This window comes from Pseudomonas sp. LB3P31, from assembly GCF_054897945.1.
Genome location: NZ_CM142710.1, coordinates 3,990,001 through 4,046,607, shown reverse-complemented (window position 1 = coordinate 4,046,607; position 56,607 = coordinate 3,990,001). Strand labels below are relative to the sequence as shown.

General features: G+C 56.5%; 59 protein-coding genes, 4 tRNA genes, 2 rRNA genes and 1 pseudogene (2 of these 66 cut by a window edge). 8 read left to right on the top strand and 58 right to left on the bottom strand.

Annotated elements, in window-relative coordinates; translation table 11 throughout:
• Positions 1-695, top strand: partial view of a DNA glycosylase AlkZ-like family protein gene (locus tag ACYZTK_RS18365; protein ID WP_462011145.1) — the 3' end only. 3,610 nt of this gene lie to the left of the window's left edge; the window shows 695 of its 4,305 coding nt (coding positions 3,611-4,305); its start codon lies beyond the left edge, outside the window; the stop codon is at positions 693-695.
• A 106-nt stretch (positions 696-801) separates the two neighbouring features.
• On the opposite strand, the gene ACYZTK_RS18360 is transcribed toward ACYZTK_RS18365, so the two are convergent.
• Complete coding sequence (locus ACYZTK_RS18360; protein WP_462011144.1) at positions 802-2,904, bottom strand: mechanosensitive ion channel family protein; 2,103 nt, start codon at positions 2,902-2,904, stop codon at positions 802-804.
• Positions 2,905-3,123: 219 nt separating this feature from the next.
• Between ACYZTK_RS18360 and ACYZTK_RS18355 the strand changes: the two are divergent.
• From ACYZTK_RS18355 to ACYZTK_RS18340, 4 genes and pseudogenes are all read left to right on the top strand, one after another.
• A pseudogene (locus ACYZTK_RS18355) lies at positions 3,124-3,343 on the top strand (DUF72 domain-containing protein); the annotation flags it as partial.
• Between the two features lie 94 nt (positions 3,344-3,437).
• Entirely contained in the window at positions 3,438-4,232 is a 795-nt protein-coding gene (locus ACYZTK_RS18350) for an endonuclease/exonuclease/phosphatase family protein (RefSeq protein ID WP_462011143.1), read from the top strand.
• Positions 4,229-5,521, top strand: a complete 1,293-nt coding sequence (gene clsB / locus ACYZTK_RS18345; RefSeq protein WP_462011142.1) for a cardiolipin synthase ClsB — start codon at positions 4,229-4,231, stop codon at positions 5,519-5,521. The genes ACYZTK_RS18350 and clsB overlap by 4 nt, the downstream gene beginning before the upstream one ends.
• A complete protein-coding gene (locus tag ACYZTK_RS18340; protein WP_462011141.1) occupies positions 5,508-6,494 on the top strand; it encodes a lysylphosphatidylglycerol synthase domain-containing protein in 987 nt (328 codons plus the stop codon). Before clsB ends, ACYZTK_RS18340 begins: the two co-directional genes overlap by 14 nt.
• Positions 6,495-6,606: 112 nt before the next feature.
• On the opposite strand, the gene ACYZTK_RS18335 is transcribed toward ACYZTK_RS18340, so the two are convergent.
• The 3 genes from ACYZTK_RS18335 to ACYZTK_RS18325 all read right to left on the bottom strand — a co-directional run bounded on the left by ACYZTK_RS18335 (position 6,607) and on the right by ACYZTK_RS18325 (position 9,580).
• A complete protein-coding gene (locus ACYZTK_RS18335) occupies positions 6,607-7,365 on the bottom strand; it encodes an alpha/beta hydrolase family protein (protein WP_462011140.1) in 759 nt (252 codons plus the stop codon).
• Entirely contained in the window at positions 7,355-8,464 is a 1,110-nt protein-coding gene (locus ACYZTK_RS18330; RefSeq protein ID WP_462011139.1) for a DUF3182 family protein, read from the bottom strand. The genes ACYZTK_RS18335 and ACYZTK_RS18330 overlap by 11 nt, the downstream gene beginning before the upstream one ends.
• A gap of 129 nt (positions 8,465-8,593) precedes the next feature.
• Positions 8,594-9,580 carry a GlxA family transcriptional regulator gene (locus ACYZTK_RS18325; protein WP_462011138.1) on the bottom strand — a complete coding sequence of 329 codons (987 nt, stop codon included), beginning with the start codon at positions 9,578-9,580 and terminating at the stop codon, positions 8,594-8,596.
• 103 nt (positions 9,581-9,683) lie between these two features.
• Here ACYZTK_RS18325 and ACYZTK_RS18320 point away from each other — a divergent pair, with 103 nt between their 5' ends.
• Both ACYZTK_RS18320 and ACYZTK_RS18315 read left to right on the top strand, forming a co-directional pair.
• Complete coding sequence (locus ACYZTK_RS18320) at positions 9,684-10,238, top strand: cysteine hydrolase family protein (RefSeq protein WP_462011137.1); 555 nt, start codon at positions 9,684-9,686, stop codon at positions 10,236-10,238.
• A 138-nt stretch (positions 10,239-10,376) separates the two neighbouring features.
• Complete coding sequence (locus ACYZTK_RS18315) at positions 10,377-12,581, top strand: OsmC domain/YcaO domain-containing protein (RefSeq protein ID WP_462011136.1); 2,205 nt, start codon at positions 10,377-10,379, stop codon at positions 12,579-12,581.
• Between the two features lie 72 nt (positions 12,582-12,653).
• On the opposite strand, the gene ACYZTK_RS18310 is transcribed toward ACYZTK_RS18315, so the two are convergent.
• Both ACYZTK_RS18310 and ACYZTK_RS18305 read right to left on the bottom strand, forming a co-directional pair.
• Positions 12,654-13,190, bottom strand: coding sequence for a single-stranded DNA-binding protein (locus ACYZTK_RS18310; protein WP_462011135.1), 537 nt, complete (start codon positions 13,188-13,190; stop codon positions 12,654-12,656).
• Between the two features lie 9 nt (positions 13,191-13,199).
• A complete protein-coding gene (locus ACYZTK_RS18305; RefSeq protein ID WP_462011134.1) occupies positions 13,200-14,597 on the bottom strand; it encodes an MFS transporter in 1,398 nt (465 codons plus the stop codon).
• Between the two features lie 191 nt (positions 14,598-14,788).
• Between ACYZTK_RS18305 and uvrA the strand changes: the two genes are divergently transcribed.
• Entirely contained in the window at positions 14,789-17,623 is a 2,835-nt protein-coding gene (gene uvrA / locus ACYZTK_RS18300; protein ID WP_462011133.1) for an excinuclease ABC subunit UvrA, read from the top strand.
• A 145-nt stretch (positions 17,624-17,768) separates the two neighbouring features.
• Here uvrA and bfr read toward each other — a convergent pair whose 3' ends face one another.
• From bfr to ACYZTK_RS18040, 52 genes are all read right to left on the bottom strand, one after another.
• Positions 17,769-18,233 carry a bacterioferritin gene (gene bfr / locus ACYZTK_RS18295; RefSeq protein ID WP_007933692.1) on the bottom strand — a complete coding sequence of 155 codons (465 nt, stop codon included), beginning with the start codon at positions 18,231-18,233 and terminating at the stop codon, positions 17,769-17,771.
• 149 nt (positions 18,234-18,382) lie between these two features.
• On the bottom strand, positions 18,383-19,837 hold the full coding sequence (locus tag ACYZTK_RS18290) for a catalase (RefSeq protein WP_462011132.1): 1,455 nt from the start codon (positions 19,835-19,837) through the stop codon (positions 18,383-18,385).
• A 233-nt stretch (positions 19,838-20,070) separates the two neighbouring features.
• Positions 20,071-20,457 (bottom strand): 50S ribosomal protein L17, encoded by a 387-nt coding sequence (gene rplQ / locus ACYZTK_RS18285; protein WP_008145500.1) that lies wholly within the window; start codon positions 20,455-20,457, stop codon positions 20,071-20,073.
• Positions 20,458-20,499: 42 nt separating this feature from the next.
• A complete protein-coding gene (locus ACYZTK_RS18280) occupies positions 20,500-21,501 on the bottom strand; it encodes a DNA-directed RNA polymerase subunit alpha (protein WP_003186012.1) in 1,002 nt (333 codons plus the stop codon).
• A 22-nt stretch (positions 21,502-21,523) separates the two neighbouring features.
• Positions 21,524-22,144, bottom strand: coding sequence for a 30S ribosomal protein S4 (gene rpsD, locus ACYZTK_RS18275; protein WP_003210056.1), 621 nt, complete (start codon positions 22,142-22,144; stop codon positions 21,524-21,526).
• A gap of 18 nt (positions 22,145-22,162) precedes the next feature.
• Positions 22,163-22,552 (bottom strand): 30S ribosomal protein S11, encoded by a 390-nt coding sequence (gene rpsK / locus ACYZTK_RS18270; protein WP_002555466.1) that lies wholly within the window; start codon positions 22,550-22,552, stop codon positions 22,163-22,165.
• 30 nt (positions 22,553-22,582) lie between these two features.
• The gene (gene rpsM / locus ACYZTK_RS18265) at positions 22,583-22,939 is read right to left on the bottom strand and encodes a 30S ribosomal protein S13 (RefSeq protein ID WP_003194635.1); all 357 of its coding nucleotides are present in this window, start codon (positions 22,937-22,939) and stop codon (positions 22,583-22,585) included.
• 130 nt (positions 22,940-23,069) lie between these two features.
• The gene (gene rpmJ / locus ACYZTK_RS18260; RefSeq protein WP_002555468.1) at positions 23,070-23,186 is read right to left on the bottom strand and encodes a 50S ribosomal protein L36; all 117 of its coding nucleotides are present in this window, start codon (positions 23,184-23,186) and stop codon (positions 23,070-23,072) included.
• Between the two features lie 27 nt (positions 23,187-23,213).
• Positions 23,214-24,542, bottom strand: coding sequence for a preprotein translocase subunit SecY (gene secY / locus ACYZTK_RS18255; protein WP_462011131.1), 1,329 nt, complete (start codon positions 24,540-24,542; stop codon positions 23,214-23,216).
• Positions 24,543-24,980 (bottom strand): 50S ribosomal protein L15, encoded by a 438-nt coding sequence (gene rplO, locus ACYZTK_RS18250; protein WP_007896782.1) that lies wholly within the window; start codon positions 24,978-24,980, stop codon positions 24,543-24,545.
• Positions 24,981-24,983: 3 nt separating this feature from the next.
• Complete coding sequence (gene rpmD / locus ACYZTK_RS18245) at positions 24,984-25,160, bottom strand: 50S ribosomal protein L30 (RefSeq protein ID WP_003186033.1); 177 nt, start codon at positions 25,158-25,160, stop codon at positions 24,984-24,986.
• Positions 25,161-25,162: 2 nt separating this feature from the next.
• Positions 25,163-25,663: a 30S ribosomal protein S5 gene (rpsE, locus tag ACYZTK_RS18240; protein WP_003186035.1), complete on the bottom strand. Its 501-nt coding sequence runs from the start codon at positions 25,661-25,663 to the stop codon at positions 25,163-25,165.
• Between the two features lie 3 nt (positions 25,664-25,666).
• Complete coding sequence (rplR, locus tag ACYZTK_RS18235) at positions 25,667-26,017, bottom strand: 50S ribosomal protein L18 (protein ID WP_003186037.1); 351 nt, start codon at positions 26,015-26,017, stop codon at positions 25,667-25,669.
• A 10-nt stretch (positions 26,018-26,027) separates the two neighbouring features.
• Positions 26,028-26,561, bottom strand: a complete 534-nt coding sequence (gene rplF / locus ACYZTK_RS18230) for a 50S ribosomal protein L6 (RefSeq protein ID WP_003176412.1) — start codon at positions 26,559-26,561, stop codon at positions 26,028-26,030.
• 12 nt (positions 26,562-26,573) lie between these two features.
• Positions 26,574-26,966, bottom strand: coding sequence for a 30S ribosomal protein S8 (rpsH, locus tag ACYZTK_RS18225; RefSeq protein WP_008065722.1), 393 nt, complete (start codon positions 26,964-26,966; stop codon positions 26,574-26,576).
• 208 nt (positions 26,967-27,174) lie between these two features.
• Entirely contained in the window at positions 27,175-27,480 is a 306-nt protein-coding gene (gene rpsN, locus ACYZTK_RS18220) for a 30S ribosomal protein S14 (RefSeq protein ID WP_003176414.1), read from the bottom strand.
• Between the two features lie 13 nt (positions 27,481-27,493).
• Entirely contained in the window at positions 27,494-28,033 is a 540-nt protein-coding gene (gene rplE / locus ACYZTK_RS18215; protein WP_003176415.1) for a 50S ribosomal protein L5, read from the bottom strand.
• 22 nt (positions 28,034-28,055) lie between these two features.
• Complete coding sequence (gene rplX / locus ACYZTK_RS18210; RefSeq protein WP_003176416.1) at positions 28,056-28,370, bottom strand: 50S ribosomal protein L24; 315 nt, start codon at positions 28,368-28,370, stop codon at positions 28,056-28,058.
• Positions 28,371-28,381: 11 nt separating this feature from the next.
• Positions 28,382-28,750, bottom strand: a complete 369-nt coding sequence (gene rplN / locus ACYZTK_RS18205; protein ID WP_002555479.1) for a 50S ribosomal protein L14 — start codon at positions 28,748-28,750, stop codon at positions 28,382-28,384.
• 23 nt (positions 28,751-28,773) lie between these two features.
• On the bottom strand, positions 28,774-29,040 hold the full coding sequence (gene rpsQ / locus ACYZTK_RS18200; RefSeq protein ID WP_003176419.1) for a 30S ribosomal protein S17: 267 nt from the start codon (positions 29,038-29,040) through the stop codon (positions 28,774-28,776).
• Positions 29,041-29,042: 2 nt separating this feature from the next.
• Entirely contained in the window at positions 29,043-29,234 is a 192-nt protein-coding gene (gene rpmC, locus ACYZTK_RS18195) for a 50S ribosomal protein L29 (protein ID WP_008030901.1), read from the bottom strand.
• Positions 29,234-29,647 (bottom strand): 50S ribosomal protein L16, encoded by a 414-nt coding sequence (gene rplP / locus ACYZTK_RS18190; protein WP_007943783.1) that lies wholly within the window; start codon positions 29,645-29,647, stop codon positions 29,234-29,236. Before rplP ends, rpmC begins: the two co-directional genes overlap by 1 nt.
• Positions 29,648-29,659: 12 nt before the next feature.
• Positions 29,660-30,346: a 30S ribosomal protein S3 gene (gene rpsC, locus ACYZTK_RS18185; RefSeq protein WP_003176422.1), complete on the bottom strand. Its 687-nt coding sequence runs from the start codon at positions 30,344-30,346 to the stop codon at positions 29,660-29,662.
• Positions 30,347-30,359: 13 nt separating this feature from the next.
• On the bottom strand, positions 30,360-30,692 hold the full coding sequence (gene rplV, locus ACYZTK_RS18180; protein WP_003103908.1) for a 50S ribosomal protein L22: 333 nt from the start codon (positions 30,690-30,692) through the stop codon (positions 30,360-30,362).
• Between the two features lie 11 nt (positions 30,693-30,703).
• Positions 30,704-30,979, bottom strand: coding sequence for a 30S ribosomal protein S19 (gene rpsS / locus ACYZTK_RS18175; RefSeq protein ID WP_003232420.1), 276 nt, complete (start codon positions 30,977-30,979; stop codon positions 30,704-30,706).
• Positions 30,980-30,995: 16 nt separating this feature from the next.
• Positions 30,996-31,820, bottom strand: a complete 825-nt coding sequence (gene rplB / locus ACYZTK_RS18170) for a 50S ribosomal protein L2 (RefSeq protein ID WP_462011130.1) — start codon at positions 31,818-31,820, stop codon at positions 30,996-30,998.
• A 14-nt stretch (positions 31,821-31,834) separates the two neighbouring features.
• Positions 31,835-32,134 carry a 50S ribosomal protein L23 gene (gene rplW, locus ACYZTK_RS18165; protein WP_002555488.1) on the bottom strand — a complete coding sequence of 100 codons (300 nt, stop codon included), beginning with the start codon at positions 32,132-32,134 and terminating at the stop codon, positions 31,835-31,837.
• Positions 32,131-32,733, bottom strand: a complete 603-nt coding sequence (gene rplD, locus ACYZTK_RS18160) for a 50S ribosomal protein L4 (RefSeq protein ID WP_462011129.1) — start codon at positions 32,731-32,733, stop codon at positions 32,131-32,133. The genes rplW and rplD overlap by 4 nt, the downstream gene beginning before the upstream one ends.
• A gap of 12 nt (positions 32,734-32,745) precedes the next feature.
• On the bottom strand, positions 32,746-33,381 hold the full coding sequence (rplC, locus tag ACYZTK_RS18155) for a 50S ribosomal protein L3 (RefSeq protein WP_003186059.1): 636 nt from the start codon (positions 33,379-33,381) through the stop codon (positions 32,746-32,748).
• 80 nt (positions 33,382-33,461) lie between these two features.
• Complete coding sequence (rpsJ, locus tag ACYZTK_RS18150; RefSeq protein ID WP_003186070.1) at positions 33,462-33,773, bottom strand: 30S ribosomal protein S10; 312 nt, start codon at positions 33,771-33,773, stop codon at positions 33,462-33,464.
• 141 nt (positions 33,774-33,914) lie between these two features.
• The gene (gene tuf / locus ACYZTK_RS18145; RefSeq protein ID WP_282379303.1) at positions 33,915-35,108 is read right to left on the bottom strand and encodes an elongation factor Tu; all 1,194 of its coding nucleotides are present in this window, start codon (positions 35,106-35,108) and stop codon (positions 33,915-33,917) included.
• Positions 35,109-35,139: 31 nt separating this feature from the next.
• On the bottom strand, positions 35,140-37,245 hold the full coding sequence (fusA, locus tag ACYZTK_RS18140; RefSeq protein ID WP_462011128.1) for an elongation factor G: 2,106 nt from the start codon (positions 37,243-37,245) through the stop codon (positions 35,140-35,142).
• Between the two features lie 30 nt (positions 37,246-37,275).
• On the bottom strand, positions 37,276-37,746 hold the full coding sequence (gene rpsG, locus ACYZTK_RS18135; protein ID WP_002555493.1) for a 30S ribosomal protein S7: 471 nt from the start codon (positions 37,744-37,746) through the stop codon (positions 37,276-37,278).
• Positions 37,747-37,863: 117 nt separating this feature from the next.
• A complete protein-coding gene (rpsL, locus tag ACYZTK_RS18130) occupies positions 37,864-38,235 on the bottom strand; it encodes a 30S ribosomal protein S12 (RefSeq protein WP_002555494.1) in 372 nt (123 codons plus the stop codon).
• A gap of 215 nt (positions 38,236-38,450) precedes the next feature.
• Entirely contained in the window at positions 38,451-42,650 is a 4,200-nt protein-coding gene (gene rpoC / locus ACYZTK_RS18125) for a DNA-directed RNA polymerase subunit beta' (RefSeq protein ID WP_462011127.1), read from the bottom strand.
• Positions 42,651-42,714: 64 nt separating this feature from the next.
• Positions 42,715-46,788, bottom strand: a complete 4,074-nt coding sequence (gene rpoB, locus ACYZTK_RS18120) for a DNA-directed RNA polymerase subunit beta (RefSeq protein WP_462011126.1) — start codon at positions 46,786-46,788, stop codon at positions 42,715-42,717.
• A gap of 220 nt (positions 46,789-47,008) precedes the next feature.
• Positions 47,009-47,374, bottom strand: a complete 366-nt coding sequence (gene rplL, locus ACYZTK_RS18115; RefSeq protein ID WP_462011125.1) for a 50S ribosomal protein L7/L12 — start codon at positions 47,372-47,374, stop codon at positions 47,009-47,011.
• A gap of 78 nt (positions 47,375-47,452) precedes the next feature.
• Positions 47,453-47,953 (bottom strand): 50S ribosomal protein L10, encoded by a 501-nt coding sequence (gene rplJ / locus ACYZTK_RS18110; RefSeq protein ID WP_462011124.1) that lies wholly within the window; start codon positions 47,951-47,953, stop codon positions 47,453-47,455.
• A gap of 198 nt (positions 47,954-48,151) precedes the next feature.
• Entirely contained in the window at positions 48,152-48,847 is a 696-nt protein-coding gene (gene rplA / locus ACYZTK_RS18105; protein WP_462011123.1) for a 50S ribosomal protein L1, read from the bottom strand.
• On the bottom strand, positions 48,847-49,278 hold the full coding sequence (gene rplK, locus ACYZTK_RS18100; RefSeq protein ID WP_003210097.1) for a 50S ribosomal protein L11: 432 nt from the start codon (positions 49,276-49,278) through the stop codon (positions 48,847-48,849). Before rplK ends, rplA begins: the two co-directional genes overlap by 1 nt.
• 117 nt (positions 49,279-49,395) lie before the next feature.
• The gene (nusG, locus tag ACYZTK_RS18095; protein ID WP_007896622.1) at positions 49,396-49,929 is read right to left on the bottom strand and encodes a transcription termination/antitermination protein NusG; all 534 of its coding nucleotides are present in this window, start codon (positions 49,927-49,929) and stop codon (positions 49,396-49,398) included.
• A gap of 9 nt (positions 49,930-49,938) precedes the next feature.
• Complete coding sequence (gene secE / locus ACYZTK_RS18090; protein ID WP_008145488.1) at positions 49,939-50,307, bottom strand: preprotein translocase subunit SecE; 369 nt, start codon at positions 50,305-50,307, stop codon at positions 49,939-49,941.
• A gap of 45 nt (positions 50,308-50,352) precedes the next feature.
• Positions 50,353-50,428: transfer RNA gene (locus tag ACYZTK_RS18085), tRNA-Trp, on the bottom strand.
• Between the two features lie 53 nt (positions 50,429-50,481).
• The gene (gene tuf / locus ACYZTK_RS18080; RefSeq protein ID WP_007896619.1) at positions 50,482-51,675 is read right to left on the bottom strand and encodes an elongation factor Tu; all 1,194 of its coding nucleotides are present in this window, start codon (positions 51,673-51,675) and stop codon (positions 50,482-50,484) included.
• 84 nt (positions 51,676-51,759) lie between these two features.
• Positions 51,760-51,835 (bottom strand) — tRNA-Thr (locus ACYZTK_RS18075).
• Between the two features lie 26 nt (positions 51,836-51,861).
• Positions 51,862-51,935: transfer RNA gene (locus ACYZTK_RS18070), tRNA-Gly, on the bottom strand.
• A 23-nt stretch (positions 51,936-51,958) separates the two neighbouring features.
• Positions 51,959-52,043 (bottom strand) — tRNA-Tyr (locus ACYZTK_RS18065).
• A gap of 142 nt (positions 52,044-52,185) precedes the next feature.
• Entirely contained in the window at positions 52,186-52,626 is a 441-nt protein-coding gene (locus ACYZTK_RS18060; RefSeq protein ID WP_462011122.1) for a hypothetical protein, read from the bottom strand.
• Between the two features lie 7 nt (positions 52,627-52,633).
• Positions 52,634-53,383, bottom strand: coding sequence for a pantothenate kinase (locus tag ACYZTK_RS18055; protein WP_462011121.1), 750 nt, complete (start codon positions 53,381-53,383; stop codon positions 52,634-52,636).
• Entirely contained in the window at positions 53,373-54,332 is a 960-nt protein-coding gene (gene birA, locus ACYZTK_RS18050) for a bifunctional biotin--[acetyl-CoA-carboxylase] ligase/biotin operon repressor BirA (RefSeq protein WP_462011120.1), read from the bottom strand. The genes ACYZTK_RS18055 and birA overlap by 11 nt, the downstream gene beginning before the upstream one ends.
• Before the next feature lie 137 nt (positions 54,333-54,469).
• Positions 54,470-54,585, bottom strand: a 5S ribosomal RNA gene (gene rrf, locus ACYZTK_RS18045).
• A gap of 156 nt (positions 54,586-54,741) precedes the next feature.
• Positions 54,742-56,607, bottom strand: a 23S ribosomal RNA gene (locus ACYZTK_RS18040) (it continues 1,026 nt past the right edge of the window).

Sequence of the window (56,607 nt, the reverse complement as noted above, 5' to 3'; positions counted from 1 at the left end):
ACCTGCTGCGCGCCGAACTGGAAATCGCCTTGCAGGAACTGGTGGGCGCCGGACTGGTGAACGCCGACAGTTTTGCCGGACTGCGCGCACTGATCACCCCGGCCAGCAAACGCCAGGCCCGCAGCAGCCGGCGCGGGCGCGGGGCGTTTATCGGCGGGATGGACGATGCCGGGCGCTGGGCCTTGTTGAAACGAGGTCCGGCAACGCCGGTTGTGGATAACCAGCGTCCAGCGCCAACGCCTGCCGAAACCCTGGAACACATCGCAATGACCTTGCTGCGCCGCTACGGTGTGGTGTTCTGGCGCTTGCTGGAGCGCGAGGCGGACTGGTTGCCGAGCTGGCGGGAGTTGTTGCGTACTTTTCACCGGCTGGAGGCCCGCGGCGAGATTCGCGGTGGGCGGTTTGTCAGTGGTCTGGCGGGTGAGCAGTTTGCCCTGCCTGAGGCGATTCCGTTGCTGCGCGAGGTGCGTCGACGGCCCCATGACGGGAGTCTGGTGGCGGTGTGCGGGGTTGATCCGCTGAACCTGGCGGGCACCCTGTTACCCGGCGTGAAGGTGCCGGCGCTGGCGAGTAATCGGCTGGTGTATCGCGACGGGGTGCCGGCTGCTGCGGTGATTGCGGGGAAGCAGCAGATTTGGCTGGAGCTGGATCTGGAGGCGAGTGCAGAGTTAAGGGGCAAATTGATCCAGCATTGAGGGTGTCGCGGCTGGCTCAATCGCGAGCAGGCTCACTCCTACAGTTGATCGCGGCTCCCTGTAGGAGTGAGCCTGCTCGCGATGACGGCCTCAGCCACACCGCAAATCACTGCGAACGCGGCTGCTCCGGCAACATCACAGCCCCATCCTCCTCAGCCACTTCCCCCTGCCGCTTGGGCAACAAAACCGGCTGTGGATAAGTCTGCGCGAAATGCACCCACGGGCAATTATCCACAAGCTTTTTCAGACGCTGGTTAAACGCCCGACTCACCGCATACTGCCCACCCGACACCGTACGGAACTGCGCCGTCAGCACCACGCCGTTAAGGTCCATCTTGTCGACACCAAACACATCCAGCGGCCCTTGCAGGTTGTACTTGAGAAACGCATCCTCACGGATCGATTCCCCCGCCTCGCGGATCAGCTCAATGGCCTTGTCGACATCAGTGTCGTAAGTGAACTGCACCGAGAAAAACGCATAGGCAAACTGCCGCGACTGGTTGGTTACAGCCTTGATCTGACCGAACGGTACCGAGTGCACGAACCCTTTGCCGTCACGCAGGCGCAGGGTGCGGATGGTCAGGCCCTCGACCGTGCCGGCATGCCCGGAGTCGAGCACCACCCAGTCGCCGATCGATAGCGTGTCCTCAATGATGATGAACAGGCCGGTAATCACGTCCTGCACCAGTTGCTGCGAACCAAAACCGATCGCCAGACCCACCACCCCGGCACCGGCGAGCAGTGGCGCGACGTTGATCCCGAGATTGGCCATGGTGGTGATTGCGCAGATCACTACCAGGATGATTTTCATCGCATTGCGCAGCAACGGCAGGATGGTTTTGACCCGGGTGCTGGGCTGTCGCGCCGAACGTTTATTGACCGGCGGCTTGAGTGCTTCCTGAATCGCGGTATCGAGCACTACCCAGAACAACCATGTCACCAGGAAGATCAGGCCGATGCGACTCAGCGAGTCACTGATTGCCCGCCCAATCGAGTTACGCACAGCGAATTCGAACAGCGAAATTCCCCAGATTCGCCCGAGAATTTCGATAAAGCCGACCGCCATCACAATCCGCACCAGCGCGTGCAGCAGGCTGAGAAAACGTTCTTTGTAGGCACTGCTGCGTTGCAGCGCCTCGGCTTTTCGAGACTTGAACAGGTGCTGGAAAACCGTGCTGAGAAATACCGTGGCGATCAGCAGGATGGTAGTGAACAAGGCACAGCGAAGGGCCTTCTGATTGTCTTCGCCCACGCCGATCAGGTTGATCGCCGAAACGATGACCATCAACAAAATCGGCCAGTACCACAGGCCGGAAAAAATTCGCAGGGATTCCTGCAGCGACGGCTGCTTGAGTCGCTGCGTCAGCGGCCGATTACGGATCAAGTGCGCCACCGGGCGCCGCAGGCGAATCACCAGCAGGCCGAAAATGATCGAGGCAAACAGCCCGGTGAACACTGCAATGCTACTGGTGATATTGCCCCCCAGTTGCCGGGCGATCTGCGGGCTGGTCAGGGCATCACTCAAGGCCGCGAGGAAGCCGATCAGGAACAGCGGCTTGGGGCAGTAGTCGCGGATGATCTGCACCGCCGGACGCTTGTGCCCAGTGTTGAACATGACGATCACACACAGCAGCATCGAGGTGGAAAATATCCCGCTGCTGGTGGCGTAGGCAAAACACAGCGCCAACGCTCGGCCAACTGAAGACGGCAGGAAATGGCTGACGGAGAGGGTCAGCGGCAGGCAAATAAGGGCGGGGAGTGTGTAAGGCAGCACGTAGGTGAGCAAATCCTGACTGCGCTGGCGAGTGCTTAACCAGCGCCCCTGGTTCAGTCGCCGGGCCAGAAGGCCGCCCAGCACCGTAAGCAAGGCAAAGGCCCCCAACCAGACTCCGGACAGCAGCAGAAAGTCGCCGACGACACTCATGGGCGAGCGGGATGAACGCTGGTTCACCAGCTTGTCGACTTCATCCGCGGCCCGATCAGCCCGCAGGCGCCAGGCGTCAACCAGGTCTTCATTGAGGTCGAGCTTTTCCTGTACGTCGTCAATGCTGGAACTGATGGCACCCAGCAGGCCACCCTGGACCAGCGGCTCCGGCGCGGCCGGCTCTTCGGCAGCCGCTGGAACGCCCGGCAGCGTGGCGGCTTGCAACGCGTTGCTGCCAAAGATCAGCAACGCCCCCAGTAGTATCGCGGTCTTGAACTTGAGCAAAACGCGGAGCTCCTCGAAAACGCATCTGTCAGGAACTGATCAAAAAACGCCGTGCAAGTTCGGTTTTGGCCATGAGATAGCCGCCATTGCGCCCTATAAAAATCTATCCCGGCCGTTTATCCAGCGGCGATACCGTCCGTAGCCCGCTCGAAACTTTCTCCATCGCCGCGCAGTCAGCAAAAGAACGGGGCATCCGGGGACCATTAGACGGGAGGCGATATGGCGGCGATTCACATCGGTATTTCAGGCTGGCGTTACCTGCCTTGGCAACGTCCGCAACGGTATGCCGAGTGGTACGCCGAAACACCGGCTGACTTTGTCTTCAGCGTCAAAGCCACGCGGTTCATCACCCACGTCAAGCGCCTGCGGGACGTGCATAAGCCGTTCGAACTTCTTCGGCTCCGGCGTGCTGGAGCTGAAGGAAAAACCGGGGCCGATCTGCCCTTTGATGCGCGGCGAATGCTGGAGCGTTTCCATCTTGAAGACAGCCTTTCCACTACCCCCGGCGAACCCGCGGCCGAAGGAGTGCTGTCATGAGCATGTCTGAACAGCCCAACGCGCCGGAGCAACTGCAAACCCTCGCCGCCGTTCGCCGTTTCACGGTACTGACGGTCAACACGCACAAGGGTTTCACTGCGCTGAATCGCCGTTTCATCCTGCCAGAACTGCGCGAAGCGGTACGTGCCGTGTCAGCCGACGTGGTGTTTCTGCAGGAAGTCCATGGCACCCACGAGCAGCATCCCCAGCGTTACGACAACTGGCCGACGATGCCGCAGTACGAATTCCTCGCCGACAGCCTCTGGCCGCAGTTCGCCTATGGCCGCAACGCGGTCTACCCGGCCGGTGACCACGGTAATGCGCTGCTGTCGAAATTCCAGATCATCCGCCACGACAACCTCGACGTGTCCATCAGCGGGCATGAAAGCCGCGGGATCCTGCACTGCGTGCTGCGTCTGCCGGGCGACGGTCCGGAGGTGCATGCGATCTGCGTCCACCTGGGCCTGCACGAAACCCACCGCAACGAACAATTGCGGCTGCTGGCGCGGCGCCTTAAAGAACTGCCCGCCGAAGCTCCCGTGATCGTCGCCGGTGATTTCAATGACTGGCGCCAGCGCGCCGATGCCTTGCTCAAGCCATGCGGTTTGCGCGAGGTGTTCGCCGAATATCATGGCAAGCCTGCGCGCAGCTTCCCGGCACGCCTGCCACTACTGCGCCTGGACCGCATTTATGTACGCAACCTCAAGGCCAGCCGTCCGCAAGTACTGACGACGAGACCCTGGTCCCACTTATCCGACCACGCACCGCTATCGGTGGAGATCGAGCTATGAGCATTCCGTCGATGGAAAAAACCGCTTTGGATGACGTTTCCGTACCGCCAGTCGGTGAGCCCGCGGCTGTTGATGTCGAGTACGCCTGGCATGGCAACAATCGGGTAGAACTGCTGGAAAACGGCGAAGAGTATTTCCCCAGGGTGTTCGAGGCCATGCGCCAGGCCAAGACGGAAATCCTCCTGGAAACCTTCATCGTGTTTGAAGACAAGGTCGGCAACGAGCTGCAGGAAGTGTTGATCGACGCTGCTAAACGGGGGGTGCGCGTCACTGCAAGTTTCGACGGTTTTGGTTGTGGTGAACTCACCACCGGTTATCTCGCCGCGTTGAGCGAAGCGGGAGTCCATTTGCAGCTGTTCGACCCGGCGCCCAAGCGCCTGGGCATACGCACCAACTGGTTTCGCCGGCTGCATCGCAAAATCGTGGTGGTCGACGGCACGATCGCGTTCATCGGCGGCATCAACTTTTCCGGCGACCACTTGCTCGATTTCGGCCCCGAGGCCAAGCAGGATTATTCCGTGGAAATCCAGGGTCCGGCGGTGGCGGACATTCATCATTTCGCCCTGCTGCAAAGTGGTCGTCCGGGTCGCGCCAAGTATTGGTGGCAACGGCGCAGGCAGCGGCGCTCGGAACTGGCGTTTTCCGATCACGACGGCCAGGTGCGCCTGGTGTATCGCGACAATGGCGATCACCGCACCGATATCGAAGAGGTGTATCGCCAGGTGTTGCGCGGTGCCCAGCGTCGGGTGGTGATCGCCAACGCCTACTTTTTCCCGGGTTACCGCCTGCTTCGGGAAATCCGCAACGCGGCCCGTCGTGGAGTGGAAGTGAAGCTGATCCTGCAAGGCCAACCGGACATGCTGGTGGCCAAGCTGGCTGCGCGCATGACCTACGATTACCTGCTCAAAGCCGGCGTGCAGATTCACGAGTATTGCCAGCGCCCGTTGCACGGCAAAGTGGCGCTGGTTGACGAAGACTGGAGCACCGTAGGTTCGAGCAACCTCGACCCGTTGAGCCTGTCGATGAACCTGGAAGCCAACGTGTTGATTCGCGACCGGACCTTCAACCGTCAGCTGTTCGAGCGCCTTGAAGATCTCAGCAACAATCACTGCAAGGCCATGTCCGTGGAAAAATCACCGCGTGGACGGGTCTGGCACATGACCGTGGGCTTTCTGGTGTTTCACTTTCTGCGACATTTTCCGGCCTGGGCCGGGTGGCTGCCCGCGCATAAACCACGGCTGAAATTGTTTACCCATTCGACCGGGAGCGACAAACATGAGCAGCGCTGAAACACAGTCGGCAGCGCATGCCGAGAGCCCGGGCAAATCCCGCTGGAGTCGCTGGAAACGGCCGCTGACGATGCTGTTTTTCCTCGCGTTGATTGTGCTGTTCACCCTGCTCGCCCGGCGCATCGAATGGAATGAAGTGTTCGACACCCTGGCGGACTTCAAGGTGCGCACGTTGATCATCGCTTCGGGCCTGACGCTGGTGAGTTTCCTGGTTTACGCCTGTTTTGACCTGATCGGACGCACCTATATTCGCCAGGACCTGACCTGGAAGCAGATCCTCCCGGTGGGGATCATCAGCTATGCCTTCAACCTCAATCTGAGTGCCTGGGTCGGCGGCATCGCCATGCGCTATCGGCTGTATTCGCGCCTGGGCGTGAGCAAGGGGAACATCGCCAAGATTCTCGGCCTGAGCCTGGCGACCAACTGGTTCGGCTACATGGTAATCGCCGGTGCGGTGTTCAGCAGTGGGCTGGTGCGCATGCCGCCTGGTTGGAAGCTGAGCAGTACGGCCTTGCAGGTAGTCGGGGTGCTGTTGCTGCTGGTGAGCGCAGGGTATCTGGCCGCCTGCCAGTTCTCCAAGCGTCGCGAGTGGTCGATCCGCGGCGTGGAAATCAACCTCCCGTCGCTGCGCATGGCGCTGCTGCAACTGGCGCTGGGGGCGCTGAACTGGTCGTTGATGGCGGCGGTGATCTTCACCCTGTTGCCGAGCAAGCTGGATTATCCACTGGTGCTGGGGGTGCTGCTGATCAGCGCGATCGCCGGGGTGATCACGCACATTCCGGCGGGGCTTGGGGTGCTGGAAGCGGTGTTTGTCGCGCTGCTGCAGCATGAGGCGTCGCGGGGGAGCCTGGTGGCGGGGTTGCTGGCGTATCGGGCGATTTATTTTATTTTGCCGCTGTTGATTACGCTGGTGATGTATCTGGTGGTGGAGGCGAAGGCCAAGTCGTTGCGGATTGCCAAGAAGCCCGGTTGATTGGTGGCGGTTTCTAGAGCGCTATCGCGAGCAGGCTCACTCCTACAGGGGACCGCGACCAACTGTAGGAGTGAGCCTGCTCGCGATGGCGCCCTGGAGAACACCCTAAGTCTCAAGTCGCCTGAATAATACTCAACCGCTCACCCACCACCATCTCGGTAATCCAGTCCACCAGGATCGAGGTATAAGCCTGCTGCGACACCGACTCACTCAACGCATGATCAGCGCCATCGATAATCCGGTGAGTCAACGAATGAGTCTGCTGACACGCCGCCCGGTAACTCATGATCGTCGCATGCGGGACATAATCGTCAGTCTCCGACTCCACCAGCAACACATCCCCGGTGAACTGTGAACACGCATGTAGCGCCCGATTGCTGTCGGCGCGGATCAGCGTATTGCGGTAGTCACGCAAATCGGTCTTGTCCAGCTCACGCTTGGGCGTGTGCCACTGCTCATCGCGATACAGCGCCGGGACCCGCAGCGCCAGCCAGCGCACCGGGCGCAATGAGGTGAGGATCGACGCCAGGTAGCCGCCATAGCTGGTACCAACCACCGCAATCGCCGAAGTATCCAGCGCCGGGTGCGCGAGTAGCCGGTCGTAGGCCGCCAGCAAGTCGCGCAGATTATCTTCACGGGTCACCCGGGTCAGCGGAATACCGGTGCCGCCAGTGTGTCCGCGCAAGTCAAAGGTCAGGCACACGCAACCCAACCCGGCAATGCCCTTGGCGCGTTCCAGGTCGCGCTCCTGGCTACCACCCCAGCCGTGCACAAACAGCACGCCGGGGACTTTGGATTTGGGGCTGAGAAAAGTCCCGACCATCTGTTCATCGTCGATGTCGATCTGAATGGTTTCGCTTCTAGCCGTCATAGGATTCAACCGTCACGTACTTGAGAAGAAAGTCGCTGTTTTCCGCAGGTCCGCGGTACACCTCGATAGCGTCCGCCGGCAGTGGCTGATCGATATAGGTTTCCACCGAGGACACACGAATCGCGCGCATCTCCGGATCGTTGACAAAGCTTTGCAAGGCGGCAACTTCTGCACTGCTGGCACCGCCCATGCGCCATGACTGCTCGAGCACACCGCTGCGCGTCTGCCCCGTGCTGTCCAGGCCTTGAGCAATGTCGTAATTACGGCGTGACGCGTAGAACCCGGGATAGGCTTCGTCGGCAGCGCTATCGAACACTTGCGCCTGGCGGATCGCCAGTTGCACATCCTCGGCCAGCGGCAGATCGAGCAAGTCTTCGTAATACCCCTGGACGACCAACAGGTTTGATCCGCCGTAAACCTGCTCGCCGTGACCATCTTCGGTCAGGTATTGATCGCCGCAGTAACTCAGGACTTTGTCGCCAATAAAACTCTGGCCGACGCTGTGGGTGATCACGTTTTGCAGGTCCTGTTCCAGCACCACGCCCTCGCTGAACAGCGCCTGGGCATCGGGCCTGGCGAGAATGGCGTCGAATTGCCGAAGGTTTTTGACCACCTCCTGCCCACGGCCGGCGCAGGCATGGACAGGTTTAAGACGGATCGGGCCGCTTTCCAACAGATGCTCCGCTGCGGGGCGGGCGTCTTCCAGGGAAAAGACGCTCAGACCGTCGAGCACCACCTTGCGCACCCGCTCGGAAAATAGCGGCGACCAGCCTTCCGGTGCCTGTGCATCGCGACTGAACAAACCATGACTGATGGCCTTGGTGCAGATGAAATCATGGTCGACGTAGCCGCCCCACAAATCCTCCGGCCCCCTGACGCCTAGTTCGTGAGCAGCCGCCGCGCCGACCAGGGTCTGGGTTGGCAATAGATACAGTTCGCGACCGTCGTGCACTGCAGCGTCGTAACTGCCGCCGAATTTCAGCCCGAGGATTTGCGCCAGCCAACGGGCCAGCGCCCGATTGGTCTCCACCTCATGCTGAGGCGCCTGGGCCCGCACGGAATGCGCGACCACCAGTTTCTTGCGGTTTGTTGGGGTCATGCATCCCCCTTCAATCTGCGCTGGATAAATGTTGCAAGAGGGTGCCTTTGATCAAGCCAGGTGCCACTTGCTGGAGACCGCTCGCGAATCCTGCGGCTAACCATTCCGACATGTTGCGCCCTCTTGTGTTCAACTCTGGCCGGCGCCCACGCCAAAGCGGCTGCGATAATCACTCGGCGCCAGACCGGTGATTTTGCGGAACGTCGCCCTGAATGCACCGGGGTCTTGATAGCCCACGGTCCACGCGATGTGATCGATGGTGCCGTTGCTGAACTCAAGCATTTGCCGCGCCTTGCCGACTCGCAGATGCTGGCAGTACTCGGTCGGTTTAAGCCCGGTGGCGGCCCGAAACCGGCGCAGGAAAGTGCGCTCTTCCAGCCCTGCGCGCTCCGCCATCACCGCCAGGGAGACCTCGGTCGCCCCGGTGCTTTGCAACCAGTGCTGGACCTTGAGGATCGCCGCATCACCATGATTGAGTATGGGCGAGAAGTTGCTGCCGCACTCGCTCGCACTGTCGCTGTGTTCGACCACTAGAAACCTGGCGGTGCCGGTGGCGATGCTCGGTCCAAGCAGCCGATCGACCAGGCGCAAGCCCAACTCGGACCAGGCCATCAAACCGGCAGTGGTAATCAGGTCGCCGTCATCGACAATCGGCGTGTCCGCCTTGAGCTGGATTGCGGGATAGCGCTCGGCGAAAGCCTTTGCCGAAGTCCAGTGCGTGGTGGCGCTACGGCCGTCGAGCAAGCCGCTTTCGGCCAGCAGAATCGAACCTACGCACACCCCGCCCAGCGTCGCCCCGCGCGCATGTTGCTCACGCAGCCAGCCGATCAAGGCCGGAGACGCCTGACCTTCGGTAAAACCGCCAATTGAAGGCGGAATCAATACCGCCACCAGGGCTTTGTCGGGCGCGGGATGACTGTCGAACGCCCGCTCGGGCGCTTGATCACCATTGACCTGCCAGTGACTCACCCGCAGCAGCGGCAATTGCTCTGACTGATACTCGGCGGCAATCCGGTTGGCTACCCCGAACAGGTCCGTCAAACCATGCACCGCCGCCATCTGCGCGCCGGGATAAATCAGCACGCCCAACTCCGCGACAGTCCTTTGCAGGTTCATTGTCAGTTTTCCCCCTTCTATTGTCGGTGCGGCCAATCCCCGAACGGTCTGCTTCAGCCAATACTCAGTCCACACCCAAAACAAACATTTCGAGGAAACACTCATGGCCAAGCAAGCACTCATCGTAGTCGATATCCAAAACGACTACTTCCCCCAAGGCAAGTGGCCGCTGGTCGGCGCCGACGCTGCAGCCGACAACGCCGTCCGTCTGCTCACCGCATTTCGCGAGGCGGGTGATTCGGTAGTACACATCCGCCACGAATTCACCTCAGACGAAGCTCCGTTTTTCACCCCGGACTCCGAGGGTGCGAAGTTGCACCCCAAGGTGCTGAACCGCGCCGATGAACCGGTGGTGCTCAAGCACTTCGTCAACTCGTTCCGCGAGACCGAGCTGAAATCGATCCTCGACGAGCAAGGCATCAAGGAACTGGTGGTGGTCGGCAGCATGAGCCATATGTGCGTCGACGGCATCACCCGCGCCGCTGCCGATTTTGGCTACACCGTCACGGTCATTCATGACGCCTGCGCCAGCCGAGACCTGGAGTTCAATGGAGTGACCGTTCCGGCTGCCCAGGTTCACGCAGCGTTCATGTCAGCGTTGGGTTTTGCTTATGCGAGCGTGATTTCCACTGACGAATTCCTCGCCGCCAATTACTGACGCCTTAACGTCTGAGTCCCCTCCGTTGCCGATAAAACGGCTCGGTGGGGACATATCGTCAGACGGCCACGAGACATACCGCTCAAATGCCGGATAATGGCGGCCAAATCGTCTAGCCCGTTATTCTGGTAATCCCCCATGGAAATCAAGGTCAACTTTCTCGACAACCTTCGACTTGAAGCCAAGTTCGATGACTTCACGGTGGTGGCCGATCAACCTATCCGCTACAAGGGCGATGGCTCAGCTCCGGGCCCGTTCGACTACTTCCTGGCTTCGTCGGCGCTGTGCGCGGCGTACTTTGTGAAGTTGTATTGCAGCACCCGCAATATCCCCACAGATAATATCCGCCTGTCGCAGAACAATATTGTCGACCCGGAAAACCGCTACAACCAGATCTTCAAGATCCAGGTCGAGTTGCCGGCGGACATTTCCGACAAGGATCGCCAGGGCATCCTGCGTTCCATCGACCGCTGCACGGTCAAAAAAGTGGTGCAGGCCGGGCCTGAGTTTGTGATCGAAGAAGTGGACAACCTGGATGCCGACGCCCAGGCGCTGCTGATGCCGGCTTCCAGTTCGGAGGCGAGCACTTATATCGCCGGCAAGGATCTGCCGCTGGAGCAAACCATCGCCAACATGTCAGCCATCCTGGCGGACTTGGGCATGAAGATCGAAATCGCCTCGTGGCGCAATATCGTACCCAACGTCTGGTCGTTGCATATCCGCGATGCGCACTCGCCGATGTGCTTCACCAACGGCAAGGGCGCGACCAAGGAAGGCGCGCTGGCGTCGGCGTTGGGCGAGTTTATCGAGCGACTCAACTGTAATTTCTTCTACAACGACCAGTTCTGGGGCGAAGACATCGCCAACGCGGCGTTCGTGCACTACCCGGACGAGCGCTGGTTCAAGCCTGGTCGCAAAGACGCACTGCCCAGCGAAATCCTCGACGAATACTGCCTGAAGATCTACAACCGCGACGGCGAGCTGCGTGGCTCCCACCTGATCGATACCAACTCGGGCAATGAAGAACGCGGCATCTGCTCGCTGCCGTACGTACGTCGATCCGATGGTGAAGTGGTGTACTTCCCGTCCAATCTGATTGAAAACCTGTTCCTGAGCAACGGCATGAGCGCTGGTAACACGCTGGCCGAAGCCCAGGTGCAGTGCCTGTCGGAGATCTTCGAGCGCGCGGTCAAACGCGAGATCATCGAGGGCGAATTTGCCTTGCCGGATGTGCCGGCCGACGTACTGGCCAAGTACCCCGGGATCCTGGCCGGTATTCAGGCGCTGGAAGAACAAGGGTTCCCCGTGCTGGTCAAGGATGCATCCCTGGGCGGCGAATTCCCGGTGATGTGCGTCACCTTGATGAACCCGCGTACCGGCGGTGTATTCGCCTCGTTCGGCGCGCACCCGAGCCTGGAAGTGGCGCTGGAACGCAGCCTCACCGAATTGCTCCAGGGCCGCAGCTTCGAAGGCCTCAACGACCTGCCGCAGCCGACTTTTGAAGGGCATGCGGTGACCGAGCCGAATAACTTCGTCGAGCACTTCATCGATTCCAGCGGCGTGGTGTCGTGGCGCTTCTTCAGTTCCAAATCAGATTACGAGTTCGTCGAGTGGGACTTTTCCGGCCAGGGTGAAAATTCCAATATCGAGGAAGCCGAAACCTTGTTCGGCATTCTTGATGGCATGGGCAAGCAAGTGTACATGGCGGTCTACGAGCATATCGGCGCCAAGGCGTGCCGCATCCTGGTGCCGGACTACTCGGAAATCTATCCCGCAGACGACCTGATCTGGGATAACACCAACAAGGCGCTGTTCTTCCGCGAGGACATCCTCAACCTGCATCGCCTGGATGAAGATGAATTGAAGGCGCTGGTCGAGCGCCTGGTGGAAAGCGAGCTGGACGACTACACCGACATCACCTCGTTGATCGGCATCGAGTTTGACGACAACACCGCTTGGGGTCAGCTGACAATACTGGAGTTGAAACTGCTGATTTATCTCGCCTTGCAGCAACATGAAGAAGCGAAGGAAGCGGTGGAAATGTTCCTGCAGTACAACGACAACACTGTCGAACGTGGCTTGTTCTACCAGGCCGTCAACGTGGTGCTGGAGATGAAGCTGGACGAAGACCTGGAACTGGAAGACTACGAGACCAACTTCCGCCGGATGTTTGGCAGCGAGCGCACGGATGCAGCGATCGGCTCGGTGGACGGCAGCGTGCGTTTCTTCGGCTTGACGCCGACCAGCATGAAGCTGGAGGGGTTGGATCGGCATCTGCGGTTGATTGATAGCTACAAGAAGCTGCATACGGCGCGGGCTAATGTGACGAATTCATCCCGTTAACAGCGCCCACAAAAAAGCGAAGCCATATGGCTTCGCTTTTTTTTGTTCACGGTTCTGAGAAAGCTGCAGATCCTAGAACGGGATATCGTCGTCAAAGCTGTCGAAGTCCGGAGCTGGCTGCGGAGCGGCCTGCGGAGGTGCCGGACGCGACTGTTGCTGCGGGGCAGACTGTTGCGGTGCCGACTGCGGGCGCGGAGCCTGCTGGCGTGGAGCCGGAGCGGACTGCTGGTAGTTGTTGCCCCCACCTTGCTGGTCGCCCTGCTGTGGCCGGCCGCCCAGCAGCTGCATGGTGCCTTGCATGTCGACCACGATTTCAGTGGTGTAACGCTTGATACCGTCTTTTTCCCACTCACGGGTCTGCAGCTTGCCTTCGATGTAGACTTGCGAACCCTTGCGCAGGTATTCGCCGGCGATCTCCGCCACTTTGCCGAACATAGAAACACGGTGCCATTCGGTCTTCTCGACCTTCTGACCGGTTTGCTTGTCAGTCCACTGTTCGCTGGTCGCCAGACTCAGGTTGGTCACGGCGTTACCGTTAGGCAGGTAGCGAACTTCGGGATCCTGGCCGCAAGTGCCGACCAATATGACTTTGTTAACCCCACGGGCCATAACGTTCTCCTAGGCTTCGCACGCTGTCGGGGCCGGGTTGTTCACCAGGCGCTCGAGGGTGGTGCGATCCAATAGTTCGGTGTCCAATTTGATGTAAATGGCCGCTTCGTCAGCGACCACGACTGCATCTGTTACCCCTACAACGGCCATCAGGCGCTCGACCAGACCCGCTTCGCGGATCGCCTCGGGCGACAACGGCAAGCGCAGGCTCGTTACGTAGGGAGGTTCGCGCATGGTAACAGCAAAGGCCAACCAGAGGGCAGCCAGCCCGGCGCATCCGAGGAACACAGCCGACAAACCGCCATGCTGGAACATCCACCCGCCCATGATCCCGCCCAACGCCGAACCCAGGAACTGGCTGGTGGAATAAACCCCCATGGCCGTGCCCTTGCCGCCTGCTGGTGAAACCTTGCTGATCAGCGATGGCAACGAAGCTTCCAGCAGGTTGAACGCGGTGAAGAACACCACCGTGCCGATTACCAGAGCCCGCAGGCTATCGCCGAACTGCCAGAAGAATAGCTCAGTGAGCATCAGCGTCAGCACTGCGCCCAATAAAACTCGTTTCATTTTGCGTTTCTTCTCGCCGTAGATAATGAACGGGATCATGGCGAAGAAAGAAATCAGCAGCGCGGTGAGGTAGACCCACCAGTGCTGCTCCTTGGGCAGGCCGGCTTTTTCGACCAGCGCCAGGGGCAAGGCGATGAAGCTCGACATCAACATGGCGTGCAACACAAAAATGCCCAGGTCCAGGCGCAACAGGTCCGGGTGCTTGAGCGTCGGCATCAGGGCCTGGCGCGCGACCCCGGACTCGCGATGCTGCAGCGGGCCACTGGCACGGGGCACCATGAACATTACGATGACAATGCCCAGCAGGGCCATGCCGCCGGTGGCGAGAAACAACCCGGAGAGCCCAAAGGCGCGGGTCAGCAGCGGGCCGACGACCATCGCCACGGCGAATGACAAACCGATGGTCATGCCGATCATGGCCATGGCTTTGGTACGGTGCTGTTCCCGGGTCAGGTCGGACAGCAATGCCATCACCGCTGCGGAGATCGCACCGGCACCCTGCAGGATGCGCCCGGCAATCACGCCCCAGATCGAGTCGGCATTGGCGGCGAGTACGCTGCCCAGGGCGAAGATGATCAGCCCAAAGTAAATCACCGGACGCCGGCCAATGCGGTCGGATATGAAGCCGAACGGAATCTGGAACAGCGCCTGGGTCAGGCCATAAGCGCCAATCGCCAGCCCGATAAGGGCCGGGGTCGCTCCGGCCAGGTCCATCCCGTAGGTCGCCAAAACCGGCAACACCATGAACATGCCAAGCATACGGAAGGCGAACACCAGGGCCAGACCGCTTGCTGCGCGGGTCTCACTGCCACTCATGCGTTCGCTGTGGGGATCGTGCATGGAAAAACCTCATGTGAACCGGCGGCGATTCTACCAGTCCCATCGATTGACAGGGTACATCGCGACGCTTTGCCGCGCTCACCTGACAGACTCTTCATGTAAGAGAATAACCCGCTCGTTTGATAGTGTGCATCCATCCAGTATTTGGCCGTATACTCCTACGTTTTCGACGCCCGCCAAGCGAGGCCACTTTGGACAAGATCCTGATTCGTGGGGCCCGAACCCACAACCTGAAGAACATCGACCTGACCCTGCCAAGGGACAAACTGATCGTCATCACCGGCCTGTCCGGATCCGGCAAGTCGTCCCTGGCGTTTGACACTTTGTACGCCGAAGGCCAGCGCCGCTACGTCGAATCGCTGTCTGCCTACGCCCGGCAGTTCCTGTCGATGATGGAAAAGCCTGACGTCGACACTATCGAAGGTTTGTCGCCAGCCATTTCCATCGAGCAGAAGTCGACCTCGCACAACCCGCGCTCGACAGTCGGGACCATCACCGAGATCTACGATTACCTGCGCCTGCTGTACGCCCGCGTGGGTATTCCACGCTGCCCGGACCACGATATTCCGCTGGAAGCGCAAACCGTCAGCCAGATGGTCGACCTGGTCCTCGCGCAACCGGAAGGCAGCAAACTCATGTTGCTGGCTCCGGTAATCCGCGAGCGCAAGGGTGAGCATCTTTCGGTCTTCGAGGAACTGCGCGCCCAAGGCTTCGTACGTGCCCGAATCAACGGCCGGCTGTGCGAGCTGGACGAATTGCCGAAGCTGGATAAACAGAAAAAGCATTCGATCGATGTGGTAGTTGACCGCTTCAAGGTCCGCGCCGATCTGCAACAGCGCCTGGCCGAGTCGTTCGAGACCGCGCTGAAGCTGGCCGACGGCATTGCCCTGGTGGCGCCGATGGACGACGAACCCGGTGAAGAGATCATCTTCTCTGCGCGTTTCGCCTGCCCGATCTGCGGCCATGCCATCAGTGAGCTGGAACCCAAGCTGTTCTCCTTCAACAACCCGGCTGGCGCGTGCCCAACGTGCGACGGCCTGGGCGTGAAGCAGTTCTTCGACATCAAGCGCCTGGTCAATGGCGAGCTGACGCTTGCAGAGGGCGCAATACGTGGTTGGGACCGGCGCAATGTCTATTACTTCCAGATGCTCGGGTCATTGGCCTCGCACTACAAATTCAGCCTCGAAGTACCGTTCAATGAGCTGTCGGCCGACCAGCAGAAATTCATTCTGCATGGCAGCGGCTCGCAGAATGTCGACTTCAAATACCTGAACGACCGTGGCGATATCGTCAAACGCTCGCACCCGTTCGAAGGCATCGTGCCGAACCTGGAACGTCGTTATCGCGAGACCGAGTCGGCCTCGGTGCGCGAAGAACTGGCCAAGTTTCTCAGCACCCAACCCTGCCCGGATTGCCGTGGCACCCGTCTGCGTCGTGAGGCGCGGCATGTATGGGTCGGTGAGAAAACCCTGCCGGCAGTGACCAATCTGCCGATCGGTGATGCCTGTGAATATTTCGGCGGGTTGAAGCTGACTGGCCGTCGCGGTGAAATCGCCGACAAGATCCTCAAGGAAATTCGCGAGCGTCTGCAGTTTCTGGTCAACGTGGGTCTGGATTACCTGTCGCTGGATCGCAGCGCGGACACCCTGTCGGGCGGCGAAGCCCAGCGGATTCGCCTGGCCAGCCAGATCGGCGCGGGTTTGGTGGGGGTTCTGTATATCCTTGATGAGCCGTCTATCGGCCTGCATCAACGGGATAACGATCGTTTGCTCGGCACGCTCAAACACCTGCGCGACATCGGTAACACGGTGATCGTGGTAGAGCATGATGAAGACGCAATTCGCCTGGCAGATTACGTGGTGGATATCGGGCCGGGCGCGGGCATACACGGCGGACACATCGTCGCCGAAGGCACGCCAGCCGAGGTCATGGCTCACCCGGACTCGTTGACCGGCAAGTACCTGTCGGGACGCGTGAAGATTGCGGTGCCGGCCAAGCGCACCCCGCGCAACAAGAAGCTGTCGTTGTCCCTCAAGGGCGCGCGCGGCAACAATCTGCGCAATGTCGACCTGGATATCCCGATTGGCTTGTTGACCTGTGTGACCGGCGTGTCCGGCTCGGGCAAATCGACACTGATCAACAACACGCTGTTCCCCCTGAGCGCCACCGCACTGAACGGTGCAACCACGCTTGAAGCTGCAGCGCATGACAGCATCAAGGGCCTGGAGCATCTGGACAAGGTCGTCGACATCGACCAGAGCCCGATCGGTCGCACCCCGCGCTCCAACCCGGCGACCTACACCGGGCTGTTCACACCAATTCGCGAACTGTTTGCCGGAGTACCGGAATCACGATCCCGTGGTTACGGCCCGGGCCGGTTCTCCTTCAACGTCAAGGGCGGCCGCTGCGAAGCGTGTCAGGGCGATGGCCTGATCAAGGTGGAAATGCACTTCCTGCCGGACATCTACGTGCCCTGCGACGTCTGCAAGAGCAAGCGTTACAACCGCGAGACGCTGGAGATCAAGTACAAGGGCAAGAACATCCACGAAACCCTCGAAATGACAATCGAGGAAGCCCGGGTATTCTTCGATGCGGTACCGGCTCTGGCGCGCAAGCTTCAGACATTGATGGACGTGGGTTTGTCGTACATCAAGCTCGGCCAGTCGGCGACCACGCTGTCTGGCGGTGAAGCCCAGCGGGTGAAATTGTCCCGTGAGCTGTCGAAGCGCGATACGGGCAAGACCCTGTATATCCTCGATGAGCCGACTACCGGCCTGCACTTCGCGGATATTCAGCAATTGCTCGACGTACTGCATCGCCTGCGCGACCACGGCAACACCGTGGTGGTGATTGAGCACAACCTGGACGTGATCAAGACGGCTGACTGGTTAGTGGATCTCGGCCCGGAGGGTGGTTCCAAGGGTGGGCAGATCATTGCAGTGGGTACACCGGAAGAAGTGTCGGAGATGAAACAGTCTCACACTGGCTTCTATCTCAAGCCGCTACTGGCTCGCGACCGGGACTGAATCAGGCCCATGAAAAAGCCCCTGTCACTTTGTCGGTGACAGGGGCTTTTTTGTATCTGGATACCCCACCTGTGGGAGCAAAGCTTGCTCGCGACGGCGACCTGAAGAACGCCATCGCGAGCAAGCTTTGCTCCCACAATTTGGATCAGAACTGCGACTGCAGGTAATTCTCCAGTCCAATCAGCTTGATCAGGCCCAACTGCTTCTCAAGCCAGTAGGTGTGATCTTCTTCCGTGTCATTGAGCTGAATACGCAGAATTTCACGGCTGACATAGTCTTTGTGCAGCTCGCAGAGCTCAATGCCCTTGCAGAGCGCAGCGCGAACCTTGTATTCCAGGCGCAGGTCGGCGGCGAGCATGTCCGGCACAGTCGTGCCCACATCCAGATCGTCCGGACGCATGCGCGGGGTACCTTCGAGCATCAGAATGCGGCGCATCAGGGCGTCAGCATGCTGCGCCTCTTCTTCCATCTCGTGGTTGATACGTTCGTAGAGCTCGGTGAAACCCCAGTCCTCGTACATCCGCGAATGGATGAAATATTGATCACGCGCCGCCAGTTCGCCGGTCAGCAACGTGTTGAGGTAATCGATTACGTCTGGGTGGCCTTGCATCGCCCTACATCTCCCTGCTTGAAAGTCTGTAGTTTGAACCAACATGGCCGGAACGTCACTCGCCAGACGCAATAAAAGCGAAGATATTCTGAGAAAACCAGCTTAAAAAACGCAAAAACCGCCCAAATGAGGGCGGTTCTGCTTCTCGTTTAGACTTCGTTAAGCTGTACGTTAAGTGCCTTTGCGATTGCTTCTCCATACGCCGGGTCGGCCTTGAAGAAATGCTGCAGCTGACGGTCGACTACATCACTGGAAACTCCAGACATCGCACCGGCGATATTGCTCACCAGCAGGTGCTTCTGCTCATCGCTCATCAACCGGAACAGCGCACCAGCGTGGCTGTAGTAATCGGTGTCTTCGCGATGATCGTAGCGATCAGCCGCGCCATTGAGCGCAAGAGCAGGCTCGGCATAACGAGGCGCTTGCTTGGGTGCCTCAACGTAGCTGTTCGGCTCATAGTTGGGCGCCGCACCGCCGTTGCTGCCAAACGCCATCGAGCCATCGCGCTGGTAGTTGTTCACCGGGCTGCGTGGTGCATTCACCGGCAGATGCTGGTGGTTGGTACCTATGCGGTAGCGGTGGGCGTCAGCGTAAGCGAACACCCGACCTTGCAGCATACGATCGGGCGAAAGACCAACACCAGGGACCATGTTGCTCGGCCCGAATGCCGCCTGCTCGACTTCGGCAAAGTAGTTCAGAGGATTGCGGTTGAGCTCGAGCTGGCCGACTTCGATCAGCGGAAACTCTTTCTGCGACCAGGTCTTGGTCACGTCGAACGGGTTTTCGTAATGAGCGGCAGCCTGGGCCTCGGTCATAATCTGAATGCACACGCTCCATCTCGGGAAATCACCGCGCTCGATCGCCTCGAACAAATCACGCTGTGCGTAATCGGGATCGGTACCGGCCAGGCGTGCGGCGTCCGCTGGGGCAAGGTTCTTGATCCCTTGCTGGGTTTTGTAATGCCACTTCACCCAATGACGCTCGCCGTTGGCGCTGAGCAGGCTGTAGGTGTGGCTGCCGAAGCCGTGCATGTGACGGTAGCCGTCGGGGATGCCTCGGTCCGAAAACAGGATGGTGACCTGGTGCAGCGCTTCAGGCGAGTGCGACCAGAAGTCCCACATCATCTGCGCGCTTTTCAGGTTGCTCTGCGGCAGACGTTTTTGCGTGTGGATGAAATCAGGGAATTTCAGCGGGTCACGGATGAAGAACACCGGCGTGTTGTTGCCAACGATGTCCCAGTTACCTTCCTCGGTGTAGAACTTCAATGCAAAGCCGCGCGGATCACGCTCGGTGTCGGCCGAACCACGCTCACCGCCTACCGTCGAAAACCGTAGAAAAGTTGGGGTTTGCTTGCCGACAGTCTCGAACAGCTTGGCGCTGGTGTACTGGGTGATGTCGCGAGTTACCGTAAACGTGCCGTAGGCACCTGAACCCTTGGCGTGTACGCGGCGTTCAGGAATGTTTTCACGATTGAAGTGAGCAAGCTTCTCGAGCAGGTGAAAGTCGTCGAGCAGCAGCGGGCCGCGAGGGCCTGCGGAACGGGAATTCTGGTTGTCGGCGACAGGAGCGCCACTGGCGGTGGTAATCGTGTTGTTTTGGCTCATGCGATCTCTTCCTCTGTTCGGTCTTAACCTGCCGGCTAATCGGCTTAGGACTGAGTATTAACCATTCATCGACCTATCCACAAATTCATTAATTTGTTCCGATCAATAGAAAAATACTAACAACAGTCCTGCTGAATGATGAAGCAGCTGGCCGATTGGAACTTGTACAGAGCGCGCATTTATTACAGGCACAAAAAACCGGGCACTAGGCCCGGTTTTTCGTATCTGACGTCTTACTCAGCGGATACAGCTTCACCGCCAGCAGGACGATCAACCAGCTCAACGTACGCCATAGGCGCGTTGTCACCAGTGCGGAAACCGCACTTGAGGATGCGCAGGTAGCCACCCTCACGGGTAGCGTAACGCTTGCCCAGGTCGTTGAAGAGCTTACCAACGATAGCTTTCGAGCGAGTACGGTCGAAAGCCAGACGGCGGTTAGCCAGGCTGTCTGTCTTGGCCAAAGTGATCAGCGGCTCAGCAACGCGACGCAGTTCTTTGGCTTTTGGCAGTGTAGTTTTGATCAGCTCGTGCTCGAACAGCGACACCGCCATGTTTTGAAACATGGCCTTGCGGTGCGAGCTGGTGCGGCTCAGGTGACGACCACTTTTACGATGACGCATGGTTCATTCCTTACCAAACACAACGTTCGGTGATTACGACGATCAGGCAGTCGCCTTGTCGTCCTTCTTAAGACTTGCAGGCGGCCAGTTGTCGAGGCGCATGCCGAGGGACAGACCGCGGGAGGCCAGAACGTCCTTGATTTCAGTCAAGGATTTCTTGCCAAGGTTCGGAGTCTTCAACAGCTCTACTTCGGTACGCTGAATCAGGTCACCGATGTAGTAGATGTTTTCCGCCTTAAGGCAGTTAGCCGAACGTACAGTCAGTTCCAGATCGTCAACCGGGCGAAGCAGGATCGGATCGATCTCGTCTTCCTGCTCAACAACCACTGGCTCACTGTCACCTTTGAGATCGACGAACGCAGCCAACTGCTGTTGCAGGATGGTTGCAGCACGACGGATTGCCTCTTCAGGATCCAGGGTACCGTTGGTTTCCAGATCAATAACCAGCTTGTCCAGGTTAGTACGCTGCTCGACACGGGCGTTTTCCACCACGTATGCGATACGGCGAACCGGGCTGAACGAAGAGTCAAGCTGCAAGCGACCGATGCTGCGGCTTTCGTCTTCATCGCTCTGACGCGAGTCTGCCGGTTCATAACCACGACCACGAGCTACGGTGAGCTTCATGTTCAGGGCGCCGTTAGACGCCAGGTTAGCGATTACGTGATCGGGGTTAACGATCTCGACATCATGATCCAGCTGAATATCGGCAGCGGTAACCACCCCCGAACCCTTCTTCGACAAGGTCAGCGTAACTTCGTCACGACCGTGCAGCTTGATAGCCAGACCTTTAAGGTTCAACAGGATTTCAATTACGTCTTCCTGTACGCCTTCGATGGCGCTGTACTCATGGAGTACACCGTCAATCTCGGCCTCGACTACTGCACAGCCGGGCATTGAGGACAACAGGATGCGTCGCAGCGCGTTGCCCAGGGTGTGGCCGAAACCACGCTCGAGAGGCTCGAGAGTGATCTTGGCGCGGGTTGGACTGACAACCTGCACATCAATATGGCGGGGTGTCAGGAACTCATTTACCGAAATCTGCATGGATGCACCTATTTTCTAGCCCTTACTTGGAGTAGAGCTCGACAATCAGGCTTTCGTTGATGTCGGCGGACAGATCACTGCGAGCTGGAACGTTCTTGAAAACGCCCGACTTCTTCTCAGTGTCTACTTCTACCCATTCTACGCGGCCACGTTGGGCACACAGATCGAGAGCTTGGACAATGCGAAGTTGGTTCTTTGCTTTCTCGCGAATCGCGACCACGTCACCAGCACGAACCTGGTACGACGGCACGTTTACGGTCTGACCGTTAACGCTTACGGATTTGTGCGATACCAGCTGACGGGATTCGGCACGAGTCGAACCAAAGCCCATACGGTATACAACGTTGTCCAGACGGCATTCGAGCAGTTGCAGCAGGTTTTCACCGGTTGCACCTTTCTTGCCAGCAGCTTCTTTGTAGTAGCCGCTGAATTGACGCTCGAGAACGCCGTAGATACGGCGGACCTTCTGCTTTTCACGCAGTTGGGTGCCGTAATCGGACTGGCGACCGCGGCGTTGGCCGTGGATACCAGGTGCTGCTTCAATGTTGCACTTCGATTCGATCGCGCGCACGCCGCTCTTCAGGAAGAGATCGGTGCCTTCGCGACGAGCGAGTTTGCATTTTGGACCAATGTAACGAGCCATTCTTTACAATCTCCTGGATTACACGCGGCGCTTCTTCGGCGGACGGCACCCGTTGTGCGGGATTGGCGTCACGTCGGTGATGCTGGCGATCTTATAGCCGCAGCCGTTCAAAGCACGGACAGCGGACTCACGACCTGGACCTGGACCTTTGACGTTAACGTCGAGGTTTTTCAGGCCATATTCCAGCGCAGCTTGACCAGCACGTTCAGCAGCTACTTGAGCAGCAAACGGGGTGGACTTGCGGGAACCGCGGAAACCCGAACCACCGGAGGTAGCCCAGGAAAGAGCGTTGCCTTGACGGTCGGTGATGGTCACGATTGTGTTGTTAAAAGAAGCATGGATGTGGGCGATGCCATCAACCACTGTCTTTTTAACTTTTTTACGAGGACGAGCAGCAGGTTTTGCCATGATAATTTTCCTGTCGATTCGCTGGGGCGATTACTTGCGGATCGGCTTACGCGGACCTTTACGGGTACGCGCGTTAGTCTTGGTACGCTGACCGCGCACTGGAAGACCACGACGATGACGCAGACCGCGATAGCAACCGAGGTCCATCAAACGCTTGATTTTCATGTTGATTTCGCGACGCAGGTCACCTTCAGTGGTGAACTTCGCCACTTCGCCACGCAGCTGTTCAATCTGCTCGTCGCTCAGATCTTTGATCTTTGCAGCTGGGTTTACCCCAGCAACCGCACAGATCTTCTGTGCAGTAGTGCGACCAACACCATAGATGTAGGTCAGCGAGATAACAGTATGCTTGTTATCTGGAATGTTAACGCCTGCAATACGGGCCATTCAGTGGGACTCCAATTGACAGCTACCTACGCCCCGGAAGCCAAGAAATAGGGCGCGAGATAATATCGCTGTAATAACAAATAATCAACCCGGTAGCGCACTAGCTACCGGGCTTGAAGCACAATCACACTCAGCCTTGGCGCTGTTTGTGACGCGGTTCCGCGCTGCAAATTACTCGAACAACACCTTCGCGGCGAATAATCTTGCAGTTGCGGCACAGCTTTTTCACCGATGCACGAACTTTCATCACCAACTCCTCGAACCTTATGGGTACTCAGCGCAACATGCCGCTGCCGTAACCCTTCAGGTTGGCTTTCTTCATCAGGGATTCGTACTGGTGCGAAACGAGGTGCGATTGTACTTGGGACATGAAGTCCATCACAACCACCACGACGATCAGCAACGAGGTCCCGCCAAGGTAGAACGGAACGTTTGCCGCTACCACCAGGAACTGGGGCAACAGACATACGGCCGTCATATATAGAGCACCGAACAGGGTCAAACGGGTCAGAACGCCATCAATGTAGCGCGCCGACTGCTCGCCTGGACGGATGCCCGGAATAAAGGCACCGGACTTCTTCAGGTTTTCCGCTACGTCTTTCGGATTGAACATCAACGCCGTATAGAAGAAGCAGAAGAAAATAATCCCTGCACTAAACAGCAGAATATTCAACGGCTGACCAGGAGCGATCGACTGCGAGATGTCCTGCAACCAGCCCATACCTTCAGACTGACCGAACCAGGTACCCAACGAAGCCGGGAACAGCAAAATGCTGCTCGCGAAAATAGCCGGGATAACACCGGCCATGTTCACCTTCAGCGGCAAGTGGCTAGTCTGCGCAGCGAAGACCTTGCGGCCCTGCTGACGCTTGGCGTAGTGAACAGCAATACGACGCTGACCACGCTCAATGAACACCACAAAACCGATAATCGCTACTGCCAGCAAACCGATCGCAACCAGGGCGAAAATGTTGATGTCACCCTGACGCGCAGACTCGAAAGACTGCCCGATCGCTCTCGGAAGACCGGCGACGATACCTGCGAAAATCAACATCGAGATACCGTTGCCTACACCACGCTCAGTAATCTGCTCACCCAGCCACATCATGAACATCGCACCAGCCACAAAAGTGGATACCGCGACGAAATGGAAGCCAAAATCAGCAGTGAACGATACGCCCTGCCCCGCCAGACCAATGGACATGCCAATGGCCTGAACGAGAGCGAGAACGACAGTGCCGTAGCGGGTGTACTGAGCAATCTTGCGACGCCCAGCTTCACCTTCCTTCTTCAACTGTTCCAGCTGTGGGCTGACGGCGGTCATCAGTTGCATGATGATCGATGCCGAAATGTACGGCATGATCCCCAGTGCAAAGATGCTCATCCGTTCCAGCGCACCGCCGGAAAACATGTTGAACAAGCTAAGAATGGTCCCCTCATTCTGTCGAAACAGGTCCGCGAGTCGGTCCGGGTTGATACCTGGAACCGGGATGTGTGCGCCTATTCGGTAGACGATAATCGCCAGGAACAGAAAACGCAGACGAGCCCAGAGTTCAGACATACCGCCTTTGCCGAGCGCAGAGAGAGCACCTTGCTTAGCCATTTATTCCTCGAACTTGCCGCCAGCTGCTTCGATAGCCGCACGCGCACCTTTGGTGGCGCCGATTCCCTTTCCGATGGTAACAGCGCGAGTAACTTCGCCGGACAGCATGATTTTCACACGCTGAACGTTGACGTTGATCACGTTGGCATCTTTCAGGGACTGCACGGTGACGATGTCGCCTTCCACTTTAGCCAGCTCGGACAGACGCACTTCTGCGCGGTCCATGGCTTTCAGGGAAACGAAACCGAACTTCGGCAGGCGACGATGCAGCGGCTGTTGACCGCCTTCAAAGCCTGGAGCAATGGTGCCACCGGAGCGGGAGGACTGACCTTTGTGGCCACGGCCACCGGTCTTGCCCAAACCACTACCGATACCACGGCCCGGACGATGCTTTTCGCGACGGGAACCCGGCGCTGGACTCAGATCATTGAGTTTCATCGATTAACCCTCGACACGCAGCATGTAGTAAGCCTTGTTGATCATCCCGCGATTCTCGGGAGTATCAAGTACTTCTACAGTGTGACCGATGCGACGCAGACCCAGACCCTTAACGCACAGTTTGTGGTTAGGGATGCGGCCGGTCATGCTTTTGATCAGCGTTACTTTAACGGTAGCCATGATCAGAAGATCTCCTTGACGCTTTTGCCACGCTTGGCGGCAATGGATTCAGGAGATTGCATAGCTTTCAAACCTTTGAAAGTGGCGTGAACCACGTTTACCGGGTTAGTCGAGCCGTAGCACTTGGCCAGAACGTTCTGAACACCAGCAACTTCGAGGACAGCACGCATAGCGCCGCCAGCGATGATACCGGTACCTTCAGAAGCAGGCTGCATGTACACCTTCGAAGCGCCGTGAGCGGACTTCATAGCGTACTGCAGAGTGGTGCCGTTCAGGTCAACTTGGATCATGTTGCGGCGAGCAGCTTCCATTGCCTTCTGGATCGCAGCAGGCACTTCACGCGACTTGCCACGGCCGAAGCCAACGCGCCCTTTACCATCACCCACCACGGTCAACGCGGTGAAAGTGAAGATACGGCCGCCTTTAACGGTTTTGGCTACGCGGTTAACTTGAACCAGCTTCTCGATGTAGCCTTCGTCGCGCTTTTGGTCGTTATTTGACATAACTTAGAACTCCAGCCCAGCTTCACGAGCAGCATCAGCCAGCGCTTTAACGCGGCCGTGGTACTTGAAGCCAGAGCGGTCGAAAGCCACTTGCGAGACGCCAGCGGCCTTAGCACGCGTAGCGACCAGCTGGCCAACCTTTGTGGCCGCGTCGATGTTGCCAGTGGCACCATCACGCAGTTCTTTATCCAAAGTCGAGGCAGATGCCAGAACTTTGTTGCCGTCGGCCGAAATGACCTGGGCGTAGATGTGCTGCGACGAGCGGAACACGCAGAGACGCACGACTTCGAGTTCGTGCATTTTCAGGCGTGCTTTGCGAGCGCGACGCAGTCGAGTAACTTTTTTGTCGGTCATTTGCTATGCCCTACTTCTTCTTGGCTTCTTTACGACGGACGACTTCGTCCGCGTAGCGCACACCTTTGCCTTTGTACGGCTCTGGTGGACGGAAGTCGCGGATCTCGGCGGCCACTTGACCTACCAGCTGCTTGTCGATGCCCTTGATCAGGATATCGGTCTGGCTAGGAGTCTCAGCGGTGATGCCTTCCGGCAGTTCATAATCCACTGGGTGCGAGAAGCCAAGAGCCAGATTCAGCACTGTGCCTTTTGCTTGCGCTTTGTAACCAACACCGACCAGCTGGAGCTTACGCTCGAAGCCTTGGCTTACGCCTTGGACCATGTTGTTTACCAACGCACGAGTGGTACCAGCCATTGCGCGAGTTTGTTGATCGCCATTGCGAGCAGCGAAACGCAGCTCACCAGCTTCTTCAACGATCTCAACGGACGAATGGATGTTCAGTTCGAGAGTGCCCTTGGCACCCTTCACCGAAAGCTGTTGGCCTGCGAATTTGACTTCGACACCGGCTGGCAGCTTAACGGGGTTCTTAGCGACGCGTGACATGCTTATCCCCCCTTAGAACACAGTGCAAAGAACTTCGCCGCCGACACCGGCAGCGCGCGCAGCACGATCCGTCATCACACCTTTGTTGGTGGAGACGATAGACACACCGAGACCGCCACGAACTTTTGGCAGATCATCGACGGACTTGTACTGACGCAGGCCTGGACGGCTAACGCGCTTCACTTCTTCGATGACCGGACGGCCTTCGAAATATTTCAGCTCGATAGACAGCAGTGGTTTTGTTTCGCTGCTGATCTGATAACCCGCGATGTAACCTTCGTCCTTCAGGACTTTAGCTACAGCCACCTTCAACGTGGAAGAAGGCATGCTTACGACGGACTTTTCAGCCATCTGGGCATTACGGATTCGAGTTAGCATGTCCGCTAACGGGTCCTGCATACTCATGGGCTAGACGCTCCTAATACAAAAAAATAAGCCTTGCGGCTACTACCTTCGCCGAGAAACTCCATGCGAAAAAAGCACGGGCTCAGGCGAGCCGGGTATTCTAGACACACCCCACAAATGAATCAAGCCCCAAAAGGGGCTTGATTCAAGTTCAAGGTCACCGGTGGTCAGGAACTCGCGCTTCTGGACACCGGGACTTCGATATTGCTTACCAGCTGGCTTTAACCAGACCAGGTACGTCACCACGCATTGCAGCTTCACGCAGTTTGTTACGGCCGAGGCCGAACTTGCGGTAAACGCCGTGTGGACGACCGGTCAGGCGGCAGCGGTTACGCATGCGCGAAGCGCTTGCGTCACGTGGCTGCTTCTGCAGAGCTACTGTAGCTTCCCAACGTGCTTCTGGACTTGCGTTCAGATCAACGATGATAGCTTTCAGTGCTGCACGCTTCTTGGCGTACTTGGCAACCGTGAGCTGACGTTTCAGCTCGCGGTTTTTCATGCTCATCTTGGCCATTTTCCTACTCCAATCAGTTGCGGAACGGGAATTTGAAAGCACGCAACAGGGCGCGACCTTCATCATCGTTCTTGGCAGTGGTGGTCAGGGTAATGTCCAGACCGCGGAGAGCATCGATCTTGTCGTAGTCGATTTCCGGGAAGATGATCTGCTCTTTAACGCCCATGCTGTAGTTACCACGACCATCGAAGGACTTGGCATTCAGGCCGCGGAAGTCGCGGACCCGAGGCAGGGAGATCGACAGCAGACGATCCAGGAATTCGTACATACGCTCACGGCGCAGGGTCACTTTGACGCCGATCGGCCAACCTTCACGGACTTTAAAGCCAGCGATGGATTTCCGAGCGTAAGTCACAACGACTTTCTGACCGGTGATCTTTTCCAGGTCGGCAACAGCGTGCTCGATGACTTTTTTGTCACCGACTGCTTCGCCCAGACCCATGTTCAGGGTGATCTTTGTTACGCGTGGAACTTCCATCACGTTCGAAAGCTTAAGTTCTTCCTTAAGTTTCGGTGCGATTTCTTTCCAGTAAATCTCTTTTAGTCGTGCCATGGTCTCATCTACCTAGCAGTGTTCAAGCATCAACCGCTTTTTGGGTCGACTTGAAGACACGAATTTTCTTGCCGTCTTCTACTTTGAAACCAACGCGATCAGCCTTGTTGGTTTCGCCGTTGAAAATGGCGACGTTAGAAGCGTCCAGTGGAGCTTCTTTTTCGACGATACCGCCTTGTACGCCCGACATCGGGTTAGGCTTGGTATGACGCTTAACCAGGTTCAGACCGCCGATAACCAGACGGTTATTAGCGAGAACCTTAAGCACCTTACCGCGCTTACCTTTGTCTTTGCCGGCGATCACGATGATCTCGTCGTCACGACGAATCTTTTGCATGTCGGATCTCCTTACAGCACTTCTGGGGCGAGCGAGACGATCTTCATGAACTTCTCAGTACGAAGTTCACGGGTCACTGGCCCAAAGATACGGGTGCCGATCGGCTCTTGCTTGTTGTTCAGAAGAACAGCAGCGTTGCCATCAAAGCGGATAATGGAGCCATCAGCACGACGTACGCCGTGACGAGTGCGGACTACAACAGCAGTCATCACTTGGCCTTTTTTCACTTTACCGCGAGGAATTGCTTCCTTCACGGTAACTTTGATGATGTCACCGATACCAGCGTAACGACGATGGGAGCCACCCAGCACCTTGATGCACATAACGCGGCGTGCGCCGCTGTTATCGGCCACATCGAGCATGGATTGAGTCTGAATCATATAATTTCTCCGACCCCTAGTCCTTAGACTTCCACAGCGCGTTCGAGAACATCAACCAGCGCCCAAGACTTGGTCTTGGCCAAAGGACGAGTTTCACGAATAGTGACTTTGTCGCCGATGTGGCACTGATTGGTTTCGTCGTGCGCGTGCAGCTTAGTCGAACGCTTAACGTATTTACCGTAGATCGGGTGCTTTACGCGACGCTCGATCAGAACGGTGATGGTCTTGTCCATTTTGTCGCTGACAACACGGCCAGTCAGCGTACGGACGGTTTTTTCGGCTTCAGCCATGATTACTTACCTGCCTGCTGTTTGAGCACAGTCTTCACGCGAGCGATGTCACGCTTAACTTGCCGGAGCAGGTGAGACTGCCCCAACTGGCCAGTTGCTTTCTGCATACGCAGATTGAACTGGTCGCGCAGCAGGCCGAGCAGTTGCTCGTTAAGCTGCGGCGCGTCTTTTTCACGAAGTTCGTTCGCTTTCATCACATCACCGTCCGTTTAACGAAGGCGGTGGCGAGCGGCAGCTTTGCAGCAGCCAGGGCAAATGCCTCACGCGCCAGCTCTTCAGAAACACCCTCGATTTCATACAGGACTTTGCCTGGCTGAATCTGGGCAACCCAGTACTCCACAGAACCCTTACCTTTACCCATCCGAACTTCGAGTGGCTTCTTGGAAATAGGCTTGTCCGGGAATACACGGATCCAGATCTTGCCGCCACGTTTAACGTGACGAGTCAGTGCACGACGCGCTGACTCGATCTGACGAGCGGTGAGACGACCACGAGCTACAGACTTCAGCGCATATTCGCCGAAGCTGACTTTGCTACCGCGCTGAGCCAAGCCACGGTTGTGGCCAGTCATCTGCTTGCGGAACTTCGTACGCTTTGGTTGCAACATTTGGCGTACCCCTTACTTAGCAGCTTTTTTACGAGGCGCTGGTGCTTGTGGTTTCAGTTCTTCTTGGCGACCACCAATTACTTCGCCTTTGAAGATCCAAACCTTTACACCGATCACACCATAAGTGGTGTGAGCTTCGTAGTTGGCATAGTCGATGTCGGCACGCAGGGTGTGCAGTGGCACACGACCTTCGCGATACCATTCAGTACGTGCGATTTCAGCACCGCCGAGACGACCGCTCACTTGGATTTTGATGCCTTTGGCACCAATGCGCATGGCGTTCTGTACAGCGCGCTTCATAGCGCGACGGAACATTACGCGACGCTCCAGCTGCTGAGCTACGCTCTGCGCAACCAACATACCGTCGAGTTCCGGCTTGCGGATTTCTTCGATATTGATGTGCACAGGCACACCCATTTGCTTGGTCAGGTCCTGACGCAGTTTCTCAACATCTTCACCTTTCTTCCCGATAACGATACCTGGACGAGCGGTGTGGATGGTGATACGTGCTGTTTGGGCCGGACGATGGATATCGATACGGCTTACGGACGCGCTTTTTAGTTTGTCTTGGAGATACTCACGCACCTTCAGATCAGCGAACAAATAGTCCGCATAAGTCCGACCGTCTGCGTACCAGACGGAGGTGTGCTCCTTGACGATTCCCAGGCGAATGCCAATGGGATGTACTTTCTGACCCATCTCTTCGACTCCGTTACTTGTCAGCAACCTTGACAGTGATATGGCAAGACCGCTTGACGATGCGATCAGCACGGCCTTTGGCACGTGGCATGATTCGCTTCAGCGAACGCCCTTCGTTGACGAAAACGGTGCTGACTTTAAGGTCATCAACGTCTGCGCCTTCGTTATGCTCGGCGTTGGCTACGGCCGACTCCAGCACTTTCTTCATGATCTCGGCGGCTTTCTTACTGCTGAAAGCCAACAGGTTGAGCGCTTCGCCCACCTTCTTCCCGCGGATCTGGTCGGCGACCAAGCGGGCTTTCTGGGCGGAGATTCGAGCGCCCGACAACTTAGCGGCTACTTCCATTTCCTAACCCCTTAACGCTTGGCTTTCTTGTCTGCCACGTGCCCACGGTAAGTGCGGGTACCGGCAAACTCGCCTAGTTTGTGGCCGACCATGTCTTCGTTCACGAGAACTGGGACATGGAGACGACCGTTGTGTACAGCGATGGTCAGACCGACCATTTGTGGCAGGATCATCGAACGACGCGACCAGGTTTTCACCGGTTTGCGATCATTCTTTTCCGCCGCCACTTCGATCTTCTTCAGTAGGTGAAGATCAATAAAAGGACCTTTTTTCAGAGAACGTGGCACTGTCGTATCCCTCTATTTACTTGCGACGACGGACGATCATTTTGTCGGTACGCTTATTACCACGAGTCTTCGCGCCCTTAGTCGGGAAGCCCCATGGCGATACCGGATGACGACCACCAGAGGTACGACCTTCACCACCACCATGTGGGTGGTCAACCGGGTTCATGGCAACACCACGAACGGTTGGGCGAACGCCACGCCAGCGTTTGGCACCAGCTTTACCCAGCGAACGCAGGCTGTGCTCGGAGTTCGAGACTTCACCCAGGGTCGCGCGGCATTCAGCCAGCACTTTACGCATCTCACCAGAACGCAGACGCAGGGTCACGTAGACACCTTCACGAGCGATCAGCTGAGCCGAAGCACCAGCGGAACGAGCGATTTGCGCGCCTTTACCTGGCTTCAATTCGATGCCGTGTACGGTACTACCAACTGGAATGCTGCGCAGTTGCAACTGGTTGCCCGGCTTGATCGGAGCCAAAGCACCCGAAATCAGCTGGTCGCCAGCGCTCACGCCTTTAGGGGCGATGATGTAACGGCGTTCGCCGTCTGCGTACAGCATAAGAGCAATGTGAGCAGTACGGTTTGGATCGTATTCGATACGCTCGACAGTGGCTGGAATGCCATCTTTGTCGTTGCGACGGAAATCGACCAGACGATAATGCTGCTTATGGCCACCACCGATGTGACGAGTGGTAATACGACCATTGTTGTTACGACCACCAGACTTCGATTTCTTCTCGAGCAGCGGTGCGTGAGGAGCGCCTTTATGCAGCTCCTGGTTGACCACCTTGACCACATGACGGCGGCCAGGGGAAGTCGGTTTGCATTTAACGATTGCCATGATGCACCCCTTCCTTACTCAGCACTGCTGCTGAAATCGAGATCTTGGCCTGGCTGAAGGGAGATAACTGCCTTCTTCCAGTCATTACGCTTGCCCAGACCGCGAGCAGTGCGCTTGCTCTTACCCAGAACATTCAGGGTAGTAACACGCTCTACTTTCACGCTGAACAGGCTTTCGACGGCCTTCTTGATTTCCAGCTTGGTTGCATCAGTAGCAACCTTGAAAACGAACTGGCCTTTCTTGTCAGCCAGAACCGTAGCCTTCTCGGAAACGTGCGGGCCAAGCAGAACTTTAAATACGCGTTCCTGGTTCATCCCAGCAGCTCCTCGAATTTCTTCACGGCCGACACGGTGATCAACACCTTGTCGTATGCGATCAGACTAACTGGATCGGAACCTTGCACGTCACGTACATCGACGTGTGGCAGGTTACGAGCAGCCAGGTACAGGTTCTGATCAACAGCGTCCGACACGATCAGAACGTCGGTCAGGCTCATGTTGTTCAGTTTGCCCAGCAGGTCTTTGGTTTTCGGCGATTCAACGGCGAAATCCTGAACCACGACCAGACGATCAGTACGCACCAGCTCAGCAAGGATGGAACGCATTGCTGCGCGATACATCTTCTTGTTCAGCTTCTGGGAGTGATCCTGTGGACGAGCTGCGAAAGTGGTACCGCCGCCACGCCAGATTGGGCTACGGATAGTACCGGCACGCGCACGGCCAGTACCTTTCTGACGCCATGGGCGCTTACCGCCACCACGAACGTCGGAACGGGTCTTTTGCTGCTTGGTACCTTGACGGCCGCCGGCCATGTAGGCCACGACTGCTTGGTGAACCAGCGTCTCGTTGAACTCGCCGCCAAACGTCAGTTCGGAAACTTCGATCGCTTGAGCGTCATTTACATTTAATTGCATGTCAGCTTCCCCTTAACCGCGAGCCTTGGCTGCTGGACGTACAACCAAGTTGCCGCCAGTAGCGCCAGGAACAGCGCCCTTGACCAACAACAGATTGCGTTCAGCGTCCACGCGCACTACTTCGAGGGACTGCACGGTCACGCGCTCAGCGCCCATATGACCGGACATTTTTTTGCCCTTGAATACACGACCAGGAGTCTGGCACTGGCCGATAGAGCCTGGAACGCGGTGGGACACGGAGTTACCGTGGGTATTATCTTGCCCGCGGAAGTTCCAACGCTTGATCGTACCCTGGAAGCCTTTACCTTTGGACTGACCGGTTACATCAACCAGTTGACCAGCGGCGAAGATTTCAGCGTTGATCAGATCGCCGGCCTGGTACTCGCCTTCTTCAAGGCGGAATTCCATTACGGTACGACCAGCGGCTACGTTCGCTTTAGCGAAGTGGCCAGCCTGAGCAGCTGTAACACGCGAAGCACGACGCTCGCCTACAGTGACTTGCACTGCACGATAGCCATCGGTTTCTTCAGTTTTGAACTGGGTGACGCGATTCGGCTCGATCTCAATGACCGTGACCGGAATGGAGACACCTTCTTCGGTGAAAATACGGGTCATACCGCATTTACGACCGACTACACCAATAGTCATGTTGTAAACCTCATGAGTGTACGGGGCTTTCACCCGCTATGGCCGCCCATTTCAGAGCGTTACACGACTAAGACCGAGTCTTAGCCGAGGCTGATCTGCACTTCCACACCGGCCGCAAGATCAAGCTTCATAAGCGCATCAACGGTTTTATCCGTTGGCTGGACGATGTCCAGAACGCGTTTATGAGTACGGATCTCGTACTGGTCACGCGCGTCTTTGTTGACGTGCGGGGAGACCAGAACGGTGAACCGCTCTTTACGGGTAGGCAGTGGAATTGGACCACGCACTTGAGCACCAGTACGTTTCGCGGTTTCCACGATTTCCTGGGTGGATTGGTCGATCAGGCGATGGTCAAAAGCCTTCAACCTGATACGGATTTGCTGATTTTGCATTGGATTTCAGACTCCGGCTGCTATTCCCAGCGAGCGCAATACGCCCGTTAAAAGGAGGCGCAATTCTATAGACGGGCTACTACAGTGTCAACCCAATAAAAAAGCCCCCGCTAGGCGGGGGCTTTTTCAAGTCATCACTTATTAAGCGATGATTTTGGCTACGACGCCAGCGCCGACGGTACGACCGCCTTCACGAATAGCGAAACGCAGACCGTCTTCCATTGCGATGGTTTTGATCAGGGTGACAACCATTTTGATGTTGTCGCCTGGCATTACCATTTCAACGCCTTCCGGCAGTTCGCAGTTACCGGTCACGTCAGTGGTCCGGAAGTAGAACTGTGGACGGTAGCCTTTGAAGAACGGAGTGTGACGACCGCCTTCTTCTTTGCTCAACACGTACACTTCAGCTTCGAAGGTAGTGTGCGGCTTAACCGAACCTGGCTTGACCAGAACCTGGCCACGCTCTACGTCGTCACGCTTGGTGCCGCGCAGCAGCACGCCGCAGTTCTCGCCAGCACGACCTTCGTCGAGCAGCTTACGGAACATTTCAACGCCGGTGCAGGTGGTGACAACAGTGTCACGCAGACCAACGATTTCCAGCGAATCCTGAACCTTGACGATACCGCGCTCGATACGGCCAGTTACAACAGTACCGCGACCGGAGATCGAGAATACGTCTTCGATTGGCATCAGGAACGGCTTGTCGATAACACGAATTGGATCTGGGATGTAGCTGTCCAGAGTCTCAACCAGTTTACGAACGGCAGTGGTGCCCATTTCGTTGTCGTCTTGGCCGTTCAGAGCCATCAGAGCCGAACCGATGATGATCGGAGTGTCGTCGCCCGGGAAGTCGTAAGTGCTCAGCAGATCGCGCACTTCCATCTCTACCAGTTCCAGCAGCTCAGCGTCGTCTACCATGTCAGCCTTGTTCAGGAAGACAACGATGTACGGAACGCCAACCTGACGGGACAACAGGATGTGCTCACGGGTTTGTGGCATCGGACCATCAGCGGCCGAGCAAACCAGAATAGCGCCGTCCATCTGAGCAGCACCGGTGATCATGTTTTTCACATAGTCAGCGTGACCTGGGCAGTCAACGTGAGCGTAGTGACGGATCAACGAGTTGTATTCAACGTGCGCAGTGTTGATGGTGATACCACGAGCCTTTTCTTCCGGAGCGCTGTCGATTTTGTCGAAAGCAACAGCGGCCGAACCGAAAACTTCGGAGCAGACACGAGTCAGAGCAGCAGTCAGCGTGGTTTTACCGTGGTCAACGTGACCGATGGTGCCAACGTTAACGTGCGGGAGGTCACGTACAAATTTTTCTTTAGCCACGACAATTAACTCCTAGCCTAAAGGGGCTGAATCAGCCTTGTTTTTTGGTAACAGTTTCGACGATATGCGACGGAGCTGTATTGTATTTTTTGAATTCCATAGAGTAGCTTGCGCGACCTTGGGACATGGAGCGAACGTCGGTTGCGTAACCGAACATCTCACCCAACGGAACCTCGGCACGAATCACTTTGCCGGAAACCGTATCTTCCATACCCAGGATCATGCCGCGACGACGGTTAAGGTCGCCCATCACGTCACCCATATAGTCTTCAGGTGTAACAACCTCTACCGCCATGATCGGCTCAAGCAGCTCACCACCGCCCTTCTGGGCCAGTTGCTTGGTCGCCATGGATGCAGCCACCTTAAACGCCATCTCGTTGGAGTCGACGTCGTGGTAGGAACCATCAAACACAGTAGCCTTCAGGCCGATCAGCGGATAACCGGCAACAACGCCGTTCTTCATCTGCTCTTCGATACCCTTCTGGATAGCCGGGATGTATTCCTTAGGAACCACACCACCCACTACTTCGTTCACGAATTGCAGACCTTCCTGACCTTCGTCAGCAGGAGCAAAACGGATCCAGCAGTGGCCGAACTGACCACGACCGCCGGATTGACGAACGAACTTGCCTTCGATTTCACAGTTCTTCGTGATGCGCTCACGATAGGAAACCTGAGGCTTACCGATGTTGGCTTCGACGTTGAACTCACGGCGCATCCGGTCAACCAGGATGTCCAGGTGCAACTCGCCCATGCCGGAGATGATCGTTTGACCAGTCTCTTCATCAGTCTTGACGCGGAAAGATGGATCTTCCTGAGCAAGCTTGCCCAGAGCAACACCCATTTTTTCCTGGTCGTCCTTGGTCTTAGGCTCTACGGCAACCGAAATAACCGGCTCCGGGAAGTCCATGCGAACCAGGATGATTGGCTTGTCACCGTTGCACAAAGTCTCACCAGTGGTGACGTCCTTCATGCCGATCAAGGCCGCGATGTCACCAGCGCGCACTTCCTTGATTTCTTCACGGGCGTTTGCGTGCATTTGCACCATACGACCCACGCGCTCTTTCTTGCCTTTGACCGAGTTGATCACGCCGTCGCCGGAGTTCAACACGCCCGAGTAAACACGGACGAAGGTCAAGGTACCCACGAATGGGTCGGTGGCAATTTTGAATGCCAGAGCGGAGAACGGTTCGCTGTCATCTGCATGACGCTCCAGCTCGATAGTCTCGTCATCCGGGTCAGTACCCTTGATGGCAGGAATATCAACTGGTGCAGGCAGGTAGTCGATAACGGCGTCGAGAACCAGGGGAACACCCTTGTTCTTGAAGGAAGAACCGCAAACAGCCAGAACGATCTCACCAGCGATAGTACGCTGACGCAGAGCGGCCTTGATTTCCTCATTGGTGAGTTCTTCACCTTCGAGGTACTTGTTCATCAGCTCTTCGCTGGCTTCGGCCGCAGCCTCAATCATGTTGCCGCGCCACTCGTCAGCCATTTCCTGCAGTTCAGCAGGGATAGGCTTGCGAACTGGAACCATGCCTTTGTCGGAGTCATTCCAGTAGACCGCTTCCATAGCCATCAGATCGATCTGACCCTGGAAATTGTCTTCGGAACCGATAGCCAACTGGATTGGCACCGGGGTGTGACCCAGACGCTGCTTGATCTGACCGATCACGCGCAGGAAGTTGGCACCAGCACGGTCCATCTTGTTTACGTAAACAAGACGTGGAACGCCGTATTTGTTGGCTTGACGCCATACGGTTTCCGACTGAGGCTCAACACCCGAGGTGCCGCAGAACACAACAACCGCGCCATCGAGAACACGCAGGGAACGTTCAACTTCAATAGTGAAGTCAACGTGGCCCGGGGTGTCGATGACGTTGAAGCGGTATTGGTCCTTGTGCTGCTTCTCGGAACCCTGCCAGAAGGCGGTAATGGCAGCAGAAGTAATGGTAATACCACGCTCCTGCTCCTGAACCATCCAGTCTGTGGTCGCGGCGCCGTCATGCACCTCGCCCATTTTGTGACTTTTGCCAGTGTAAAAAAGGACGCGCTCGGTGGTGGTGGTTTTACCAGCATCCACGTGAGCAACGATACCAATGTTACGGTAGCGATTAATCGGTGTTGTACGAGCCATAAAGCCCTCGCAAAATTAGTGACGCTAAAATTAGAAGCGGTAGTGCGAGAAAGCTTTGTTAGCTTCAGCCATACGGTGCACGTCTTCACGCTTCTTAACTGCAGCACCTTTACCTTCGGCAGCGTCCAACAGTTCGCCAGCCAAACGCAGAGCCATAGACTTCTCGCCGCGCTTGCGGGCGAAGTCTACCAACCAGCGCATTGCCAGGGCGTTACGACGGGACGGACGAACTTCGACCGGAACCTGGTAAGTAGCACCGCCTACACGGCGCGACTTCACTTCGACCAGCGGAGCGATGGCGTCGAGAGCTTTCTCGAAGATTTCCAGGGGGTCGCTGTTCTTGCGTTCTTTAACCTTTTCCAGCGCGCCATAAACGATACGCTCGGCAACGGCTTTCTTGCCGCTTTCCATCACGTGGTTCATGAACTTGGCCAGGATCTGGCTGCCGTATTTTGGATCGTCAAGCACTTCGCGCTTGGCTGCTACGCGTCTTCTTGGCATGGATAAGCCCTCAAACGGTCTTCAGGTTCGCTCGGAATCGGTGCCCTTTCGGGACGCCTCCGACCTTACTCTTATCGACTCAGAAAAATAAAAAATCAGTTTTACAAAAAGCCGCTACTACTTAGGCTTCTTGGTACCGTACTTCGAACGACCCTGGTTACGACCTTTAACGCCGGAAGTATCCAAAGAACCGCGTACGGTGTGATAACGAACACCTGGCAAGTCTTTTACACGACCGCCGCGGATCAGTACCACGCTGTGCTCTTGCAGGTTGTGGCCTTCACCGCCGATGTACGAGGAAACCTCGAAACCGTTGGTCAGGCGCACACGGCATACTTTACGCAGTGCCGAGTTAGGTTTTTTCGGCGTGGTGGTATACACACGGGTGCATACGCCACGACGTTGCGGGCAGTTCTGCAGCGCAGGTACGTCGGATTTCTCGACGATACGCTTACGCGGCTGACGTACCAGCTGGTTGATAGTTGCCATCTACTAGCTCCACTGTTGTCTTGCGACGCTATTGTCTTGCAAGAAAAGCAAAATGGCAGGAACGAATTCCCGCCAAATTTAGGGGTACAAGAGTCTAAAGAGGATCTTGTCCCCAGTCAAGGCAAGGCCCCGACCTCCCCGCTCATCCAATCTCGACAATTTGTCTCGATTCGACGAACGGAGCGACCAGGGCCTCACGCTCATTACCGCAGAACTCAGTTACCGCTAGAGTTCAGCGCTTCGGTCAGTGCAGCTTCCACTTCACTGGCGCTTACGCGCAACGGCTTGTCAGCTTCACGGCGACGCTTGCGCTCGCTGTGATATGCCAGGCCGGTACCCGCCGGGATCAGACGACCCACGACTACGTTTTCTTTCAGGCCGCGCAAGTAATCGCGCTTGCCGGTTACCGCCGCTTCGGTCAGTACACGGGTGGTTTCCTGGAAGGAAGCCGCCGAGATGAACGATTCGGTGGACAACGACGCCTTGGTGATACCCAGCAACACACGAGTGAACTTGGAAACGAATTTCTCGTCGCCAGCCAGACGCTCGTTCTCTACCAGAACGTGAGTCAATTCCATCTGGTCGCCCTTGATGAAAGTGGAATCGCCAGATTCAGCGATTTCAACTTTACGCAGCATCTGACGCAGGATGGTCTCGATGTGCTTATCGTTGATCTTCACGCCTTGCAGACGATAAACGTCCTGGATCTCGTTCACGATGTACTTGGCCAGCGCACTCACACCCAGCAGACGCAGAATGTCGTGTGGATCGCTTGGACCGTCGGAGATAACTTCGCCGCGGTTTACCTGTTCGCCTTCGAAGACGTTCAGGTGACGCCACTTCGGAATCAGCTCTTCGTACGGATCGCTACCGTCGTTCGGGGTAATGACCAGACGGCGTTTGCCTTTGGTCTCTTTACCGAACGCGATGGTGCCGCTGACTTCAGCCAGAATCGAGGCTTCTTTCGGACGACGTGCTTCGAACAAGTCGGCAACACGTGGCAGACCACCGGTGATGTCACGGGTCTTCGAAGTCTCTTGCGGGATACGAGCGATAACATCACCGATCGCAATCTTCGCACCATCCGCAACACCGACCAGGGCGTTGGCTGGCAGGAAGTACTGAGCGATAACGTCAGTGCCTGGCAGCAACAAGTCCTTGCCGTTGTCATCAACCATCTTCACAGCAGGACGGATATCTTTACCGGCAGCTGGACGGTCTTTGGCGTCGAGTACTTCAATGTTGGTCATACCGGTCAATTCGTCAGTCTGACGCTTGATCGTGATGCCTTCTTCCATGCCCACGTAGGTCACGGTACCTTTCATTTCGGTAACGATTGGGTGAGTGTGCGGATCCCACTTGGCCACGATTGCGCCAGCGTCGACCTTGTCACCTTCTTTAACCGAAATCACGGCACCGTACGGCAGCTTGTAACGCTCGCGCTCACGACCGAAGTCATCAGCGATCGCCAGCTCACCGGAACGGGACACAGCAACCAGGCAACCATCCACTCGCTCAACGTGCTTCAGGTTATGCAGACGGACGGTACCGCCATTCTTCACCTGAACGCTGTCAGCAGCGGAGGTCCGGCTTGCCGCACCACCGATGTGGAACGTACGCATGGTCAGCTGGGTACCCGGCTCACCGATGGACTGGGCAGCGATAACGCCGACCGCTTCACCGATGTTGACCTGGTGACCACGAGCCAAATCACGGCCGTAGCACTTGGCGCAAATGCCATAGCGGGTTTCGCAGCTGATCGGCGAACGCACGATAACTTCGTCGATGCTGTTCAGCTCGATGAACTCGACCCACTTCTCATCTACCAGGGTGCCGCCAGGAACGATAACTTCCTCGGTACCTGGCTTGAATACGTCACGGGCAATGACACGACCCAATACGCGCTCACCCAACGGCTCAACAACGTCACCGCCTTCAATGTGCGGAGTCATTACCAGGCCATGTTCGGTGCCGCAATCGATCTCGGTCACAACCAGATCCTGCGCCACGTCTACCAGACGACGAGTCAGGTAACCGGAGTTCGCAGTTTTCAACGCGGTATCCGCCAAACCTTTACGAGCACCGTGAGTGGAGATGAAGTACTGAAGTACGCTCAAACCTTCACGGAAGTTCGCAGTAATCGGCGTTTCGATGATGGAACCGTCCGGCTTGGCCATCAGGCCACGCATACCGGCGAGCTGACGGATCTGCGCAGCAGAACCCCGTGCGCCCGAGTCGGCCATCATGTACATCGAGTTGAAGGACTCCTGGTCGACTTCGACGCCATGGCGGTCGATGACTTTCTCTTTCGAGAGGTTGGCCATCATCGCCTTGGAAACTTCGTCGTTCGCCTTGGACCAAAGGTCGATCACTTTGTTGTACTTCTCGCCCTGGGTTACCAGGCCGGAGGCGTACTGACTTTCGATCTCTTTCACTTCATCAGTTGCAGCATTGATGATGCGGGCTTTTTCATCCGGGATAACGAAGTCGTTAACACCGATGGAAACGCCGGAAATGGTCGAATAGGCAAAACCGGTGTACATCAACTGGTCAGCGAAGATCACGGTCTCTTTCAAACCAACCACGCGGTAGCACTGGTTGATCAGCTTGGAGATCGCCTTTTTCTTCATCGGCTGGTTGACGACGTCGTACGACAGGCCAGGTGGAACAACCTGGAACAACAGCGCACGGCCGACAGTGGTGTCGACGATACGGGTGTTCTTGACGCTGCCACCATCACGATCGTTGACGGTTTCGTTGATCCGCACTTTGACCTTGGCGTGCAGTGCGGCTTCGCCGGCACGGAACACACGGTCAACTTCCTGCAGATCCGCGAACACACGACCTTCGCCTTTGGCGTTGATCGCTTCACGAGTCATGTAGTACAGACCCAATACAACGTCCTGCGACGGAACGATGATTGGCTCACCGTTGGCTGGCGACAGGATGTTGTTGGTCGACATCATCAACGCACGCGCTTCCAGCTGGGCTTCCAGCGTCAGCGGTACGTGCACGGCCATTTGGTCGCCGTCGAAGTCGGCGTTGTACGCAGCACAGACCAGAGGGTGCAGCTGGATAGCCTTGCCTTCGATCAGTACCGGTTCAAACGCCTGGATGCCCAGACGGTGAAGGGTCGGTGCACGGTTGAGGAGAACCGGGTGTTCACGGATCACTTCAGCGAGAACGTCCCAAACCTCTGGCAGTTCGCGCTCGACCATTTTCTTGGCAGCTTTGATGGTGGTCGCGAGACCACGCATTTCCAGCTTGCCGAAAATGAACGGCTTGAACAGCTCGAGAGCCATTTTCTTCGGCAGACCGCACTGGTGCAGACGCAGGGTCGGACCTACGGTAATTACCGAACGACCCGAGTAGTCAACACGCTTACCGAGCAAGTTCTGACGGAAACGACCCTGCTTACCCTTGATCATGTCAGCCAGGGATTTCAGAGGACGCTTGTTCGAACCGGTGATAGCGCGGCCACGACGGCCGTTGTCGAGCAGTGCATCGACAGCTTCCTGCAACATACGCTTTTCGTTGCGCACGATGATGTCCGGAGCGGACAGATCAAGCAGGCGCTTCAAGCGGTTGTTACGGTTGATCACTCGACGATACAGGTCGTTGAGGTCGGAAGTCGCGAAGCGACCGCCATCCAGCGGGACCAGTGGACGCAGATCTGGCGGCAGAACCGGCAGAACGGTCAGCACCATCCATTCTGGAAGGTTGCCGGAACCCTGGAAGGCTTCCATCAACTTCAGACGCTTGGACAGCTTCTTGATCTTGGTTTCGGAGTTGGTTTGCGGAATTTCTTCACGCAGACGGCCAATCTCGTGTTCCAGGTCGATAGCGTGCAGCAGTTCACGGACAGCTTCGGCACCCATGCGGGCATCGAAATCATCGCCAAACTCTTCCAGCGCTTCGAAGTACTGCTCGTCGTTGAGCAGCTGACCTTTTTCAAGGGTGGTCATGCCTGGATCGATAACGACATAGCTCTCGAAGTAGAGAACGCGTTCGATATCACGCAGGGTCATGTCCATCAGCAAGCCGATACGCGACGGCAGCGATTTCAGGAACCAGATGTGGGCAACTGGCGAAGCCAGCTCGATGTGCGCCATGCGCTCACGACGAACCTTGGCCAGCGCGACTTCAACGCCGCACTTCTCGCAGATCACACCACGGTGCTTCAAGCGCTTGTACTTACCGCACAGGCACTCGTAATCCTTTACCGGGCCAAAGATCTTGGCGCAGAACAGGCCGTCACGTTCTGGTTTGAACGTACGGTAGTTGATGGTTTCCGGCTTTTTAACTTCACCGAACGACCACGAACGGATCATCTCAGGCGATGCCAATCCAATACGGATGGCGTCGAACTCTTCGACTTGACCCTGGTTTTTCAGCAAATTCAGTAGGTCTTTCAAGGCCTTTCCTCCTGGCGGAGCAGAGAGCGGGCAATCCTGCCCCGCTCTCGATTCGCGTCACGTGTTATTCGGTTTCCAGATCGATATCGATGCCGAGGGAACGAATTTCCTTGATCAACACGTTGAAGGACTCGGGCATGCCCGGCTCCATACGGTGATCGCCATCCACGATGTTTTTGTACATCTTGGTACGGCCGTTCACATCGTCCGACTTCACTGTGAGCATTTCTTGCAGAGTGTAAGCAGCACCGTATGCTTCCAGTGCCCAGACCTCCATCTCCCCGAAACGCTGACCACCGAACTGTGCCTTACCACCCAGCGGCTGCTGGGTAACCAGGCTGTACGAACCGGTAGAACGAGCGTGCATCTTGTCGTCTACCAAGTGGTTCAGCTTCAGCATGTACATGTAGCCAACAGTAACCGGGCGCTCGAACTTGTTGCCGGTACGGCCGTCGGTCAGCTGCATCTGGCCGCTCTCTGGCAGGTCTGCCAGTTTCAGCATGGCCTTGATTTCGCTTTCCTTGGCGCCGTCGAACACTGGAGTGGCCATTGGAACGCCGCCGCGCAGGTTCTTCGCCAGGTCCAGGATTTCCTGGTCGGAGAAACTATCCAGATCTTCGTTACGACCGCCGATCTGGTTGTAGATCTCGTCGAGGAATTTACGAAGCTCAGCGACTTTACGCTGCTCTTCGATCATCCGGTTGATCTTCTCGCCCAGACCTTTAGCCGCGAGGCCGAGGTGGGTTTCAAGGATCTGACCAACGTTCATACGCGAAGGTACGCCCAACGGGTTGAGGACGACGTCGACCGGGGTGCCATTGGCATCGTGCGGCATGTCTTCAACGGGCATGATCACGGAGACCACACCTTTGTTACCGTGACGACCGGCCATCTTGTCGCCCGGCTGGATGCGGCGACGGATTGCCAGGTAAACCTTGACGATTTTCAGCACGCCTGGAGCCAGGTCATCGCCCTGCTGCAGTTTGCGCTTCTTGTCTTCGAACTTGTCGTCCAGCAGACGGCGACGATCAACGATGTAGGCCTGGGCCTTCTCGAGTTGCTCGTTCAGAGCATCTTCAGCCATGCGCAGTTTGAACCACTGACCATGCTCAAGACCGTCGAGCACTTCGTCGGTGATGTCCTGACCTTTCTTCAGACCAGCGCCGCCTTCAGCCTTGCGGCCTACCAGAGCGGAACGCAGACGTTCGAAAGTCGCGCCTTCAACGATACGGAACTCTTCGTTCAGATCCTTGCGGATCTCGTCGAGCTGAGTCTTCTCGATCGACAGTGCACGAGCATCACGCTCAACGCCGTCACGGGTGAAGACCTGTACGTCGATGACGGTACCCTTGGTGCCGGTAGGCACACGCAGGGAGGTGTCTTTAACGTCGCTGGCTTTTTCACCGAAGATGGCACGCAACAGCTTCTCTTCCGGAGTCAGCTGGGTCTCGCCTTTCGGAGTGACCTTACCGACCAGAATGTCGCCTGCGCCAACTTCAGCACCTACGTAAACGATACCGGCCTCGTCCAGCTTGTTCAGTGCAGCTTCACCCACGTTCGGGATGTCTGCAGTGATTTCCTCTGGCCCAAGCTTGGTGTCACGTGCCACACAGGTCAGTTCCTGAATGTGGATCGTGGTAAAGCGATCTTCTTGAACAACTCGTTCCGACAGGCAGATGGAGTCTTCGAAGTTGTAACCGTTCCAGGCCATGAACGCGATGCGCATGTTCTGACCCAGTGCCAGCTCACCCATGTCGGTGGACGGGCCGTCAGCCATGATGTCGCTGCGCTGAACCCGATCACCTTTACGCACCAGCGGACGCTGGTTGATGCAGGTGTTCTGGTTGGAGCGGGTGTACTTGGTCAGGTTGTAGATGTCGACACCAGCTTCACCGGTTTCAACTTCGTCATCAGCAACACGAACCACGATACGGCTGGCATCAACGGAGTCGATCACGCCGCCACGACGAGCCACGACGCAAACGCCGGAGTCACGGGCTACGTTACGCTCCATGCCGGTACCGACCAGCGGCTTGTCAGCGCGCAGGGTGGGTACAGCTTGACGCTGCATGTTCGAACCCATCAACGCACGGTTGGCGTCATCGTGCTCGAGGAACGGGATCAGCGACGCTGCAACCGAAACTACCTGCTTCGGCGAAACGTCCATCAAGGTGACGTCTTCCGGCGCCTTGACGGTGAACTCGTTCAAGTGGCGAACAGCTACCAGCTCGTCGATCAGCATTTTCTTGTCGTTCATCGTGGCCGAAGCCTGAGCGATCACGTGATCAGCTTCTTCGATGGCGGACAGGAACACGATCTCGTCGGTGACCAGAGCGTCTTTCACCACACGGTATGGGCTCTCGAGAAAGCCGTACTGGTTGGTGCGCGCATAAGCGGCCAGGGAGTTGATCAGGCCGATGTTCGGACCTTCCGGCGTTTCAATCGGGCATACACGACCGTAGTGAGTCGGGTGTACGTCACGAACTTCAAAGCCAGCGCGCTCACGAGTCAAACCGCCAGGGCCGAGTGCAGACACACGACGCTTGTGGGTAATCTCGGACAGCGGGTTGTTCTGGTCCATGAACTGGGACAGCTGGCTCGAACCGAAGAACTCTTTCACCGCCGCAGCCACTGGCTTGGCGTTGATCAGGTCTTGCGGCATCAGGCCTTCGCTTTCAGCCATCGACAGACGCTCTTTGACCGCACGCTCAACACGTACCAGGCCAACGCGGAACTGGTTCTCGGCCATTTCGCCTACGCAGCGAACACGACGGTTACCCAGGTGGTCGATGTCATCGACGATGCCTTTACCGTTACGGATGTCGACCAGGGTCTTCAATACCGCGACGATATCTTCCTTGCACAGCACGCCCGAACCTTCGATCTCGGTACGACCGATACGACGGTTGAACTTCATCCGGCCGACCGCAGACAGGTCATAGCGCTCAGGGCTGAAGAACAGGTTGTTGAACAGGGTCTCGGCAGCGTCTTTGGTTGGCGGCTCGCCTGGACGCATCATGCGATAGATCTCGACCAGCGCTTCCAATTGGTTGCTGGTGGAATCGATCTTCAGGGTGTCGGAGACGAACGGACCGCAGTCGATGTCGTTGGTGTACAGAGTTTCGATGCGAACAACCTGGGACTTGGCGATTTTGGCCAGGATCTCGGTGTTCAGCTCGGTATTGCACTCTGCCAGGATTTCGCCGGTTGCCGGATGCACGATGACCTTGGCGGTAGTGCGACCCAGGACGTAGTCCAGAGGCACTTCCAGGGTCTTGAGACCGGCTTTTTCGATCTGGTTGATGTGGCGCGCAGTAATACGACGACCAGCCTCAACAATGACCTTGCCCTTCTCGTCCTGAATATCCAGAACAGCAATTTCACCACGCAGACGCGAAGCAATCAGTTCCAGGCTGAGGGTTTCGCCGCTCAGATGGAAAACGTTGGTGGTGTAGAACGCGTCGAGCACTTCTTCAGTGGTATAGCCGAGCGCGCGCAGCAATACCGATGCAGGCAGCTTGCGACGACGGTCAATACGCACGAATACGCAGTCTTTCGGGTCGAACTCGAAGTCCAGCCACGAACCGCGGTATGGAATGATGCGCGCGGAGTACAGCAGTTTGCCGGAGCTATGCGTCTTGCCGCGGTCGTGGTCGAAGAACACGCCCGGGGAACGGTGCAGCTGGGAAACGATTACACGCTCGGTACCGTTGATTACGAAGGTACCGTTTTCAGTCATCAGGGGGATTTCACCCATGTAGACTTCTTGCTCTTTGATGTCCTTGATCGCTTTGTTCGACGATTCTTTGTCGAAAATGATCAGGCGCACTTTTACCCGCAAAGGTACGGCGTAAGTAACACCGCGCAACACGCATTCTTTGACATCAAATGCCGGTTCGCCCAGGCGATAACCGACGTACTCCAGCGCAGCATTGCCGGAGTAGCTGATGATCGGGAAAACGGATTTGAAGGCCGCATGCAGGCCCACGTCGCGGAACTGATCTTTAGTCGCTCCCGCCTGCAAGAATTCACGATACGAATCCAGCTGGATTGCCAGGAGATACGGCACATCCATGACGTCCGGCAACTTGCTAAAGTCCTTGCGGATACGTTTTTTCTCAGTATATGAGTAAGCCATCAGCGTTCCCCAGCTTGGTCACCTGCTTGTTTGGCCCCTCCCGACGGGAGCAGCCAGAAAATCGTGCAAACCCCATGGTTTGCTCCACCGCATCCGGTGGTTACAGCTCGCTACCAGCACCGACCCAGTCGGCTGCCAATAACGGAAAAAGGCCGGTGGCAAGAGCCACCAGCCATCAGCCTTTCGCTTAACGCTCGGGCTGGAGACGCAAGGTCGATGCTTACTTCAGCTCGACTTTAGCGCCTGCTTCTTCCAGAGTGGCTTTAGCTTTGTCAGCTGCATCTTTCGATACGGCTTCCAGAACAACGCCAGGAGCGCCGTCAACTACTGCCTTGGCTTCTTTCAGGCCCAGACCGGTCAGTTCACGTACTGCCTTGATCACGTTAACTTTCTTCTCGCCAGCTTCCAGCAGCATGACGTTGAATTCAGTTTGTTCTTCAACAACGGCGGCAGCAGCAGCTGGACCAGCCGATGCAGCAGCAGCGGTAACACCGAAGGTTTCTTCCATCGCTTTGATCAGCTCAACGATGTCCACTACGGATTTCTGGCCGATTGCTTCGATGATTTGTTCGTTAGTCAGAGACATGACTCAATTCCTGAATTGGGGGATAGCCTGCAGGCCATCGAAATAAACAAAAATACGCGAGAGATAAAACGCTCAGCCTCAGGCTGCAGCAGCTTCTTTCTGGTCGCGAATTGCCGCCAGAGTACGAGCCAATTTGCTGGTTGCGCCTTGAATCACGCTCATCAGCTGAGAAATTGCTTCGTCACGGGTCGGCAGAGTTGCCAGTACGTCGATTTGGTTAGCTGCGAGGAACTTGCCCTCGAACGCAGCTGCCTTGATCTCGAACTTATCCTGACCTTTTGCGAATTCCTTGAAGATACGAGCAGCAGCGCCCGGATGTTCGTTGGAGAATGCAATCAAGGTCGGGCCAGTGAACACGTCGTTGAGAACACTGAATTCAGTGCCAGCAACAGCGCGCTTGAGCAGGGTGTTACGTACTACACGTACGAAAACGCCAGCTTCACGAGCCTCTTTACGGAGTCCGGTCATCGCGCCTACTGTTACGCCACGGGCATCAACCACGACAGCGGACAGAGCGACTTTGGCAGCCTCGTTGACTTCAGCGACGATGGCCCTCTTGTCTTCGAGTTTAATTGCCACGGGTTTAACTCCTGCTTGTTACCGTTTCATCCAACCGAGGCCGGATGTCGTTTTGGTGTCTGATTCGGTAAGGAACCGGGAGCACCATCTGCGTAGGCTTGAGGTTTAAGACTTGCGCCGCCTACGGTCTTGGATAGCCCCCGCCAGGCAGGGACCCCAATCTTGCAATTGGCACAATCGCTTGCGCCAACCTGTGTCTTACGCGTCGAGCGAGCCTTGGTCGATGACCAGACCTGGACCCATGGTAGTGCTCAGGGTAACGCGCTTGACGTAAATGCCTTTCGAGGAAGCTGGCTTGATACGCTTCAGATCAGCGATCAGGGCTTCAACGTTTTCCTTCAGCTTGACGGCGTCGAAGCCGATCTTGCCAACGGAAGTGTGGATGATGCCGTTTTTGTCGGTGCGATAACGAACCTGACCAGCCTTGGCGTTTTTAACCGCGGTAGCTACGTCTGGCGTTACGGTGCCGACTTTAGGGTTAGGCATCAGGCCACGTGGACCGAGGATCTGACCCAACTGACCAACAACGCGCATTGCATCCGGGGATGCGATAACGACGTCGAAGTTCAAGTTACCGGCTTTCATTTCGGCAGCCAGGTCGTCCATACCTACACGGTCAGCGCCGGCAGCCAGAGCGGCCTCAGCAGCTGGACCCTGGGTGAACACGGCAACGCGAACGGTCTTGCCAGTGCCGTGTGGCAGCACAGTAGCGCTACGAACGACCTGGTCAGATTTACGCGGGTCAACGCCCAGGTTCACAGCAACGTCGAACGACTCGCTGAACTTGACAGTCGACAGCTCAGCCAGCAGAGCAGCAGCGTCTACAAAGTTGTAGGACTTGCCTGCTTCGATTTTGCCGGCGATAGCCTTTTGACGCTTGGTCAACTTAGCCATTACACACCCTCCACGTTAAGGCCCATGCTACGAGCAGAACCGGCGATAGTGCGCACGGCTGCATCCATATCAGCTGCAGTCAGATCCGCGTTTTTGGTTTTCGCGATTTCTTCCAGCTGAGCACGAGTCACAGTGCCAACCTTAACGGTGTTCGGACGAGCGGAACCGCTAGTCAGACCAGCCGCCTTCTTCAGCAGAACCGAAGCAGGGGTGGATTTAGTTTCGAAAGTGAAGCTACGGTCGCTGTAGACAGTGATGATCACTGGAGTCGGCAGGCCTGGCTCAATACCCTGGGTACGGGCGTTGAAAGCTTTGCAGAATTCCATGATGTTCACGCCGTGCTGACCCAGTGCAGGACCAACAGGTGGGCTTGGGTTAGCCTGAGCGGCCTTCACTTGCAGCTTGATGTAAGCGGTAATCTTCTTGGCCATGAGGCACTCCAATTACGGGTTCGAACGCCTCGAAAGGCTCCCCGGTTACTTGCGCGTTTATCCCAGTGACGACAAAACCCCACAGCCTAAGGCTGCGGGGTTGGGATGCTTGCTCAGCTAGACCTTTTCGACCTGGCTGAACTCTAGCTCTACCGGAGTAGAGCGACCGAAAATGAGCACTGCCACTTGGATACGGCTCTTTTCGTAGTTAACTTCTTCAACCGTGCCAGTAAAATCAGCAAACGGTCCGTCGTTGACTCGTACCGACTCACCTGGCTCGAACAACGTCTTCGGCTTCGGCTTGTCGCTACCATCAGCAACGCGACGCAGAATCGCTTCTGCCTCTTTATCTGTGATCGGTGCAGGTTTATCAGCAGTACCGCCGATGAAACCCATCACCCGAGGAGTATCCTTGACCAAGTGCCAAGTACCCTCGTTCATGTCCATCTGTACCAGCACATAACCTGGGAAGAATTTGCGCTCGCTTTTGCGTTTCTGGCCATTACGCATTTCAACCACTTCTTCAGTGGGAACCAGAATTTCGCCGAAGCCATCTTCCATGCCAGCCAGCTTTACGCGCTCTACCAACGAGCGCATGACATGCTTCTCGTAACCGGAGTAAGCATGCACAACGTACCAACGCTTAGCCACGGGACACCCTTAGCCGACAATCAAGGAAACAAGCCAGCCGAGCAGGGAATCAAGACCCCACAACAGCAACGCCATAACCAGAACAACAGCCACTACTATCAACGTGGTCTGCGTGGTTTCTTGGCGAGTTGGCCACACGACTTTACGAATCTCGGTGCGAGCTTCCTTCACCAGTACAAAGAAAGACTTGCCCTTAACTGTCTGCAGGCCTACAAAGGCAGCTACAGCAGCAATGGCGAGAAGTGCCAGTACGCGGTACAGGATCGGCGAAGCAGAGTAATACTGATTGCCAACAACGCCAACAACCACCAAAGCGACTACTACTAGCCACTTGAGCAGATCGAAGCGAGAGCCTTGAGCTTCAGCTTTAGGAGTCATCTATGAAGATCCTGTGAAAAGAAAGCCAAACCCACCAAGTGAATCTGGCAGGTCAGGAGGGAATCGAACCCCCAACCTACGGTTTTGGAGACCGTCGCTCTGCCAATTGAGCTACTGACCTAAAACAAAATCAGGCCGACCATTATGCCGGCCTGAAAAAGACATTACAACAACTTACTCGATGACTTTTGCCACGACACCCGCGCCAACGGTACGACCGCCTTCACGAATAGCGAAACGCAGACCATCTTCCATCGCGATGGTTTTGATCAGGGTAACGGTCATTTGAACGTTATCACCGGGCATAACCATCTCAACTCCTTCTGGCAGCTCGCAGTTACCAGTCACATCAGTCGTACGGAAGTAGAACTGTGGACGGTAGCCTTTGAAGAATGGCGTATGACGACCACCTTCTTCCTTGCTCAGAACATAAACCTCAGCAGTGAACTTGGTATGCGGCTTGACGGTGCCCGGCTTGACCAATACCTGGCCACGCTCAACATCATCACGCTTGGTACCACGCAGCAATACGCCGCAGTTCTCACCTGCACGACCTTCGTCGAGCAGCTTGCGGAACATCTCTACACCAGTGCAAGTGGTCTTGACCGTGTCACGAAGACCAACGATCTCGACTTCTTCCTGAATGCGGACAATGCCACGCTCAACACGGCCAGTCACAACAGTACCGCGACCGGAGATCGAGAAAACATCCTCGATCGGCATCAGGAACGGCTTATCAATAGCGCGCTCAGGCTGCGGAATATAGCTATCCAGAGTCTCGACCAGCTTCTTGACGGCAGTGGTGCCCATCTCGTTGTCGTCTTGACCGTTCAGCGCCATCAGCGCAGAACCAATGATGATCGGAGTGTCATCACCTGGGAAATCATAAGTGCTCAACAGGTCTCGCACCTCCATCTCAACCAGCTCAAGCAGCTCCGCATCATCGACCATGTCAGCCTTGTTCAGGAAGACCACGATGTACGGAACGCCTACCTGGCGCGACAGGAGAATATGCTCACGGGTCTGCGGCATCGGACCATCAGCGGCCGAGCAAACCAGAATCGCGCCATCCATCTGTGCAGCACCGGTGATCATGTTTTTTACGTAGTCGGCGTGACCAGGGCAGTCAACGTGTGCATAGTGACGCACGGCCGAATCGTATTCAACGTGAGCGGTGTTGATGGTAATACCACGAGCTTTTTCTTCTGGGGCGCTATCGATCTTGTCGAAGTCGACCTTTGCCGAACCGAAGACTTCGGAGCAGACACGGGTCAAGGCTGCAGTCAGAGTAGTTTTGCCGTGGTCGACGTGACCAATGGTGCCTACGTTGACGTGCGGCTTATTACGTTCGAACTTTTCCTTAGCCATCGAAATCACCCTCAGGAGAAGAATGTTACAAGTCAAACAAGCCATTAAAACAAAGGCAGATATTTTCATATCTGCCTTGTTATATGGAGCTCTTGAGCGGATTTGAACCGCTGACCTCACCCTTACCAAGGGTGTGCTCTACCAACTGAGCTACAAGAGCGTAACACTGTGCAAGATCTGCAAACTTGGAGCGGGTAGCGGGAATCGAACCCGCATCATCAGCTTGGAAGGCTGAGGTTCTACCACTAAACTATACCCGCGAGGTTGCAACTCTCGCTAAAAATGGTGGAGGGGGAAGGATTCGAACCTTCGAAGTCGTAGACGTCAGATTTACAGTCTGATCCCTTTGGCCGCTCGGGAACCCCTCCTAAGCGAGCCGGCATTCTACATCATGCCAGCCTTCTGTCAAGCATTTTCTCATTAAAAACCTGAGGTTAGCTGCGTTGACCTCGCTTCGCGGTGCTGGCCCCTAAAGGTCTTCACTGCGAAGCGGGCGCCATTCTATGCAAACTAATTTGAAGGCGCAACCCCCTCGCACGGCATTATTTTATGTTTTAACTCATTGAATTCTCTGGAAAGGTTTTGCAGCTGCACATCGTCCAGCCAACGCCGGCTTTCAGGTGCGACTCGCACCCAATAACCAGGGGTATCCGGGAGATCTTTAGGCAAGGCCTGGAATTTTATTTCCATGCCGGTGAGACGCCGCTCAATGGCCTGGGCAACATCCTGACGCGTATAGCCGCCTACATAGAGGCACCCGCTCTCAGGCTGGGCAGTCTTGGCTTTGTCCCGCGCCGCATCATTGGATTCGCTCAACAGGCGGATATCCTGCTGTGAGCCACGATAGAGACTCAGCGGGGTTACGTCTTTAGCTCGCAGAGGCGCCTCCTGCTGATGCCAGATGTAATAGAAGACGTTGAGGACAAGCAGGAGCAGGAACAACCAACGCATAAACACCTCAGGTCAGGGGGCACGCCATCGCCAGGCCGACGAACACCAGATCGGGCACCACTCGGGCCTCAGGCACTACGCCCGCCACCAGGTCGGCATCGCCGCCGGTAAGGAACACGCAAAAGTCCTCACCCCAGTAACTGCGAGCCAGCTCCAGTTGAGTCAGGACAAAACCCCTGAGCATCAACGAACATCCACGCTCGACCGCCTCGACGGTTGTGCGACCAGGGGCGAGACTTTCCAGGGCGCGCTCGGCAGCAAGGTCGCCGTAACGGATCTTGCGCGTATGGGTGCGCAGTTGATTACGCATGAGAGGCATCCCCGGACAGATAAAGCCGCCGAGATGCTCGCCATCCTTGCCAATGAAGTCAGCGGTAACGGCAGTGCCAAAATCGAGGACCAGGCACGCGCCGGACGCCAGGTGAAATCCACCCAGCATCGCCAGCCAGCGATCAAGCCCCAGGCGCTCGTACTCTTCATAGCCATTGCGAACACCGGACATTTGGCGAGACGGCGCCGCACAGGCAACCGCCACGCCATAGGCGCTCATCAACAGGGAGGTCAGCGCGCCGGTTTCTTCGGTAGTCCTGACGCTTACCAGCCGGCAATAGGTCAGGGACAGGTGCTCAATCGCATTCAGACTTTCCAGCAACGCCAGATCTGAATCAACGACACCCTCTCCTACGGTTTTACCCGCAGCGACACCCAGTACCCGCCATTTGATAAAACTGTTTCCGCAGTCGAGCTCAAGAATCATCACGCAACCTCAGGCTGAGCTCACCACCGCTAAAGACTTTCTCCACACCATCCACCTTCAAGCGCAACGCACCTTGCTTATCGATACCCAGCACTTCACCGTTAATCTGGTTGACCCCGGCAATCAGCGATACCGCGCGCCCCTGCCATAGATGATTCTGCTCCCACTCCGACTGAATGGCAGAAAACCCGTCGACCTGATGCCGGCGTAAATAACCCTGCAGCTTCTCGCCCAGTACTGCGACCAGCTGGTTGCGATCGAATACCTTGCCTGTCTCGAGGCGCATCGATGTCCACTGCTGATCTACTTCATCGGTAAGCTGCATGTTCACATTGATTCCGACGCCGAGTACTACGTGACAGACGTCTGCCGGGTCGCCGACCAATTCGAGTAATATGCCGGCGATTTTTTTCTGCCCGACCAATACGTCGTTGGGCCATTTCAGGCCTGCCGTCGACACATCAAGCTCGCGCAAAGCCTGCATCACTGCAAGACCGACGACCAGACTCAAGCCTTCGAGCTGACGCATTCCACCTTCAATGCGCAGCACCAGGCTGTAGTAGACGTTTTCGGCAAACGGACTGACCCACTTGCGTCCACGCCGTCCACGACCTGCAGTCTGCCTTTCGGCCAGCACCAGGAAAGGCGCGGCCTGGCCACGCTCGATAGCGCGCAAGGCCTCGGCATTGGTCGAGTCTATCGAGTCGAACACCAGGACTGGCCAATCGCAGGCCGGAGCGGCCTCGCTGATGCTGACGGGGTCGAGCAGGGTCAATGGCACAGCCAGCTGATAGCCGCGGCCGCGCACTTTATGTATGGATAAGCCCAGCTCAGCTTCCAGTAGCTGGAGCTGTTTCCAAACCGCGCTACGACTGACACCCAAGGCAACGCCCAGGGCCTCGCCAGAGTGGAACCGGCCATCCTTTAGAAGCTTCAACAACGTCAGCATGCAAGTCTCGCCTCACAATGAGGCCCGCATGATAGCCATGCCCCGGGCCGTTGCATAGAAACACAAGTACCCGGACTTTCCTGCGGACAAAAACAAAACCCCTACCTGCATACGCAGATAGGGGTTTCGGAATTTAATCTTGACGATGACCTACTCTCACATGGGGAAACCCCACACTACCATCGGCGATGCATCGTTTCACTGCTGAGTTCGGGATGGGATCAGGTGGTTCCAATGCTCTATGGTCGTCAAGAAATTCGGGTACCGAATCGTGGCCAGCTGGCCGCGCTTCAGCAAAGTGGGTATGTGATAGCTGTCGGTGTTTAGTGAGCATCGAACTTTCGGTTCATTGCGTCTTCACACACCGCAATCTGATGCTCTTTCGAGAAGCAAATTGCTTGGGTGTTATATGGTCAAGCCTCACGGGCAATTAGTATTGGTTAGCTCAACGCCTCACAGCGCTTACACACCCAACCTATCAACGTCGTAGTCTTCGACGGCCCTTCAGGGGACTCAAGGTCCCAGTGAGATCTCATCTTGAGGCTAGTTTCCCGCTTAGATGCTTTCAGCGGTTATCTATTCCGAACATAGCTACCCGGCAATGCCACTGGCGTGACAACCGGAACACCAGAGGTTCGTCCACTCCGGTCCTCTCGTACTAGGAGCAGCCCCTCTCAAATCTCAAACGTCCACGGCAGATAGGGACCGAACTGTCTCACGACGTTCTAAACCCAGCTCGCGTACCACTTTAAATGGCGAACAGCCATACCCTTGGGACCGGCTTCAGCCCCAGGATGTGATGAGCCGACATCGAGGTGCCAAACACCGCCGTCGATATGAACTCTTGGGCGGTATCAGCCTGTTATCCCCGGAGTACCTTTTATCCGTTGAGCGATGGCCCTTCCATACAGAACCACCGGATCACTAAGACCTACTTTCGTACCTGCTCGACGTGTCTGTCTCGCAGTCAAGCGCGCTTTTGCCTTTATACTCTACGACCGATTTCCGACCGGTCTGAGCGCACCTTCGTACTCCTCCGTTACTCTTTAGGAGGAGACCGCCCCAGTCAAACTACCCACCATACACTGTCCTCGATCCGGATAACGGACCTGAGTTAGAACCTCAAAGTTGCCAGGGTGGTATTTCAAGGTTGGCTCCACGCGAACTGGCGTCCACGCTTCAAAGCCTCCCACCTATCCTACACAAGCAAATTCAAAGTCCAGTGCAAAGCTATAGTAAAGGTTCACGGGGTCTTTCCGTCTAGCCGCGGATACACTGCATCTTCACAGCGATTTCAATTTCACTGAGTCTCGGGTGGAGACAGCGCCGCCATCGTTACGCCATTCGTGCAGGTCGGAACTTACCCGACAAGGAATTTCGCTACCTTAGGACCGTTATAGTTACGGCCGCCGTTTACCGGGGCTTCGATCAAGAGCTTCGCGTTAGCTAACCCCATCAATTAACCTTCCGGCACCGGGCAGGCGTCACACCCTATACGTCCACTTTCGTGTTTGCAGAGTGCTGTGTTTTTAATAAACAGTCGCAGCGGCCTGGTATCTTCGACCGGCATGAGCTTACGGAGCAAGTCCTTCACCCTCACCGGCGCACCTTCTCCCGAAGTTACGGTGCCATTTTGCCTAGTTCCTTCACCCGAGTTCTCTCAAGCGCCTTGGTATTCTCTACCCAACCACCTGTGTCGGTTTGGGGTACGGTTCCTGGTTACCTGAAGCTTAGAAGCTTTTCTTGGAAGCATGGCATCAACCACTTCGTGTTCTAAAAGAACACTCGTCATCAGCTCTCGGCCTTAGACTCCCGGATTTACCTAAGAGTCCAGCCTACCACCTTAAACTTGGACAACCAACGCCAAGCTGGCCTAGCCTTCTCCGTCCCTCCATCGCAATAACCAGAAGTACAGGAATATTAACCTGTTTTCCATCGACTACGCTTTTCAGCCTCGCCTTAGGGACCGACTAACCCTGCGTCGATTAACGTTGCGCAGGAAACCTTGGTCTTTCGGCGTGGGTGTTTTTCACACCCATTGTCGTTACTCATGTCAGCATTCGCACTTCTGATACCTCCAGCAAGCTTCTCAACTCACCTTCACAGGCTTACAGAACGCTCCTCTACCGCATCACCTAAGTGATACCCGTAGCTTCGGTGTATGGTTTGAGCCCCGTTACATCTTCCGCGCAGGCCGACTCGACTAGTGAGCTATTACGCTTTCTTTAAAGGGTGGCTGCTTCTAAGCCAACCTCCTAGCTGTCTAAGCCTTCCC

Excerpts from the sequence above, each read along its gene's own strand:
- ACYZTK_RS18350 (WP_462011143.1), top strand. The coding sequence starts at position 3,438 with ATGAGCATGTCTGAACAGCCCAACGCGCCGGAGCAACTGCAAACCCTC.
- clsB (WP_462011142.1), top strand. The coding sequence starts at position 4,229 with ATGAGCATTCCGTCGATGGAAAAAACCGCTTTGGATGACGTTTCCGTA.
- ACYZTK_RS18340 (WP_462011141.1), top strand. The coding sequence starts at position 5,508 with ATGAGCAGCGCTGAAACACAGTCGGCAGCGCATGCCGAGAGCCCGGGC.
- ACYZTK_RS18335 (WP_462011140.1), bottom strand. The coding sequence starts at position 7,365 with ATGACGGCTAGAAGCGAAACCATTCAGATCGACATCGACGATGAACAG.
- ACYZTK_RS18330 (WP_462011139.1), bottom strand. The coding sequence starts at position 8,464 with ATGACCCCAACAAACCGCAAGAAACTGGTGGTCGCGCATTCCGTGCGG.
- ACYZTK_RS18325 (WP_462011138.1), bottom strand. The coding sequence starts at position 9,580 with ATGAACCTGCAAAGGACTGTCGCGGAGTTGGGCGTGCTGATTTATCCC.
- ACYZTK_RS18320 (WP_462011137.1), top strand. The coding sequence starts at position 9,684 with ATGGCCAAGCAAGCACTCATCGTAGTCGATATCCAAAACGACTACTTC.
- ACYZTK_RS18315 (WP_462011136.1), top strand. The coding sequence starts at position 10,377 with ATGGAAATCAAGGTCAACTTTCTCGACAACCTTCGACTTGAAGCCAAG.
- ACYZTK_RS18310 (WP_462011135.1), bottom strand. The coding sequence starts at position 13,190 with ATGGCCCGTGGGGTTAACAAAGTCATATTGGTCGGCACTTGCGGCCAG.
- ACYZTK_RS18305 (WP_462011134.1), bottom strand. The coding sequence starts at position 14,597 with ATGCACGATCCCCACAGCGAACGCATGAGTGGCAGTGAGACCCGCGCA.
- bfr (WP_007933692.1), bottom strand. The coding sequence starts at position 18,233 with ATGCAAGGCCACCCAGACGTAATCGATTACCTCAACACGTTGCTGACC.
- ACYZTK_RS18290 (WP_462011132.1), bottom strand. The coding sequence starts at position 19,837 with ATGAGCCAAAACAACACGATTACCACCGCCAGTGGCGCTCCTGTCGCC.
- rplQ (WP_008145500.1), bottom strand. The coding sequence starts at position 20,457 with ATGCGTCATCGTAAAAGTGGTCGTCACCTGAGCCGCACCAGCTCGCAC.
- ACYZTK_RS18280 (WP_003186012.1), bottom strand. The coding sequence starts at position 21,501 with ATGCAGATTTCGGTAAATGAGTTCCTGACACCCCGCCATATTGATGTG.
- rpsD (WP_003210056.1), bottom strand. The coding sequence starts at position 22,144 with ATGGCTCGTTACATTGGTCCAAAATGCAAACTCGCTCGTCGCGAAGGC.
- rpsK (WP_002555466.1), bottom strand. The coding sequence starts at position 22,552 with ATGGCAAAACCTGCTGCTCGTCCTCGTAAAAAAGTTAAAAAGACAGTG.
- rpsM (WP_003194635.1), bottom strand. The coding sequence starts at position 22,939 with ATGGCCCGTATTGCAGGCGTTAACATTCCAGATAACAAGCATACTGTT.
- rpmJ (WP_002555468.1), bottom strand. The coding sequence starts at position 23,186 with ATGAAAGTTCGTGCATCGGTGAAAAAGCTGTGCCGCAACTGCAAGATT.
- secY (WP_462011131.1), bottom strand. The coding sequence starts at position 24,542 with ATGGCTAAGCAAGGTGCTCTCTCTGCGCTCGGCAAAGGCGGTATGTCT.
- rplO (WP_007896782.1), bottom strand. The coding sequence starts at position 24,980 with ATGAAACTCAATGATCTGAGTCCAGCGCCGGGTTCCCGTCGCGAAAAG.
- rpmD (WP_003186033.1), bottom strand. The coding sequence starts at position 25,160 with ATGGCTACCGTTAAAGTAACGCTGATCAAAAGCATGACCGGCCGCATC.
- rpsE (WP_003186035.1), bottom strand. The coding sequence starts at position 25,663 with ATGTCAAATAACGACCAAAAGCGCGACGAAGGCTACATCGAGAAGCTG.
- rplR (WP_003186037.1), bottom strand. The coding sequence starts at position 26,017 with ATGACCGACAAAAAAGTTACTCGACTGCGTCGCGCTCGCAAAGCACGC.
- rplF (WP_003176412.1), bottom strand. The coding sequence starts at position 26,561 with ATGTCACGCGTCGCTAAGAACCCCGTTAAGCTGCCAGCCGGTGTCGAA.
- rpsH (WP_008065722.1), bottom strand. The coding sequence starts at position 26,966 with ATGAGTATGCAGGACCCGTTAGCGGACATGCTAACTCGAATCCGTAAT.
- rpsN (WP_003176414.1), bottom strand. The coding sequence starts at position 27,480 with ATGGCCAAGATGAGCATGAAAAACCGCGAGCTGAAACGTCAGCTCACG.
- rplE (WP_003176415.1), bottom strand. The coding sequence starts at position 28,033 with ATGGCACGACTAAAAGAGATTTACTGGAAAGAAATCGCACCGAAACTT.
- rplX (WP_003176416.1), bottom strand. The coding sequence starts at position 28,370 with ATGCAAAAGATTCGTCGTGACGACGAGATCATCGTGATCGCCGGCAAA.
- rplN (WP_002555479.1), bottom strand. The coding sequence starts at position 28,750 with ATGATTCAGACTCAATCCATGCTCGATGTGGCCGATAACAGCGGCGCA.
- rpsQ (WP_003176419.1), bottom strand. The coding sequence starts at position 29,040 with ATGGCTGAAGCCGAAAAAACCGTCCGTACGCTGACTGGCCGTGTTGTC.
- rpmC (WP_008030901.1), bottom strand. The coding sequence starts at position 29,234 with ATGAAAGCGAACGAACTTCGTGAAAAAGACGCGCCGCAGCTTAACGAG.
- rplP (WP_007943783.1), bottom strand. The coding sequence starts at position 29,647 with ATGTTGCAACCAAAGCGTACGAAGTTCCGCAAGCAGATGACTGGCCAC.
- rpsC (WP_003176422.1), bottom strand. The coding sequence starts at position 30,346 with ATGGGTCAGAAAGTACATCCCATTGGCATTCGCCTGGGAATCGTCAAG.
- rplV (WP_003103908.1), bottom strand. The coding sequence starts at position 30,692 with ATGGAAGTAGCCGCTAAGTTGTCGGGCGCTCGAATCTCCGCCCAGAAA.
- rplB (WP_462011130.1), bottom strand. The coding sequence starts at position 31,820 with ATGGCAATCGTTAAATGCAAACCGACTTCCCCTGGCCGCCGTCATGTG.
- rplW (WP_002555488.1), bottom strand. The coding sequence starts at position 32,134 with ATGAACCAGGAACGCGTATTTAAAGTTCTGCTTGGCCCGCACGTTTCC.
- rplD (WP_462011129.1), bottom strand. The coding sequence starts at position 32,733 with ATGCAATTAAATGTAAATGACGCTCAAGCGATCGAAGTTTCCGAACTG.
- rplC (WP_003186059.1), bottom strand. The coding sequence starts at position 33,381 with ATGACTATTGGTGTAGTCGGTCGTAAATGCGGTATGACCCGTATTTTC.
- rpsJ (WP_003186070.1), bottom strand. The coding sequence starts at position 33,773 with ATGCAAAATCAGCAAATCCGTATCAGGTTGAAGGCTTTTGACCATCGC.
- fusA (WP_462011128.1), bottom strand. The coding sequence starts at position 37,245 with ATGGCTCGTACAACACCGATTAATCGCTACCGTAACATTGGTATCGTT.
- rpsG (WP_002555493.1), bottom strand. The coding sequence starts at position 37,746 with ATGCCAAGAAGACGCGTAGCAGCCAAGCGCGAAGTGCTTGACGATCCA.
- rpsL (WP_002555494.1), bottom strand. The coding sequence starts at position 38,235 with ATGGCAACTATCAACCAGCTGGTACGTCAGCCGCGTAAGCGTATCGTC.
- rpoB (WP_462011126.1), bottom strand. The coding sequence starts at position 46,788 with ATGGCTTACTCATATACTGAGAAAAAACGTATCCGCAAGGACTTTAGC.
- rplL (WP_462011125.1), bottom strand. The coding sequence starts at position 47,374 with ATGTCTCTGACTAACGAACAAATCATCGAAGCAATCGGCCAGAAATCC.
- rplA (WP_462011123.1), bottom strand. The coding sequence starts at position 48,847 with ATGGCTAAGTTGACCAAGCGTCAAAAGGCTATCGCCGGCAAAATCGAA.
- rplK (WP_003210097.1), bottom strand. The coding sequence starts at position 49,278 with ATGGCCAAGAAGATTACCGCTTACATCAAGCTGCAAGTGAAGGCCGCT.
- secE (WP_008145488.1), bottom strand. The coding sequence starts at position 50,307 with ATGACTCCTAAAGCTGAAGCTCAAGGCTCTCGCTTCGATCTGCTCAAG.
- tuf (WP_007896619.1), bottom strand. The coding sequence starts at position 51,675 with ATGGCTAAGGAAAAGTTCGAACGTAATAAGCCGCACGTCAACGTAGGC.
- ACYZTK_RS18060 (WP_462011122.1), bottom strand. The coding sequence starts at position 52,626 with ATGCGTTGGTTGTTCCTGCTCCTGCTTGTCCTCAACGTCTTCTATTAC.
- ACYZTK_RS18055 (WP_462011121.1), bottom strand. The coding sequence starts at position 53,383 with ATGATTCTTGAGCTCGACTGCGGAAACAGTTTTATCAAATGGCGGGTA.
- birA (WP_462011120.1), bottom strand. The coding sequence starts at position 54,332 with ATGCTGACGTTGTTGAAGCTTCTAAAGGATGGCCGGTTCCACTCTGGC.